The sequence below is a fragment of the Bacteroidota bacterium genome (genome assembly GCA_005882315.1).
Taxonomy (GTDB): Bacteria; Bacteroidota; Bacteroidia; order Chitinophagales; family Chitinophagaceae; genus VBAR01.
Genome location: VBAR01000001.1, coordinates 1,730,144 through 1,787,814, shown reverse-complemented (window position 1 = coordinate 1,787,814; position 57,671 = coordinate 1,730,144). Strand labels below are relative to the sequence as shown.

Here is a 57,671-nt window from a genome sequence, read left to right as displayed (position 1 = left end):
ACTGCACTTTCCTCTTCAACAGTTGCCAGAATTTCGTTCACCACTTTATCGAGCTTAATTGTTTTGTCACTGTGATTTTCTAGTGAAACCCATTTCACAATTAATGGAAGTCCGTCATAAATTTCATAATGCACTTTTACAACAAGATGCATTAAAGCTGGTTGAGCAGATTGATACCAAAAGATAAGATGTTTACCTGTGGGTTGTTGGCTATTCGTTGCCCACATGGTTTGCTTAAAATTTATAAACGGTTTAATATCTTCAATTGAATAGTTGATATACTGAAAATCGTTTTCGTTGTTTGAAAAACTATCCACCCATTCGGGCAACAGGTAAGCTTTTTCTTTTTGACCATGTAATCCACCAACCTTATATTCTTTCTCGTTAATAGTTAATCTTGCTTCGGGTGAAATAGCACGAAGCAGTTGCTGACCGGTGATCATATTTTTATAATCAATACAGGCAGCGTTAGGCAATAACCGGAAAGTTCTTTTCACCAATCCATTATAAAGCGTTATTTCTTTTTTATCGGCATAGTAGATTGCCTGCGACTTCCTTGTTACTTTGTCTACCAGCCAATCAGTTGGCCATAAATTATTCAGCGACCAGGTTTTTTGCGCCGATATATCAATAAAGAATAACAAGAAGAAAAAATGCAACAGTATTCTCATTTATCTACAACAGATTTTATTTCCGGTGAAATAGGATGTTTTGCCTTATAGGTATAACCCAACAGCTTTGCAATAGTTTGTGCAAATTGATCTTGATATAACTGCATTGGTGTTTTTATTTCTCCTTTAACTGCAATACCTGTGCCCATCGCAGCAAACCAGATCTCATATGCATCTGCCACATCCTTTCCATGATCTGTCCACTCATTTTTATTTTTGTCTCCACGTCCATGGTCAGTCGTTATAAATAAAACGGTTTTATTTTTATACTGCGGATCGGACTGGACAAAATCCCAAATTTGCCTGATCCATGCATCTACCTGGTGAGCAGCATCCAGGTAGGATCGGTATTTGCCACTATGTGCCCATTCGTCTGTTTCTCCATAAGAGATGTACAGCACTTTTGGTTTCCTTGTTTTTAAATGTTCATAAGCCGCATAATGTGTAAATACATCAAGGCATTCACCCTCATTCCATGGCTTGTAAGAATCTTTCAGCATTGCATTGATCAGTTTTTCATTGGCTGTTGGAGTTTTACCTCCTGTTTTATCAAATGCATTTATTACAGGAAGGCCGCTGCGTTCTTCATTTAGTATTCTATCAAAAGCATTCCATGCTCCAAAAGCTGATACTTTACCTTTTAGTTTTGGTTGTTGGTTAAAAAATTCCAAAACCGTCACATGTGGATTTGGTGGAAAGCTATTTGAATTAATAGTTGTATCTGCAAAGCCGGTCATGATCTCGCTATAACCGGGATAACTAAATTTAAAGGGATTTGCATTGTTCACTTTATTGCCTGCGAGCCTGTTGCCATATATCTGCCCCTTATTGTTTACGATACTCCAAAAAAAAGGCATCAGCTTCTTTCTTCTTTCTATTTCATCATTCGCCCAATATTTTTCAAAAATCCCGCTACTGTCATCTTCGTTGTATTTTGAATTATTGGCAATAGCAGAATCCATCCCTTTAAAAAGTTCCTGCCAGCGAAATCCATCCGTTGTAATGATAATTATGTTCTCTGCCTTTTGCGATTGGGCTTTAAAAGCAATTATCAAAAGAAAAACAATAATGAGTTTTCTCATATTAAGATCTTAGTGATATAATAATGCAGCGGGGATTTCCTGTTTAACTCCACCTTGCTGTTGCATTGAAACTTTTAACGAATTTCCACCTCCACTGTCGAAATATTGAACTTTTATTTTATGATAACCTTTTTTTAATGCCGCAGTACCGCTTTTTTCTACATTTCCATGATCGCCGTCGTTATTCACTGTTTCTTCGTCATCAATATAAAGCATACTTCCATCATCTGAATCAGTAAAGAAAGTATAGATGCCATCTTTATCGATCTTAATAAATCCATTGAATTCAAAAGCAAATTTTTCTTTACGACTTTTCTTTGATAATGTGATTCGGTCTGTAACACCGGCTGTAGTAAAACCATTTTTTAGTGAATTCATATCAATTCCTCCTGATAGTTCGTAATATTTATAGTTGACCCCTGCCACAGGTTTTAAAACATTCATCGCTTTTTTCCACTCGTACACTTTTACCGACATAGTATTTGCAGAGCTTTTTAAAATATCGCTGTTATCCATCGGTGGATTAACAGCCGCAGTTAAACCCATTGCAACAGCTTTTATAGTTACTGACTTTTGAATAACGACTGGCTCCTTGTAAGTTGCAGATTGGCGTGAAGGTTCCGAACCATCAGTTGTAAAATAAATAATGGTTCCTGCATCACTAATCATTGTAACAGTCGGTTTCATGGGGTCTTTAGAGTAATCTGTTTTTATCCCCGGTTTCGATGCAAACTTTCCGAAGTTTTCGATCTTTATTGCGTATGCATAAGATGATTTTATTTTATTGGGATTGTATTCGGGTAAACTGATCTCAATATCTGTCCCATTTTGTTTCCATGACAAGTTTTCTTTGGTAGAAAGAAAGCTGATCTTTGTTCCGACAGGCAGCGTTACATCTTTCAAAATAAGTTTTTTGTTATCGGGATATTTTGGAAAGATGGCATACAAATTATTTTCTTTAGGGTTATATGTAAAGAACAACTCTTTTACTGCATAACCGGGATCAGGATCAATAGTAAGCTTGAGCATAATATCTCCGCCGGTTTTCCAGTCACCAGTTATATGTTCATTTGTTCCTTTATAATCTCTTCTTCCAGCACTCCATTGAAAAGGTGTTTTCCATCTTCTTGTATTATAAATTGCTTCACCGTTTATTTTCATCCACTCTCCCATCTGCAACAAACGATCCTGCATGATAGGTGGAATTTTTCCATGCTCATCGGGTCCTATGTCCAATAAAAAATTTCCTCCACGGCTTACTTTATCAATTAAGGCAATAATGAGTGATTGTGTAGAGTTATAATCCCATGCATCTTCTTCCCTGTTGTAGCCATAACTATATCCCATGCCGCGGCTTTCTTCCCAATCATGATCTTCAAAATCCAAATCGGGTTGATACTCCGGAGTATAAATGCCACCATGATTGAAACGAACACCGCTACCCCATCTGTCATTCACAACTATTTTTTCTTTCACAGGACTCTCATTATAGAGCCATGTTAAAAATTCCTGGCTCTTCCATGTTTCTGCTGGCGCATCCCAATCACCATCGGTCCAGAAAACATCAGGTTGATAATTATTGATGAGTTCTTTCATCTGCGGCCATACATGTTCAGCAGCATATTTTTTTGGATCGCTTTTCCAAAGTGGATTGAACCATTCGTATAACGAATAATACATACCTGCACGAACTGAAGTCTTTCTTACTGCTTTAAATAAATCACCAAGCAGATCTCTTTTTGGCCCAACATCCATTGCATTCCATTTAAAGCCCCATGTATTATTTGCATTTTGATTAGGCCATAAAGTAAAGCCATCATGATGTTTTGAAGTAAGTACAATATATTTTGCGCCCGATCTTTCGAAAACTTTTGCCCAATCATCGGGATTAAACAATTCGGCTTTGAAATCATTTGCTAGATCATAATAAGTACGTTCACCAAACTTTGCTTTGTGAAATTTCATTCTTGCACTGTCAGTTGTTTGCAACCCTTGTTGGTACCATTCTGCATAATTTCCCTTTGTACTCCAGCCCGGCACTGCATAGACTCCCCAATGAATAAAGATGCCGAATTTCGAATCTTTGAACCATTGTGGCGTAGGTCTTTTATCCAGCGATTCCCAATTTGGCTGGTAAGTTTGTGCATTTGCTGAAACAGCAATCGATATCAATGTGAGACAAAATAGTTTTCTCATGTGTTAAAGTGTTTGTTCATTCAATTTTTCGGATGGATTTAATATGTATGTAAAGAGACTATTGTCTTTTCTCAGCTCTACAATTCTAAATCCCCTGTAACCTGTTCCCCAGTTGCCACCAATATGTGAATCAAATATAAAAGGAATACTGTCTTTCATTTTAATATCATCCATGTCATGATCATGTCCATTAAATACAGCTCTTACATTTTTATACCTTGAAAGCAATGCAAGAAACTCAGGACTATCAACCGCATTCTTTGTCTGCTTCACCGGGTTGATATGAATAAAGATGAAAATATTGCGCTGTTTTTTATGTTCTTCCAGCTTTTCAGCAAACCATTTAACATCAGGTGGCAAATAAGTTCCGGCTTCATTAGCGGTTGTTCCAATTAATATGGTATTCTTTTTAGCTGTGAAATCAATATTTACCGGCATATTCCAGATCTGCTGCCATTCATCAGCCGTACAATGATCATGATTGCCCTGGCTGACATAATACTTAACAGTAAGTTTATCCAATGCCTTCTTTGCTTCAGGGAACAATTTTTTATCATCATGAATTATATCACCATTGAAAACACAAAACTCAAATGGTTTATCAGCATGCAACTGATTTATTTTTTCTGTGAGGTTAAAAAAATCTTTTTCATACTCTGTATCCTTTTGTCCGTAATGCCCGTCCGAAGCAACGACAAAACGGAGAACAGGCTTTTTACTCAACCATTCTTCATATGAATCTGAAAGGCGTATGATTTTACCGCTGCCCAGTATCAGCAACGCAGCAGAACCTTGTTTAAGAAATTTCCGGCGAAGCATAGCAATTGTTTTACCGGCTCTAAAAGTAGGGGTTATGAACAAAAATCAGGTAGAATCTTTCCAAAATCAGGATGCTGAAATAAGGTTTGCTTGTACCTTCGCCGCAACATTTTAAGACACAAACCTGATTTATGGAATACCGAATTGAAAAAGACACGATGGGGGAAGTAAAGGTGCCGGCCGATGCGTATTATGGAGCACAGACCCAACGGAGTATCGATAATTTTAAAATTGCACAGGATATCAATAAAATGCCAAAAGAAATTATCAGGGCATTCGCTTATCTCAAAAAAGCAGCTGCATTAACTAATCTTGATGCCGGTGTTTTGCCAAAAGAAAAATCAGACCTGATCGGCAAAGCATGTGATGAAATATTGAATGGAAAACTCGATGATTCTTTCCTGTTGGTAGTATGGCAAACAGGCAGCGGCACACAAAGCAATATGAATGTAAATGAAGTGATAGCTTACCGCGGGCATGTTATGAATGGCGGAAAGCTTACTGATAAAGAAAAATTCCTGCATCCAAATGATGATGTAAACAAATCACAATCATCTAACGATACATTTCCGACAGCGATGCATATTGCAGCTTATAAAATATTACTGGAAGTAACAATACCCGGTATTGAAAAACTCAGGAATACGCTGGCAGAAAAAAGCAAGCAGTTTATGAATGTGGTGAAGATCGGCCGTACGCATTTCATGGATGCAACGCCATTGACTCTCGGCCAGGAATTCAGCGGCTATGTATCACAATTGAATCATGGGCTAAAAGCAATTAAAAATACATTGGCGCATTTGAGTGAGTTAGCATTGGGCGGTACTGCAGTAGGTACAGGAATTAATACACCACCCAACTATTCTGAGAATGTAGCAAAGCATATTGCAAATCTTACGGGGCTTCCATTTGTTACTGCCGAAAATAAATTTGAAGCATTGGCCGCTCATGATGCAATTGTAGAATCACATGGCGCATTAAAAACTGTTGCAGTAAGCCTGATGAAGATCGCCAATGATATCCGCATGTTATCAAGTGGTCCACGTAGTGGTATCGGTGAACTATTTATTCCTGATAATGAACCGGGCTCATCCATAATGCCTGGAAAAGTAAACCCTACACAATGTGAAGCTCTTTCAATGATCGCTGCACAGGTAATGGGAAATGATGTAGCCATTAATATTGGTGGCGCTACCGGCCATTTTGAATTAAATGTTTTTAAACCGGTAATGATCTATAATTTCCTGCATAGTGCAAGGTTGATCGGTGATGGCTGCGTTTCATTCAATGATAAATGTGCTGTGGGTATTGAACCAATTGAAGCTAATATTAAAAAACATGTTGATAACAGCCTGATGCTGGTTACATCATTAAATACAAAGATCGGTTATTATAAAGCTGCAGAAATTGCACAGAAGGCACATAAGGAAGGAACAACGTTGAAAGAGATGGCAGTGAAACTGGGTTATGTTACTCCTGAGCAGTTTGATGAATGGGTGGTACCGGCAAATATGGTTGGTAAGACTACGTAACTCCGTATTATTTCTATAAAGGTGAAGAGAAGAATTACGATTCTTCTCTTTTTGTTTTCCTAAACCCTTTCAGGATAAAAGTCCATGTTATAATTTAACATCCTGAATCCATCATCCTTTTAAAACCAAACCGCCCGTTATGAAAAACCCTTCTGCACAATCCAAACTGTATTTTTCGGCTTATCCCTTAAAAGCAGTTACTGACTCTTCACCCGATCCGGCTGCAGAAAATTCAGATTTACATATTACTAATAAAACAAAAGCGATCGGTCGCATACGGGTACACCCGATGACGAATCCTTATAAAAAAAATGTAAAGCCAACACCAAGAATAAAGCCATCCAACACACATGAAGATCTGAATGAGAATAAGAATGGATGGTATGGCAATTATGAATAAACCAACTTGTTTTCCGTACCGTCTATTATAAATCAAAAATCCGCCCCGTCTCCGGGGCGGTTTATTTTTATCTCCTAAAAGTACCATCGGGCTTTTCTTAATTCAAGTGTATGATACACTAAAGAGAGTTGCGAAGACATTACATTACAAGCACTACTATTTTCAGCAAAAAATCATGTAGAATGTCTATTTCGTATAAGTTTTTGTAGGCTTAATTTTAATCTCTGAATGACTGCCGAAGTCAGACGATGAGAAAATCCGTGCTTATGAAAACAACTGTACCAAAACATAGCATCTCCTTTATTTCCATTTTTATTTTTTTCACTGTCAATATGTTTTCACAAACTATTGATTTTGGAAAAAGCTATTTTAATCTTTCCAAAGGAATAAATGGAGGCACAGTAACCCCTGGTGATACACTGGAAGTAAGAGCTTCATTTATTGTAAGAGGAACGGGATTTTTTGATAGCTGTGCTTTTTTTGATATAGTACCTACAGGTACAGCCTTTATTCCTGGAAGCATATGTGTCCGCACCAATGAAGGAAAAATTTATAAACAGTTTACTGATGCACAATTTGGTGCCACACCTTACGATGAAGGATGGATCACTGGTTCTAATCTCCGCATCAATCTTGGTTTTGATCAAACCGACGCACCTTCAACTGTATATCGAAGAGGCAGGATCAGAAATACTCATAAACCTTCTTTTTATGGTAGCAGTTGTATTATGGTTGGCTCTTACCGGGTAAGAGTAACCGCAGGTTATTTAACAACCGTCAATATGGGAAATGGTTCAATAACATATAAACTTGGAACGAATCCAATTACTATAACCGGTTTCCCATCAAACCTTGTTATGGTTTATCCAAATTATGGTATCTGTCAGAATAAAATTGGAGGTAATGCATTAGGCACAGAGTTCAATGGAACATTCGGTAGCGGCCGACCAAGAAACAGGGGAACATCTGCAAACGTTCCATTCAGCTATACCTTTGCACCTTTTACCACCAATACTCCCAATGACTATTATTATGGTATTGCCAACAACACATCAACAAGAACGAACTATACAACAAGTGATGCATGGCCAAAACCTGATAACTCATCACCTTCTCACCGGGTATTTAGTGTGTGGGATATTATAGGTGATCATACCGGGGCTGCATCACCCACTGCCGGAAATCCCGCTGCCGATACGGTAGCGAATTCCAATGCAGGTTATATGCTGGTAATAAATGCCAGTTACCGGATTGACTCTGCCTTTCAACAAACAATATCCAATCTTTGTCCCAATACCTATTATGAGATTAGTTGCTGGATGCGGAATATCTGTTCCAAATGTGGATGTGACTCTAATGGTAAAGGTGCTACGAATACTTCAGGACCTCCTTTTTATATTCCTACTGGTACCGGTGACTCATCAGGTGTGAAGCCTAGTATCATCTTTGAAATTAATGGTATAGATTATTTCTCAACCGGGCAATTGAATTATAATTCTCAATGGGTGAGAAAAGCATTTACTTATTTAACAGGGCCCTCGGATACAAGTATCAATTTGAAATTTAATAATAATGCATCCGGTGGTGGTGGTAATGACTGGGCACTCGATGATATTACAGTGGCTACCTGTTCACCGAACATGGTTTACTCTCCTTCACTTACCCCAACCGTTTGCGACAGTAATACATTAACAATAAGCGATACCGTTCGTTCTTATTTTAATAATTATTCTTATTACAAATGGCAGAGAAGTACGAATGGTGGTGTTACCTGGGTGGATGTAACTCCGGCTTCCGGGCCGGCTTCGCCATATTGGAATGGATCAGCATGGGAATATGTTACAACCTACACAGTTCCTATTTCACAAACCAATATTTCGAATAATGGCGATAAGTACCGGGTAGTGGTGGCCACTACAGTTCCCAATATTTCTTCTGTCAAATGCAGTTTTACTGAGCCATCAAATATCATAACGCTGAACGTTATTGAGTGTGGTATTGTGCTAGACTTGAAACTGTTAAATTTCACAGGTTCCATAAATGAACAGGGTTATGCGATTTTGAAATGGACTGCTACCGGTGAAGAAGGCAATATCAGTTACGAAATCGAAAAAAGTACAGGCAATAATTTATTTACACCAGCAGGTATAATGAACAGCACAAGTCTAAGTCCAGGTGATATAAACAGTTACTCATGGCCCGATGCAGATAAAATAAATGAAGTGACTTTTTACCGTATAAAAATCCGAAACAGCAATGGCGGAATAAAGTATTCGAAGATCATCCGCTTGTTTGCAGGTAAAGAACCTTTTAATATTGTATCTGCATTGAATCCGTTTAATGATGAACTGACAGTAGATGTGGTAACAGATAAACCCGGTATTGTGAAGGTCAAACTCATTAATCCCAGCGGTATTGTTGTTAAGGAAAATACCTTCAACCTGCAAAAAGGAAATAATAGCTTAATAATTACAAACACTTCTTCGCTGCGGCCGGGTACTTATATAATGTATATGCAAAAAGAAGAAGAGGTAATTTTCAAGAAACTAATAAAACAATAGTTATCAGTTTTTATAAATACTAAAGCTACATCGTTTCTGATACGACTCTTTTTTAAAACAGGTTAAATGTAAGTAAGAGTTTCTTCAAGATGATTTCGTAAAAGATACTATTGATAAGATTACCTGCTCAAATCTGATCTTTTCCACTATTTCATCCAATAGTAAATACTCTTTTGCATAATGAGACTTAAACCTGTATAAGCTTCGCCGGAAAATCACCCGTCAGTTTATTACACGATTACCGGCAAGTAAACTATTAATACGATTGCCATTCATTTGGCATGATATTACATTTGATATACTGAAATCCTGTACCTATGCGATCCTCTTTATATATAAGGCTTTATAGTAAAGTTGTTTTAATCATCAGCATCAGTTTTGCTATTAATCACTGTTCCTACTGCCAGGTAGCAGATTTCAGTAAGAGTTATATTAATATCACAAAAGGCTCAAATGGCGGCACAATAGAACCTGGAAATGTACTGGAGATCCGGGCAACATTTGTAGTACGTTCAGGCAGTTTTGATAGTTGTGCTTATTATGGTATTGTGCCTGCCGGAACAGTATATGTACCTAATACGCTCAGGTTACTTACCAACGAAGGGAAACTCTATAAACAGTTTACAGATGCACTAAATGATGATGCCGGATGGATAAGTGGAACCAATATTCGTATCAACCTTGGATATAACCCATCCACTACACCAGCAACTGCTTTCAGGAGAGGGACAGTTGCTTCTTCAGACAAACCTTCTTATTATACTACTGCGTGTATTATGGTTGCTTCATTCCAGGTAACTGTAACAGCAGCATTGGGCGTCAATATCAATACAGGTGCAGGAAGTATTAGTTTCAAAAATGGAAGTAACCCCATATTCACATATACCTTTCCGCCAAACACATTGAAAGTATATTCTGATTATGGCTTAGGTACGGGTAGTATAGGACCAAATTTATTTACTACAGAAACAAATGGAACTTTTGGTGGAGGCAAGCCTCGTAACAGAATAGCATCTGCCAATGTACCATCCTCTTATTCTTACCAGGTATTCAATATTGGTTCGCCACACGATAGCTATTATGGAATTGCGAATAATACATCAACACAATTAAACTATACAACATCCGATAAATGGGCCAGGCCTGATACAAATTCGCCATCACACCGTGTATTTAGTTTATGGGATATTATAGGCGATCATACGGGAGCTGCCTCTGCTACATTGGGAAATCCGGCTGCAGATACAGTTTCAGCTTCAAATGCAGGCTACATGCTTGTCGTTAACTCAGCTTATAAAACTGATTCTGCATTCCAGGCTACTGTAAACGGCTTATGCCCTAATACTCTTTATGATGTTTCTTGTTGGTTCAGAAATATGTGCTCTAAATGCGGTTGCGATTCAAATGGAAAAGCGGCAACTAATAGCACAGGTTCTCCCTTTTACATACCAACCAGCCCCGGCGATTCATCTGGTATTGCACCCAATCTTATTTTTGAAATAAATGGTGTTGACCATTACACTACTGGCAATATGACATACACAGGCCAATGGATAAGAAAAGGATTTAGTTATGTAACGGGACCATCACAAACCAGTTTTATTTTTCGGATTTTTAATAATGCACCGGCAGGTAGCGGAAATGACTGGGCAGTTGATGATATTGTAGTTTCAGCTGTTGCGCCAAAATATTCTCCGGCTACAAATGCTTTTGTCTGCCAAAACAATGCTATCACAATTTATGATACAATACGATCTGCTGCCGGCAACTACATATATTATAAATGGCAACGAAGTATTAATGATGGCAATTCGTGGACGGATATCACAACAGCACAGGGACCTGCTTCTCCATACTGGAATGGTAGTGTGTGGGAATATGTCGCTTCACATAATATAACACCGGCGAGAACAACACCGGCTGATAGCGGTGATCTTTACAGGGTGATCGTATCGGGCATATCAGGCAATCTTTCCAGTGCTACATGTAGCTATACTGATACGACTAATATTACATTGAATGTAACTGATTGTCATATCCCTTTGGAAATAAATCTTTTGTCATTTTCCGGTTCTCTCAAAAATAATATAATCACACTTGATTGGTCAACAACAGGAGTAGATGAACCGATAAAATTTGATATTGAAAAAAGTATTAATAATTCAGCCTTCGTAGTTGCACAAACTATTGATGGTGTAAATGAAGGAGTCGATGCTGTTAATAATTACACCTGGACAGATCCGGATATTTTTACAGGAAAGGTTTATTACCGTTTAAAAATATATAACAGCAAAGGCAGAATAAAATATTCGCGGATCGTTGCATTCACAAGTTCAGATAAATCATCGGATCTTGTTTCTATCAACAACCCGTTTGGTTCTGTATTATCATTTGACATTTATTCGGACAAGAGAGGAACCTTAAATGCAAAACTGATTGATGGATCAGGTGGTCCAGTAAAAAATATTTATTTCAACGTGGCAAAGGGAATGAATTATCTGCATATTGATAATCTCTCCTTAATGCCGCCCGGCATTTATATACTCAGTCTTTATCTAAACGGAGAAATGATCAACAGAAAACTTTTAAAACAATAATTTCCCGGACCTGGCTTTTTACATTATTTGTGCTTTATCACTTACCTCGGAACTGGTAACAACGGTAGGATGTTTTTCTTCAGTAGAATGTTTTTTGAAAAAACGTTTTTGAAAAACAAGCAACGAGATAACACCCGTAGAGATAGAAGCATCTGCAATATTGAAGATCGGGCTGAAGAACTCAAAATCATTACCCCCGATCAAAGGGATCCAACTGGGGAATTTAGTATCAATGATTGGAAAGTAAAGCATATCCACCACACGGCCATGCAGAAATCCTGCATAACCATCAGCAGGGAAAATTTTTGCCACGTGAGAGTAAGAACTTTCTTCGAATATCATTCCGTAAAACATACTGTCGATAAGATTACCCAATGCACCTGCATAGATCAACGCGGCGCAAACAATAAATCCTTTTGTGTATTGCTGTTTTACAATACGGCCGAGATACCATGTACCAAAAATTACAGCAGCAAGCCGAAACAGGGTCAGGATCATTTTACCCCACTCACCACCAAACTCCCATCCCCATGCCATGCCTTTATTTTCAATAAAGTAAAGCTGAAACCATTTTACGCCGGTAACCTCCGTATCTCCAAAATGAAAATTTGTTTTTATCCAAATCTTCAGGGCCTGGTCAGCCAGGATTATTAATGTTATTATGATTATGGGAGTTCTGAGTTTCATAATTGAGCAGCAAATATAGGGTAAGTCAATAAGTCATATATGTCAAATCAGTCATAAATGTTTACTCCTGGAAATAAACCCTTTTCACTCTTTCTGAAACTCCTGTCATGATTTCGTAGGGTATCGTTCCGGCCCATATGGCCAATTGTTCTACCGAAAGCTCTTTTCCGAAAATGATCACTTCATCTCCTTCTTTTGCGTCCTTGATATCCGTTACATCCAGCATTACCATATCCATACAAACGGTACCGATCACCGATGCGAGTCTTCCTTTCACCATCATCTTTCCGGTACCATTGCCCAATCGCCTCGGATAACCATCTGCATAACCAATGCGTACAGTAGCAATTGTTGATTCCTTATCAATTTTCCCTTTACGGTTATAACTAACCGATTCACCGGGTTTCAGTTTTTTTATTTGTGCAATTGTAGCCTTTAACGTTGCAACCGGTTGAAGGTTTAGTTTTTTAATGCCTGAACTATCCACGCCGTATAAACCAATGCCCGGTCTTACCAGATCATAATGCAATTGCGGATGGCGAACGATGGCCGCAGAGTTTGCAATATGCTTTAAAAAACTATAGCCCAATTTTTTTTCCAACTGGTTTGCAGCCAAAATGAATTTCTCATTCTGTAGTAAAGTATAATCATCCTGCACGGCTTCTTCGGCTGCAGCAAGATGCGAGAATACGGATTGAACTTTAAATGAATTCGTATTCGAAAGATAAATTCCCAGTTCATCAATTTCTTCAACTCCAAAGCCTAACCGATTCATCCCGGTCTCTATTTCAAGATGTATAGGATATTGCTGTAATGCCTCACTTCGCAGGTAGCTATCAAATTTTTTCAACAGGTCAAATGAAAAAATTTCCGGTTCAAGATTATTTTCTATCAATACATCAAAACTGGTTTCTTCAGGGTTCATTACCATTACCGGCAATTGAATACCCGCTTTACGCAGTTCCACTCCTTCATCAGCATAGGCAACACCTAAATAATCTGCACCATGATACTGCAATACACCGGCGATCTCAGCACCACCACTTCCATAAGCAAATGCTTTTACCATTGCCATCACCTTCACCCCCGGTTTTAAAAACTTTCGGTATTCTTTCAGGTTATGAACGATGGAATCAATATTTATTTCAAGTCTTGTCTGATGTACTTTTTGTGATAAAAGTTGAGTGATTTGTTCAAATTCAAATTTTCTTGCGCCTTTTACAAGAATAGTTTCATCCTTAAATAAAGATGAACGGAACTGCTGCAAAAAAGATTCTGTACGTAAATAATAATCCTGCCGGATAGATGAGCCATCCAGCAACACTGCAAGATGATGACTGATCTTTCCACCAACACCGATCAGGCGATTGATATTATGTTGGAGCAGCAAATGAGCTATTTGTTCATATAAAATTTTATCCTCGGTTCCTGATTGCAGGAAGTCTGATAATATAACCGTTTTATTTCCTTTGCCGGATTGCTGCTGTAAAAAACCGAGTGCAATATGCAGGGAGCTTATATCAGCGCTATAGCTATCGTTGATAACAATACAATTATTAATTCCTTTCTTCATTTCCAGCCGCATATTTACCGGCTGCAACATCAGCATTCGTTCAGCAATGACTAAGGGTTTTATTCCTAAATGCAACATCACACAGCAACAGGTAATTGCATTTTCTACTGAGGCATCGTCAGTGAAAGGAATTGAAATGGTAAGTTGTGTCCCGATGGCTATCGGGATGTGAGTAGTGAGCTGAATCTTTGTTTGCAGATTTCCTTTATTTATTCCTACAACCTGAACTTGATTAGTTGATTGATTTCCCCATGTAAATATTTGTTTACCCGTACCTGAAAAAGCTTTAACTATTTCTTCATTGTCTCCATTTAAAATAATTAACTCACAATTTCTAAATAATTTAATTTTTTCTTCCAGCTTTTGCTTTTTATCTGCAAACCCTTCACTATGTGCTTCGCCGATATTAGTTAGAATTCCGATTGTGGGTTGAATAATTGCTTCCAGCTTTTCCATTTCATCCGGCAATGAAATACCAGCTTCAAAAATTGCCAGCTGATGTTTCTCATTTATTTGCCATATACTAAGCGGCACACCTACCTGTGAGTTGAAACTTCTTGGACTGCGAACAATGTTATAATCCATGTACAGCAACTGGTAGAGCCAATCTTTTACAATTGTTTTACCATTGCTGCCCGTTATTCCGATTGTTGGTATTGAAAATTGTCTACGATGATGGGCAGCCAATTGCTGCATTGCAGAAACCGTATCGGTTACCTGAACAAAAGAAGCTTCAGGATAATCATTTCTGTTTATACTTTGACTTACAATAAAGTTTCTCACTCCTTTTTTATAAGCATCGGCGATAAAGCGATGCCCATCCCGGTGAGTAGCTGCTAATGCAAAAAATAAGGAAGAAGCAGGAAACACAATTTTCCGGCTATCAATCAAAAGATGATCAATGACAGCAACAGAAGGTCCGGATAATTTTCCATTGACGATTGCAGCAATATCACCAATACTGTACTTCAAGTAAAAAATTTTAGTAAATATCTTTATCTCCCACTTCAGGCGGTACCCCTTTTTTCTGCACCGACATGGAATAAAATATAGAACCAGCTAAACAAATCATCATAACACCTAAGGAAATAAATACCTGTGTGGTCTTATCTAGCCATTGATTGATCCAGTGCTCACCCAGCATTTTTAAACCAATAAATACAAGCACAATGGCAATACCTTGTTGCAGGTAATCAAATTTGGAAATAGCACCACGCAATAAAAAGAATAATGAACGAAGCCCCAGCACTGCAAAAATATTGGATGTATAAATTACCAGTTTATCTCTTGAAATACCCATTACTGCCGGAATACTATCTAACGCAAACACTAAGTCGATTGCTGCAAGCATAACTACTACTACAAACAAGGTAGTATAAAGCGGCTTGCCATTTTCCCTTACAATAAATTTCCCCTCTCCATCATGCGTGGCCAAAGGCAGGAATCTTTTCATAAAACGAAATATCCTGGTTTCATGGGGGTCAAACTCTTCATCATCAGTTGCAGTAAACATTTTATAACCGGTGAAAATCAGGAAACCACCGAACAAATAAAGTACCCAATAAAATTGGTCAACCAATGCAACGCCAACTGTAATAAAGATGACCCTAAAAACAATAGCCATCAAAATACCAATCAACAAAACCTGGCCATAATACTTTTCCTTGACAGAAAATGAAGTAAAGATGAGAATGAAAACAAAAATATTATCAATACTCAGGCTCCACTCCATTAAATAGGCGCTGAGGTATTCGAGGGCAAGCGTTTGGCCTTTGTTTATCCACATAAAAACAAAAAAGCCCAATGCAAGTCCTACCCAGAAAAATGTCTGGTATAATGCCTGTTTTATGGTAACCTTCCTTCCCCTTTTGCTTAACAAGCCTAAATCAAAAGCTAATGCAATGATCAATACAAGGCCGAAAACGAGATAGGTAAGCTGGTCTTTTGTCATTCCTGTTACTTATTGCTCAAAGATAATGGAAGGGGTTTGTGTCAGGCAGCATATTTTCTCTTCCTGATTTGCTGGTAAACCCAACCACATAAAATAACGAGTAAAATCGGCAGAGCAATATTGATGAATTGCCAGGTGGTCTTTTGGACTTTTACTTTAACGGGATCCAATTGCCGAAGTACAATTTCTTTATTTCTTGTTTCAATGATATCAGGATTGCCAGTTAGATATTCAAGACTATTTAATAAAAATTCACGGTTTGCAAACTGGTATTCATACTGTGAGCCTACAGTAAATAAATTCACTCCCATTTCCAAAGGCCCATCCTTCGGTGAAAAGTCATTCAGTACAATATCACCATCACTTACTACAATTATTTTATTTTCATCCGATGACTCACGGTAAGTCAAACCCATTGCTGCCATTGTATCAATCACTGACTTTGATGTACGACCTTTATAAAGAGAAGTAAACTTTCCCTCTAAGAGTATGGCAACTGGAATTGCATTTTCCCTAAAGTTATTATCCTGCGGTGCGTTCCTGTTTTCATTTAAACTTATTAAAGCAGGTGTTGTAATTTTTCTTGAGTTAGCAGATGAATATAATAATGGCGTTTTTTTAACACCTTCGACTTTTATCGTATCAATGGAATTGACAAACCGGCCAGCTACCAACCCTATATTTTTATTAGTGGCATGATTACCCATCGATTCAAATAAAGGATAATAATTCCAGTGCAGATATTCATACTGCGGATTTTCAGCATTTCCCCCGACTGCAAACGGCATAAAATCGCATTGCAGATCCATTACCAGGTCGGGATTTATTCTCACTCCGTAACGAAATAAAATATCAGTAAGATTAAGGTTCCTATCATATGCAACAAGCTCCGGTTTGAAACCTAAACTATCCTGCTCTGCATTCAATCCATCAATAAATAATAAAAGTTTTCCGCCACGCATAACATACTGGTCTATTTTGAATTTTTCTTCGTCAGAAAATGCAATGGATGGCTTTACAATAATGAGTGTTTCAAAAGTATCAGGAATTGTCTTTTGCTGGTTGATATTAAAAGTAAACAACTGGTAATCGGTACGCAATGCCTGCTGCAAGGCATAGCTTCTTGCATTCGCTGGTTCGCCATTACCTACTGAATAAGCAACCAATGGCTTTTCTTCATTGAGCAAAGAGTTAAGTGTTTTAGCAAACTGGTATTCCATTAATGCTTCAGCGCTATTAATCTCAACTGGTGTGATCATTCGTTTACCACCGGAATACAAATTCACCAGGGCTTGCTTCCCTTTATATTTTATTAGTGCTACCGGATAAATTCTTTTATTCTCCTGCCCTGCTTTTACCTGCACAGTAAGATTGATTGGTATGGCACCCATTCCAACTAATGTATCTTCATATCGCATTCCCCCTACTCCCGGAAAATCATCCTGCGGGGAAATAAACCGATAATGAACTTTTGAACCATTGATATCTTTCATCAGACCGGCGAACTCTCTTACACTTCCTGCCAATTTTCTAAACCCTGTAGGAAAATCCCCTTTCAGAAAAATTTCAATTGATATATCGTCATCGAGACTGCTCAATATTTTTTTTGTCGCCTTACTCAGCGTATATCTTTTTTCTTTTGTCAGATCATAACGTGAATGAAATTGGGATGCCAAAAAGTTTACTCCAAAAAGAAATACCAGCAGCCAGAGCCACCAGAATTTTGAATTCAATATTTTACTCCCTATTGAGTTCATTATTTCTTTTTCAGGTTTTGATGCGTGATAGTTAAGAATAAAATTATTATGCTAAGGAAATAAATCAGATCTCTTGTGTCAATCAATCCGCGGCTGATACTCTGATAATGAAAATCCACACCGATCATATCCACATAATAATCAGCACCGTTTTCAAGAGCCGGTAACTTACTGATGGCATTAAAACCATAATACAGCAATGCACAACCGATCAATGATATAATAAAAGCTACAACAGCATTATTAGTAAAGCTGCTTGCACAAATTCCTATAGCAGTAAAAACAGCAGCCAAAAAGAACAAACCAATATAAGAACCAATCGTGGCACCGGTATCTAATCCCTCGCCGGATGAGAGTTGCTGAATGGAAAGAAAATAGATGATGGATGGGAGCAACGCAATAAACACTACAAGAAGGCTACCCCAATATTTACCCCAAACGATCTGCCAGCGGCTGAGTGGTCTTGTCTGTAAAATCTCAAAAGTCCCTGTTTTGAATTCCTCCGAAAAGCTCCGCATAGTAGTAGCAGGAACGAGTAATAACAATATCCATGGAGCTAACTGGAAAAAACGGTCGAGTGTGGCATAGCCGGTATCCAATATATTATTATCAAATACAAATAATACCAATCCATTTACCAATAAAAAAACAATGATAACAATATAGCCGGTGAGACTGCTGAAAAATTGACGGAGTTCTTTCTTACAGATGGACCACATAGGAATTGACGATGGTGCAAAATACACGGAAGATTCCAGATTTCGGGTTTTCAAAGTATTAAAACTGAATCCCCAGGCGGGATAATTCTCTACATCAGTTAATAAAAAAAGTCCCGCCGCAGCAGGACCTTTCTATTATAATAAAACCGTCCAATTAATTTTATACTGAAAAACTCTCACCGCATCCGCAGGTACGGCTTGCATTTGGGTTGCTGAAATAAAACCCTTTTCCATTCAAACCATCACTAAAATCAAGCATCGTGTTTACGAGATATAAAAAACTCTTCAGATCTGTCACCACTTTTGTTCCGTTATCCTCGAACACCTGGTCCATCGGTTTTGTTTCGTTATCGAAATCGAGTTTATAGCTTAATCCCGAACAACCGCCACCTACAACACCTACTCTTAAAAAATAAGAAGAATCATCAGCAATGCCTGCATCAGCCATCAGTTGTTTCACCTTAGCCTTTGCTTTATCACTTACATAAATACTATTCTCTAATGCTACATTACTACTCATAAGGGACGAACAAATTAATGTACAACACTCTCTTCAAACTTCAACTCAGGTAAACCATTCTTCTTGCGATAATCATTTACTGCTGCTTTGATAGCATCTTCTGCCAGCACTGAACAGTGAATTTTTACCGGGGGAAGATTCAGTTCTTCAACGATGGTCATGTTATCGATCTTAATAGCATCATCTACTGATTTACCTTTCAGCCACTCAGTAGCGAGTGAAGAAGATGCAATAGCTGAACCGCAGCCAAATGTTTTGAACTTGGCATCCTTGATCATACCGGTAGCATCATCTACTTCGATCTGCAGGCGCATTACGTCACCGCACTCAGGTGCACCAACAAGGCCTGTCCCTACATTTGATTTGCTCTTATCCAGTGTTCCTACATTTTTCGGATTCTGGTAGTGATCAATCACTTTTTCTGAGTATGCCATGATTATTTATTTAAAATTGTGAATCGAATATTTTTTTAATGATGTGCCCATTCAATGCTATTCATATCTATTCCTTCCTTAAACATTTCCCAAAGCGGACTCATCTCTCTTAATTTAGTTACCGTTTTAGAAACTGCTTCAATTGTATAATCTATTTGGTCTTCTGTAGTAAACCTGCCTAACCCAAAACGGAGCGAACTATGTGCCAGATCATCTCCCAGCCCCAGTGCTTTCAATACATAAGACGGTTCAAGTGAGGCAGAAGTACATGCCGAACCGGAAGAAAGTGCAATGTCTTTATTAAAGCCCATCAAAAGTCCTTCACCTTCAACGTATTTGAACGAAATATTCGTTACATGTGGCAACCTGTATTGTTTACTTCCATTTATATAAGCTTCTTCCAGTTGCATTAATCCATTCTCCAGTTTATCACGCAAAATGCTGAGACGTTTTGCATCAGCTTCCATTTCATTCATTGCCAGTTCACAAGCTTTACCAAATCCGACAATGCCTGGTACATTCAATGTTCCGCTTCTCATTCCTCTTTCGTGGCCACCGCCATCCATTTGTGCAGTTACTTTCACTCTTGGATTTTTACGGCGAACATATAAAGCACCAATTCCTTTCGGACCATACATTTTATGAGCTGTCATAGCCAGCAGGTCAATGCCATCTTTATTTACATCCACAGGTATTTTACCAACTGCTTGTGTAGCATCAGTAAAAACAAGTACTCCATGTTTTTTTGCAATAACGCTGATCTCTTTCATCGGCATCACTGTACCAATTTCATTATTGGCGTACATGATAGCGATAAGAATTGTTGAAGGTTTGATTGCTGCTTCCAGTTCTTTCAGATCGATCAATCCATCATCATTTACTTTCAGGTAAGTTACTTCACCACCTTCTTTTTCTATATGCTTACAAGTATCAAGCACGGCTTTGTGTTCGATATTGCAGGTGATGATATGATTGCCTTTGCTTGCATACATTTCATACACACCTTTAATAGCAAGATTGTCTGCTTCCGTTGCGCCTGAAGTAAAAATAATTTCTTTTGGATCGGCACCGATCAATTTAGCCACCTGCTCGCGGGCATCATCTACTGCACCTTCAGCCTGCCAGCCAAAAGGATGGTTACGGCTTGCTGCATTACCAAAACTTTGGGTAAAATAAGGTACCATCGCATCCACTACTCGGGGATCACACGGGGTCGTTGCATTGTGGTCAAGATATATAGGAAGTTTCACCATGGTTATTCTAGTTTTCGTTTCTGTGGACAACAAAATTAGCTCAAAACTGCCTACAAAGCCAGCCTATTTTAGGCCGAAACACTAATTTTACCGAAATCGCAAGGCAAACGATTATTTTTTTATGGGACCGGCTAAATTGCTACTATCATCGTCTGTTGCGTCGCACTCTTGTGCTGCAACAACCCTAGTGAGCAGGTTAACACAGGCCCTAACTTAACTAACATTCCTTATCCCCAAAGGTTTAAATGAAAAAAGTAGAACATATTGGCATAGCAGTAAAGAGTTTTACCAGCTCAATCCCACTGTTTGAAAAACTATTGAACACCAACTGCTACAAAACTGAATTGGTTGAATCGGAAAATGTAAACACTGCTTTTTTCAGGCAGGGAGAAACAAAGATCGAGCTTCTTGAAAGTACTGATCCCGATGGAGTGGTCGCAAAATTCATAGAAAAAAAAGGCGAGGGTGTTCATCATATTGCTTTTGACGTGGATGATATAGAGGCGGAGATAGAACGGATGAAAAAAGAAGGATTTATTCTGTTGAACAAAAAACCCAAAAAAGGAGCAGATAATAAGTTGGTTTGTTTTCTCCATCCAAAAACCACTAATGGAATATTGATCGAGTTGTGTCAATCCATCAGCCCTGATAAAGAAAAATAAGAGTAAATAATTGCGCTGAAGATCAGGAAAACTCGGCTAATTAAAAACCTTCTTCTACTCCATCAGCATTCTGCAAGCCAAGTTTCTCCACTGCGATCTGTGAAGCGATCTGTGAAGCATCTTTTTTATTAAAAGCTTTTCCTTGCGCAAGCAATTCACCATCTACTACAGCGCCAATTGTAAATAAGCGACGGCCATTCTCAATTTTTTCTTCCAGTGTTTCAAACTCAAGATTCTTTCCATTCTTATTAGCCCAGCCATAGAGTTTGTTTTTATGGTTGATCTCAAGATTTTCCAGATCATCCATAAACATATGTGGCAGTATGATGTGATCCATTACCCAACTGCTTGCTTTTTTATAGCCGAGGTCGAGATACACGGCGCCAACCAATGCTTCCAGTGTGTTGCCAAATATCTGGCTCATTTTTAACGAGCCATCCAGTTTATTGAAGTAGGTAACTTTTTTTAACCCCATGCGAATAGCAATATCATTGAGCTGGGTACGGTTTACCATTTTACTGCGCATCTCGGTAAGGAACCCCTCACCTTTGTAGGGATAACGTTTGAAAAGATAATCGGCCACCATTGCACTCAATACGGCATCACCGAGATATTCAAGCCGCTCATTATTTTCATCTGCACTTTCACGAACACTGCGGTGTGTAAGAGCCGTTTTATAAAGAGAGATATTATTGGGTTTATAACCCAGTATGTTCTTCAGTTCCTTTTTAAACGAAGAACCCTGCGATTCCTTGAAAAAGTTTTTAAAAAAATCCACGGGCAAAAGCTACAACTTTTTATTATCACAAAAAACAATCCCGCCATTGGCGAGATTAAATTCCATTAATGTTGTCATTGGAATTTGCTAAATGAAGTTTTACTTTTTATACTTTTTTACTATCAAGCAGGCATTGTGTCCGCCAAAACCAAATGTGTTGCTCAATGCAGCGTTCACTGTTCTTTTCTGTGCTTTATTGAAAGTATAATTCAAATCGGGTAATTCAGGATCGTCAGTAAAATGATTGATAGTAGGAGGTATCAGATCATGCACCACGGATTGAATACAAGCAATCGCTTCTATTACCCCGGCTGCGCCGAGACAATGTCCTGTCATTGATTTAGTAGAACTGATATTTATTTTTTTAGCATGCTCACCAAATACTTCAACGATGGCCTTTACTTCAGCACCATCACCTAATGGTGTAGCTGTACCATGTGTGTTGATATAATCAATGTCTGATGGCTTCATACCTGCATCTTTTAGCGCAGCGATCATTACGTTTCTTGCACCTAATCCTTCAGGATGTGGTGCAGTTAAATGATGTGCGTCGGCAGTAGCACCACCACCTTTCACTTCACAATAAATTTTTGCTCCGCGTTTAATGGCATGCTCCAGTTCTTCAAAGATTACCACGCCAGCACCTTCGCCCATTACAAAACCATCCCGTTCTTTGTCATAAGGGCGGGAGGCTGTTTCCGGACTATCATTTCTTTCGCTTAAAGCTTTCATTGCATTGAAACCACCTACACCTGCTTCACTTATCACTGCTTCGGCTCCGCCTGTTACTATTATATCAGCTTTATCTAATCGTATCAGATTAAATGCTTCCATCATTGCATTGGTAGATGAAGCGCAGGCACTCACAACAGCGAAGTTGGGACCGCGGAAACCATGCCGCATAGATATTTGCCCTGCGGCGATATCCAATATCATTTTAGGAATAAAGAAAGGATTGAAACGTGGTGTGCCATCGCCTTTTGCAAAATTGATCACCTCTTCCTGGAATGTGATCAACCCGCCGATGCCGCTGGCAAATACAACCCCTACCCGGTCAGCATTTGCATTTTCTTTTGTGATACCCGCATCTGCAACAGCCTCATCACTTGCCACTAAAGCAATCTGGGTAAAGCGATCAACTTTTCTTGCTTCTTTTCTATCAAGGAATTTCAGCGGGTCAAAACCTTTTATTTCGCAGGCAAACTTTGTTTTGAATTTTGACGCATCAAACAATGTAATATTAGCAGCTCCGCTAACACCGTTGATCAAGCCATTCCAATAGTCATTCAGTGTGTTACCGACGGGAGTGATGGCGCCCATGCCTGTTATAACTACCCTTTTTAATTCCATAAAGCCGAAAGATTTTAATAAAGATAAGATAGCTGGGGGGAATAAAAAATCAGCGATCTTCCGCTGATTTCAATAAAAACCGCCTTCGCTGTATACACAGTCAGAAGGCGGTTTTATTTTATGCATTCGTTCTACCTGTAATCACAGGTAGACAGGAATCTTTCATTATTTGGCATGTTCATCGAGATAAGCAATTGCCTGGCCCACAGTAGTAATGGTCTCAGCCTGCTCATCAGGGATGGAGATGTTGAATTCTTTTTCGAATTCCATAATGAGTTCTACGGTGTCCAGTGAATCGGCACCTAAATCATTGGTAAATGAGGCTTCGTTTGTTACTTCTGCTTCGTCAACACCTAGTTTATCAACAATAATCTTTTTAACTCTTGATGCAATGTCTGACATGATTATAAAATTTGATTATGGGTGCAAAAATAGAATTTTTGAATTAATAGCAAGGTTTTGTATGGTTTTTTTATCGGAGCCCCTTTTAAGCTCAAAATGAAGCTGCAAACGTTGGATATCAGCCATTTTCAAAAAAAAAGATTTTAGTCTTCTGATTTCTGCTTTATTCTGGCTTTCAATTCTCCGAATACACATTAAATGGTTTATGAACATTATCAAAAGCCGTAATTAGAGTGACCTATCTCTCCACAATTTCCAGTGTCTGTGATTGCTTATTAAATTCTTCTTTGTATATTGAATTCCCTGCTAAACGGGAATTAAAACCTCTGCTTAATGGCTTTGAAAATTATTGATCACGGCACTCATGAGTACCGGCTTATGCTAAAGTTGCGGGAAGATCTGCTGCGGAAACCATTAGGCATTTCATTTACCAAAGAAGAACTGGAAAAAGAAAAAAGCGATGTACTGATTGGTGCATTTGATGACGATGATATTCTTGGATGCTGTATGCTGGTGGAAATGGAACCGGGTGTGGTAAGGTTACGGCAGCTCGCTGTATTAAATAATTTGCAGGGAAAAGGTGTCGGTACCGCTATTCTCCAGTTTTCAGAAAACCTGGCCCGTGATCTCGGTTATAAAAAAATAACCATGCATGCCCGCAAGAACACAGTAGATTTTTTTGAAAAACTAGGTTACCAGACAGTAGGTGAAGAATTTATTGAGATAACCATTCCGCATTTTGAAATGCATAAAGAACTGTAATGAAGCTCTGAATTATTTCGTCATCTTGGTTTCTATATATTCAATTATATCTCCTGATTCAATTACTGGTTTACCACTTACATCACCGTTATACCAATATATCCATGCTTGTGTAACAATATCGTCATAATGAACTTCAGTTAATTCACGTTTGTATAATTGAACTTCATCCGGCTCTACCGATACTCCTTCAAAGTCATCCAACTGCCCCATAGCCCATGCAAATTCTTTTTCATTTGTGATGCGATATAACTCACCAATAATAAATTTATTTCCATTTGATTTTATACCTGCAGGATAACTACCGAGATCAAACAACTCCCCTCTTACTTTTGCATTTGCAACGAATGTAAAATAGCGGCTGATGTATTCGTAGGCTGGACTGCGGAAACCGCTCCGCAATAATCCATAAACAAACAACTGGTTCATAACACACACTTTACTATAAATATACTAAGGAGAGTTCACTTAATACTTAACCTTCCACCAAAAAACAAAATACTTCCTTGGGACCGTGTACGCCGACCACCAGCGTTTTTTCAATATCAGCCGTGCGGCTTGGACCGGTAGCGAAAGTGATGAGAGAAGGAGGATTGTTTCGATACTTATCTTTTACTAAGAGCAGTGCATCTTTTATATCCACTACTACCTGGCTGGTAAATGCAATACAGATATGAATTGGCGCATATACACTTGTATTCCGGCCACTTGGTTGTGCAGAACTCATTACAATACTACCAGTACGGGCTACTAATGCTTCACAACCCGTTATTGATACATCACAACCAGCTAAATCATCAGTAATTCTTTTTGCACCAAACTGCGAACCGAGCATATCAGCAAGCTGCGTTTCGATACAATAAACTTTTTGCCAGCCTTGTTTATTAATAAGACTATTCAGCTGAAATGCCAGCTCTTGACTGTTTACGCAATATACAAACCGCCCCTGGAGCTTACTGAATTGTTCTGCAAATTCTACTTCCGGCTCTTGTGATAATGGCTGAAAGACGTTTTCATTGTTTTCACTTTTCGGGAAAGGGACAGGTGTGGGTTGAGCCAGTGCCTGGCGTATTTTTCTTAAAATGTTTTCCTTTGAAAGTGAAAAACTCATGGTTAATGATTACATCGATGGGGCCAATCCTACGTTGCCGGTTTGTTCATCTATAGGTTTTATATCCTCTTTTGCAGGATTTACAGGAACTGCAGCTTGTTCTTCCGGAGATGCAACAGTTTCTTCTGCAACGTCAAGTGTTTTCTTTTCTTCATAAGGACGTTTTCCAATTAATGCTTCTACATCGCTTTGGAACAAAACTTCTTTATCCAATAATGCTTCGGCCAGTTTTTCTACCTGTGCTTTTTTATCTGTAAGTAATTGCTTTGTTCTTTCATATGCTACATCTATCAGTTTTCTTACTTCCTGGTCAATGATCTTTGAAGTCTCTTCGCTATAAGGTTTTGTAAAGGCGTTTTCATTCATCGGATCATAAAAACTTACATTACCTACTTTGTCGTTCATACCATACACAGTTACCATTGCATAAGCCATACGAGTTATCTGCTGCAGGTCATTTTGTGCACCGGTAGAAATTTTGTCAAAGAAAATTTCCTCGCTTGCACGACCACCAAGTGTCATACAGATCTGATCATTTAACTGATCGGTGTTGTACAGATATTGTTCTTTCGGAGTATACTGCGCATAACCCAGCGCTGCTGTGCCTCTTGGCACAATCGTTACTTTCAATAAAGGATAAGCATGCTCAAGATACCATCCGCAAATAGCATGACCAGCTTCATGATAAGCAATGATCCTTTTTTCATGCGGTGCAATGATCTTATTTTTCTTTTCCAATCCACCGATCACACGATCTACTGCATCCTGGAAATCTTCCATATCTACTGCTTCTTTTCCTTTTCTCGCAGCAATCAGTGCAGCTTCATTACAAACATTGGCAATATCAGCACCGGCAAAACCGGGTGTTTGCTCTGCCAGTTTATGTATATCGAGTTTTTTAGAAATTTTAATTGGTTTCAGATGCACTTTAAAAATATCTTCTCTTCCTTTTACATCCGGTTTATCAATTGTTATCTGCCGGTCAAATCTTCCGGGACGTAACAGTGCATTATCCAACACATCGGGACGGTTGGTTGCAGCCAATACAATAATGCCGGTGTCGGTTCCAAATCCATCCATCTCTACGAGCATTTGATTCAATGTGCTTTCACGTTCATCATTACTCATCATTAAATTCTTTCCTCTTGCACGGCCAATAGCATCTATCTCATCAATAAAAATTATACAAGGAGCTTTTTCTCTTGCCTGCTTAAACAGGTCTCTTACACGGCTTGCACCAACACCAACAAACATTTCAACAAAGTCGGAACCACTTAAACTAAAGAATGGAACCTGTGCTTCGCCTGCCATTGCTTTTGCTAATAATGTTTTACCAGTACCCGGAGGGCCAACCAGCAATGCTCCTTTTGGAATTTTGCCTCCAAGTGAAGTATACTTTTTAGGATTCTTAAGGAAGTCAACAATCTCCATCACTTCCACCTTTGCTTCATCAAGCCCTGCAACATCTGCGAAAGTTATATTCACTCTTGTTCCTTTGTCAAATAATGTAGCTTTTGATTTACCAATATTAAAAATACCACCGGGGCCTCCGCCACTTCCGGCACCGCCACCCATTTTCCGCATCAACAATACCCAAATACCTATGATGATAAGGATTGGCAATAGAAAATTTAGTATGGGTGCAAACCAATCTCTTTCTGGCTTTACTTCCTCTCTTACACGATTGGTGTCGGGAATACTGTTACGGGCATAGAAATCATCCATTCTTTTTGAAAAATCTTCTCCTGAATATTTGAAATAAAACTGCGGCCCTTCAGCAGTAGCTTTTCCGCCACCATCTTTAATGAGCTTTTCATATTTTTTTACGCTATCCTTTTTCAGGTAAATGCGGATCGTTTTTTTATTGTCAACGTTTTCGATATGATCTACATCACCAGAAATGATCATCTGGTTAAAAGTTTTGAAGTCTGTATCCGCCATTGATGCTTTCCAGCTGCCGAATATCTGGAAGCCGATCAAAAAAGCTGCGATGATAACATACACCCAATAGATACTGAACCTAGGCCCTTTCGGCGGCGGAGTATTTGAATTATCTCCCGGCTGACCGGGGCGGTTTTTCTCGTTTTTATTATATTGTTGCTGCGACATATTTTTTGTTTCTTATTACTTTTTGCCTGTTAGTTTTTTAAGGACTGAAAATATTTCTTTTAACCGATAACCAGCATCAAGCAAGCCGTAACCGGTTTTTTTAACAATTAATCTGTAATTTCTTCTTCAACTGCATCACTCCACATTTCTTCCAGTTTATAAAATTTTCTTGTATCCGAAAGCATTACATGCACTACTACATTTACATAGTCAACCAATATCCAGTTCATCTTTTGATAGCCTTCATGATGATATGGTTTTTCATCACAAATGCTTAGCACCTGGTGTTCTACATTCTCAGCAATTGCCCGCACCTGTTGAGGGTTGCTGGCTTCGCAAATAATAAAGAAATCAGCAACTGCCTCTTTTATCTTCCGTAAATCAAGTGAAATGATATTTTCCGCTTTTTTGTCCCGGATGGCCTTGACAATTGTCTTTATGATTTTTGAGCTTTTATTTAACCGAACTGAAGCTTTCTTTTTGCGGTTGGTAAGGGTGGTCAATTGTTCCAAATACTTTTAATTTTTCGTTTATGGTTTTACTTGTTTTATGGCTGGCTTTCAATTTTTAAGTTGTATTTGAAAACGATAAACCAAAAACTATAAACCGTTCTTTGTTTCTTTGTCAAAAATAGCAATAATTGGCACAACAGACAGCTTCAAATTCCCTTGGTTCGCCGTTTATTGAATTGCAGACGGTTGATAGTACCAACAAATATGCCATGGGGTTGATTCATGCGGGAATGGCACAGCATGGAATGGCCATTTTTACCCAAAATCAAACCGCCGGTAAAGGACAGAGGGGTAAGAACTGGGTTTCCGAGCCGGGAACTAATATTGCACTATCCGTTATCATCAAACCCGACCCACTCAAACTGCATGAACAGTTTTACTTAAGTGCCGCAACTGCTTTAGCCGTCCATCAATTTTTTTCGAAATATGCCGGGGAGGATGATACAAAAATCAAATGGCCCAATGATTTGTATTGGCGTGACAGAAAGGCGGGTGGGATTTTGATTGAGTCGGTGGTTAGCAGCCGGGAGTCAGGAGGCGGAATTTGGGAGTGGGCGGTAATAGGAATAGGAATAAATATTAATCAAACTAGTTTTCCGGATGATCTGCCAAACCCCGTTTCATTAAAACAGATCACTGGAAAAGATTTTAATGCTGCTATGCTGGCGAAAGAATTATGTGTTTGCTTAGATGAAAAATTCAGCTTTTTAATGAGTGGAAGCAAAAATGAGGCGATAGAAAAATACAACCACCACTTATACAAGCTGAATGAAAAAGTAAAATTGAAAAAAGATAATCGAGTATTTGATGCTATCATAAAGAATGTTTCACCATCAGGCAAACTAATGACTACTCATGCGGTTGATGAAGAGTTTGACTTTGGGTCAGTGGAATGGGTGATTGAAAAGATTAAATAATCATGCTGGTTGAACAAATACTTAATCTTTCACCCTCCACAAAGTAAATGTTCTCGATAAATTAAAGCCCCAGCGAAACTGACCTTTGGTCCATGTAGATAATGTTCTCCTCAAAAACTGGTTTTCGGCAATAGCTTCTGAGTTTGTAAAATTTAAATGAAATACGTGGCCGCCCGTCAGTACTTCAACACCTATACTTAATGCGTTATAAAAATCAGAGCCAAAAACCTCTTTCAGTGCCTGGGAATTTTTGCTATGACTACTTCTGAATGCATGAAAATAATCCGCGATAATATGTACGCTGTTACTCATTGGAAACCGGATGGCACCTCCCAATGCAAAAATATTTTTATCATCATCGGGTAATACAAACCCGGTAGTCAGGAATGTCGGGTTCAATTGCAAACTGACTTTCCCGAACTTTTTTGCGATGATCAATTGAAATACCTGGCTGGTACGATCGCCGAAATCCTGAAAATGATTTTCTTTAGGATAATAAACTATCGGACTCGTAATAGCGTTGGCTGAATATTGAGAAAAAGCAGTATCAGCAGTAGAGATAGTATTATTTGCAAAAAAAGCAAGCGAGAATGGGACACTGTTATCTACAGTTTGTTGCAAAAACCGGTATTTAATTGAAGTTTCGATAAGATGGTTTGCGGGGCCAAATCCCTTTAGCCTGGAAAGAGATAGGTCCATATTTTTTCCAACCCCAACAGTAAACCCGATCCGTATGTCTTTAGAATCATCCAATCCAAAAAAGTTATCAAGTCCTCCTTTGCTTCCGGCGAAGTCTCCAAAATTATGTGTTACAATAAAATCCATTTTGCCTTTTCCAACCATTTCGGTTGTGTTGGCATTAATAACTTTTACATGATTGAAAATTTTAGCAGGCTCTTTTGCAGGTTCTTCTTTTTTTTCACCTTCTTTTAGTAAGTCATCGGTTGTTTGTGCATTCAGTGCAGATACAAAAAATAAAAATGGTAATACAGATAGTTTCTTCATAATGTCGGTATGTTTTAAAGTAAATCGGAATAGCAGTCCATCTGGTTGCTTTACAGATTATTAAAGATAAACCCTTTGATTAAAAAATTACTAAGCCTTATGATAAAAGGATCTTTCTGCAAATCAGAATGCCTGCAGTGATCTCAGTATCTCTTCTGCATGCGCCTTATTTTTTGGTTTGGTAAAAATCTTAATGATGATTCCCTTTTCATCGATAATAAATGTAGTACGAAGAATGCCCATGTATTCACGGCCGAAGAGTTTTTTCATATCATGTACGCCATAAGCTGCGGTCACTTTATTTTCGGAGTCAGCAATTAATGGGAATGGCAATTTATATTTCTGTTCAAATTTCTTTTGTTTGCTTTCATTATCGGGACTTACACCTACTACTTCAAATCCCTTTTTCTTTAGCAACGCATAATTATCCCGCAGATTGCAACTTTCAATCGTGCAGGTTGGCGAACCGGCTTCGGAATAGAAATATAAAACCAACTTCTTTCCTTTATAATCGGCTAAAGAAATTTTCTTTCCATCCTGGTCTTTACCGGTGAATGCTGGTGCTTTGTCGCCTTCTTTAAGTGTGATCATTATCCTGGTTATTTCTTTTTTGTTACTGGTTTCTTTTTCAAAGTTGTTGTCTTTTTCTTGCTTGTTTTTTTCTTCTTCTTTGGTGGCGGCGGTGTATAAGGATATTTCTTAAACCACCATTCTTTTGTTGTCGTATTACCAACCAGGTCTTCGACTGCTATTTTTAAATGATGAATGCCATAAGGACATCGTTCATCAAAGTTATAGATCCAGGTTCTTCCTTTGTCGTTGGTGAACATTAACCAGTTGCTATCAAGCTCTGCTCTGAATTTTCGAATACCCGAAATATCAGTTGGTGTAAAAAGAATTCTTGTAGCTGGACTCAGATCAAGGGTATCGCCTTTTCCCTTCTTATAAACATCGGGATCATTTAGAATCGGGGACGAAAGATCAAGTAACGCAACAAAAGTACCGAATGCCCCTGTTTTAAAAGATAGCCATTGGCCTTCCCATTTAGGTTTGAGAATTGCATAACTTCCATTTCGTTGAATAATTATTTTATTCTGCCACTCTTTTCTTACTTCTTTATTTGGTTTGATTTTTACGGTCATCTCTTCATGCACTGGAATTGAATTATCATTCAACTGATGTAATGCGGATACTGCATTTTCGTTGGTTGCATTGCTACGATAATAAACAGGTTTAATGGTATCATAAATACAACCCTCCGGCAAATAAGCTTCAAAATCTGGTTTCTCAAGAACATTCACAAAATTGGGAACAAATTCACCCGATCCAGGAAGGCCAGGCTTATTCACAGCTAGGCTATCCTTGTATTGAATTTTGAAAATCAGTTTTGAATAATTCTCATCCGCATCGCCAACTTCTATTAAAATTTCATGAATCGATGTATCATTGAGATTTATAATTCCATCACCATTATATATATGATAGACTCTTCCTTTTTCACCGGGCAGTGGTGATATATGCTGCAAGTACCCTTTACCTGCTTTGTAATAGCGATAATCAATCTGTGCATTGATATATTCTGATTCCCTGTAATCGATCTGGTCCAATGTAAACCCGGCAATTCTTTCATCATCCAAAAAGATTCTTGTTGTATAAATGCCATTTGGGTTTTGTGAACCGGAAAACCGGTCAATAGCTTCAACAGCAAAACTGATCTTATTCAATCCTGTTTTTATCACCGGTATTTTGGGAATAATATAACCGCTATCCGTATTCTTTAATGAAAATAATTGCGGTGTCTGCGCATAAGTACTGGTGCTCCGGTCATAGATCCCTAACTTTGATATTGTTGGAGGCACATCATCTTTAATTGGCATGCCGAATAAAAGCGGGTTAAGACTTCTATCTGTTTTTGTTTCTCTTATTTCAAAATGTACATGTGGTCCTTGTGAGCCGCCGGTATTTCCACTATAAGCAATAAACTGTCCTTTGCTTACTTTGAATTTATCCTTTGGTAGATCCAATTCCACCTGCCAGGATTCATTTTTATATTGTTCGTCTAAAACATATTGATGCAATGCCGGATAAAAATCATTCAGGTGTGCATATAAAGTAGAGTAACCGTTTGGATGATTAATAATAATGAACCTACCAAAGCTCTGCGGTCTTACACCCACATAGGCAATATATCCTTCTGCCGCTGCATACACTGGTAAGTTTTCTTTTTGATTGGTACGGATATCCAGACCCATATGCCAGTGATTGGAACGCAGTTCGCCAAAATTGGCTACCAGCTCCATCGGTATATCAAGCGGATTGCGAAAATAGTTCTGAGGATATTTTACTGTTTGGGCATCTGTAGAAACACAGATGTACAAACAATTGATCGTGAAAGATACTAAACGGATATAGTTTTTAAAGAATCTGATCATTCCCTCCATTACAATATAAGTTGCAAATTTAAAACCTATTCGTTGCATTTAATCTTATGATATGTGAATAGCTTTGGGAAAACTTTATAACAATTACCCACTTCGTGGTATTGGTAATTATTAAAAAACATCTCATCTTTAGTTTACAAATCAGCAACCATGACAATTCTTACCCACCTTTCATCAGCCGTTATTGGTTTACTCCGTGGCGAAAATGCAAAACAGAAATTCCTGTACGTTCAGCAATCCAAAAAAGCAGAGCGCAGGTTAAAAAGTTTTTGGCAAAAAAATGGTTTAGCGCCGTTGGATGAAACAGAGATCCGCAGTTTGCACAGTAATTAAAAAATTCCTGTTTCTTACTTTATCATTTATCGTTATCTTTTCGGGATGAAGCGGCTTATTCAATTATCAGGACTCGCATGCCTGAGTTTTATTATCACTGGTTGTCCGTACGAAAGCCCCTTGCCGCTGGATGCTAAACCGACCGAGCCCATTGATACTTCGTTGTTAGGCTTTTGGTATGGTATTGTAAAAGATGGCAGTGATTATTTCGGTATAGAAGCTTTGGAAATTGCAAAAGAAACCGATAGTACATATAATATTATACGTTATGGCAAAGCTATAAAAGGCGACATGGTGTTACCGGATACAGCTTATTTCACCGGGTTTATTTCATATATTGATCAGCAGCGGTTTTTTAATATTGAAACAAATATTGTTGAAATGATTCCCCGGAAAAATAAAAAACCCGAAATAAGAACTACCCGCATTTATTATTTATCACCCTTTACAGTTAGTCATGACACGATGCAGGTACGCACCATAACTGATGGTTTTTATGGAAGAACTCCCCGCTGGAATTCCGGCGAAGAACTGAAGCAGAAGATCAGGCAACTGCTGTCAGAAAATAAAAGTATCTATGATGATATTTACAAGCTCTCATACCGCAGAATAGAAAAACCGAAAAAATTCTTTTAGCTAACAGCCATTATTATTGGGGAAAAACAATCGAAAAAAAAATTTACCCTCTTCCTTCAAAACCCTGCCATTCCCTTAGTTTTGCGCAATTTGTTTTTAGCCACCTAATTTTCACCGGGTAGCGAATAAAAAATAAAAAATGCCAAAAGACAATTCGATAAAATCCGTTCTTATTATTGGTTCTGGCCCCATTATTATCGGCCAGGCTTGCGAATTTGATTATTCAGGTACACAGGCCGCCCGAAGCCTTCGGGAAGAAGGCATTAAAGTGATCCTCATCAACAGCAACCCGGCTACCATCATGACCGACCCGATGATGGCCGACCGTGTTTACTTATTACCCCTTAATGTTGAAAGCATCGAACAGATCTTACAGGAAAACCAGATTGATGCCGTGTTGCCAACTATGGGTGGACAAACAGCACTCAATCTTGCCAAAGAAGCTGAAGACCTTGGCATATGGAAACAGTATAATGTTCGTTTGATCGGTGTTGATATAAAAGCAATTGATAAAGCTGAAGACCGGGAAAAATTCCGCCAATGGATGATCCAATTGGGGGTGCCGGTGGCAATAGCAAAAACAGCCAACTCATCTTTGGAAGGAAAAGAATTTGCACAACAAATCGGGTTCCCGTTGGTTATACGTCCATCATTTACGTTGGGTGGTACAGGTGGTGGTTTTGTACTAAATAAAGATTTTTTAGATGAAGCACTTAACCGCGGTCTTGAAGCATCACCTATTCATGAAGTATTAGTTGAACAAGCTGTGTTGGGCTGGAAAGAATTTGAATTAGAATTGCTCCGCGATGCAAATAATAATGTGTGTATCATTTGTTCGGTTGAAAATTTTGACCCGATGGGTGTGCATACCGGAGACTCCATTACTGTAGCCCCGGCAATGACACTCAGCGATACAGCTATGCAGCTCATGCGCAACACTGCCATCATGATGATGCGTGACCTCGGCAATTTTGCGGGTGGTTGTAATGTTCAGTTTGCTTTAAACCCCGAAACAGAAGAGATCATTGCAATTGAGATCAACCCGAGAGTGAGCCGGTCATCGGCGCTGGCAAGTAAAGCAACCGGTTACCCAATTGCAAAAATTGCAGCTAAACTCGCCATCGGTTATAACCTGGATGAGCTGGAAAACCAGATCACTAAAAATACTTCAGCATTTTTTGAACCGGCGCTTGACTATGTGATCGTCAAGATCCCTCGCTGGAATTTTGATAAGTTTAAGGGTGCCAATGATACACTTGGTCTGCAAATGAAAAGTGTAGGTGAAGTAATGGGAATTGGCAGAAGTTTTACTGAAGCTGTACAAAAAGCTTGTCAGAGTTTAGAAAACAATGCTGTTGGTTTAGGTTATTATGGAAAAAGCATGATGCATGCTGAAGAAATTCTTGAACATATAAAAACGCCGAAATGGGACCGCATCTTCCGTATCAAAGATGCGCTGATGATGGGTGTAAGTATCAATACAATTTCAAAAGCGACAAACGGAATTGACAAATGGTTCCTGAACGAGATCAATAAGATCTGCGAGATGGAAAAATTGATCGCTAAACATAAATTGGCAACACTTCCTGTTGAACTGTTGAAAGAAGCAAAGAAAATGGGATTCGGTGATGAGCAGATCTGCCGCATTATGAATGACGGAACAGAAGACGAATTGTATGAATTCCGCAAAAAAAATGGGATTACCCGTGTATATAAAATGGTAGACACCTGCAGCGCTGAGTTTGAGGCCAAGACTCCTTATTTTTATTCCACATTTGAATAAACAATGACAGTCCCGAAAAAAAACAGATGGAAAAATTTTAAAGCTGTCTGTTTCGGAATTTTCCTTGGGCTTCTGCTATGTGAAATAATTCTTCGCATTTATAATCCATTTCCGTTTGCCTTAAAAAGAGGCAAGCTTGTTTTACCTTCTAATATAAAAACCGAGTACAACAATAAATGGATAAGCAAACTCGATCAGGTAATCTATTTTTCAAAAAATTCATTGGGTTTCCGCGGGGCTGAACCGAATGGTGATATTGATAAGATCAATTCGATAATAGTTGTGGGTGGCAGCACCACTGAATGTCGCTTTATATCTGACAGCCTTACATGGCCTGCACAACTGGGGGCAGAGCTTAGTGATTCTATTCCCAATTTATGGCTCAACAATGCAGGGTTGGATGGACATTCTACATTTGGTCACTTGCTGCTTACAAAAGATTACCTGGTAAAACTGAAACCGCGGTTTGTTATTTTTCTGACAGGTATCAATGATGTAGAAACAGAACGGCCCGAGTTATTTGACCTGATGAATGAGAACAAGATCAATTTCCGTTCCTTCAAAAGTTTTATAAAATCAGTGGCCAATAAAACAGAAACAGGTTCTACCATTATGAATTTTCTCGCTATCAAAAAAGCCTGGAAAAAAGGATTGATCCATAAGGAAGTCAACTTTACAAAGTTGGGCGATACTGTTCTTACACAAACTTATATTGATTCAATGCTAAAAAAACAAGATGTTTTTCTAGCAGGATATAAAGCAAGGATTGATTCGCTGATCAAACTCTGCAGGCAAAATAATATGGAGCCCATCTGGATCACACAACCTTCACTGTACGGTGACTATACCGATCCTGATACGAAGCTGAACATGAAAAACAAACGAGTTCCCGGTAGTTCGCCTATTACTAACTATGAGCTGGCTGAAAAGATTCTTGAAAAATATAATGATGTAGTACGTTCATTTGGGACTGAAATAAAAGTGGTTGACCTCGCAAAGCAAATGCCCAAGCAAACAAGTTTGTATTATGATAATATTCATTTTACCAATAAAGGTGCTGAGACGGTTGGAAAAATCATTGCTGTTGAATTGAGCAGTTACCTGAAAAATAAATTTAACGAGTGAATATCCTCGGCATATCTGCATACTATCATGATGCCGCAGCTGCTTTGATCCGCGATGGAAAGATCGTTGCTGCAGTACAGGAAGAACGTTTCACCCGAAAAAAACATGACGCTTCTTTTCCTTTTCATTCTATAAAGTTTTGTTTACAACATGCAGGTCTGCATTTGCAGGATCTGGACGCAATTGTTTTTTATGACAAGCCGATGCTGAAATTTGAACGTCTGCTGGAAACTTATTACGCTTATGCTCCGAAAGGCTTCCTCTCTTTTTTCAAGGCGATGCCGGTATGGATGAAAGAGAAGATCTTTTTGAAGAAACTGATAAGGAATGAATTGAAAAAAAATGATCCCGCTTTTACACAAAAAATAAAAATTCAGTTCCCTGAACATCACCTGAGCCATGCAGCCAGTGCATTTTATCCTTCGCCTTTTAAGGATGCAGCAATTGTAACGATAGATGGTGTAGGCGAATGGGCTACCACTACCATTTGCAAAGGCAACGGAAATAAAATTGAAATATTAAAACAATTAAACTTCCCTCACTCAGTTGGCTTGCTTTATTCTGCGTTCACTTATTATTTAGGATTTAAAGTAAACAGTGGCGAATATAAATTGATGGGTCTTGCTCCTTATGGAAATGCTGAAAGCAATGAAACTGTAGCTTTCATTTCAACAATAAAAAATAAGCTGGTAACAATTTATGATGATGGTTCAATTTTACTCAACCTGGATTATTTCAATTACCCGGTTGGCTTAACAATGGTGAAGGATGAAGTATTTGAAAAATTATTTGGCTTATCAAAAAGAAAACCGGCAGATGAATTAAATGAACATCATTGCAATCTTGCACTAGCCATACAAATTGTAACCGAAGAAATTGTTTTGAAAATGGCGGCACATGCAAAACAACTCACGGGTTCAGAAAACTTATGTCTTGCTGGTGGAGTTGCATTGAACTGTGTTGCCAATGGTAAAATTGAAAACAGTGGCCTGTTCAAAAACATTTTCATACAACCAGCTGCTGGTGATGCCGGCGGAGCTATCGGTGCCGCATTGGCATCCTATTATATCTATTTCGAAAAAGAAAGAGAAAATATAAATAATACTGGAATTGAATCTTATTCTCTCGGACCATCTTATTCAACCGGTGAAATTGAATTGATGTGTAAAAAATTCAATGCTGTATATGAAGATTTTGAATTATTTGAGGATCTGTGTACAGCTACAGCCACTCAATTAAAAGATGGGAAAGTCGTGGGTTGGTTCCAGGGAAGAACTGAATTCGGACCAAGGGCACTTGGAAGCAGAAGCATATTAGCAGATGCAAGGAATAAAGACATGCAACTACAACTCAATCTCAAAATAAAATTCCGAGAAAGCTTCCGGCCATTTGCCCCCGCCGTGCTGGCAGAATATGCATCTGATTATTTTGAATTGAAATCCGTTTCTCCATACATGCTTCTTGTTCAACCACTAAAAAAAGAATTCAGAAATGATCTGCCGGAAAATTATCAGTCATTGGGGTTAAAAGAAAAACTCAACACACTAAGAAGCCAGTTCCCGGCTATCACCCATGTTGATTTTTCAGCGAGAGTTCAAACAGTACATAAAGAAACCGATCCGCAATTCCATCAGTTGATCTCTGCTTTTAAGGGGTTGACCGGCTGCCCGATGCTTGTGAATACAAGTTTTAATGTGAAAGGCGAACCGATTGTGAATACACCTGAAGAGGCTTACCTGTGTTTTATGAATACTGGAATGGATCTACTTGTAATAAATAATTATATTTTTTATAAAGAAAAGCAGCCTGAGCTTTCTGATAAGTTGAAACAAAGAGAATTTGAAGATGATTAAAAACACAACCATTAAGCCTGTTCATTGTATTTTTGCAGTGAATCTGCAGACAATGGAATTTTTAAAAGACTTTTTTTTATTTCTGAAAGAACGGAAAAAATGGTGGCTGACTCCCGTCATCATTATTCTAGTACTACTCGGTGTTTTACTGATTGTTGGCGGTTCATCGGCACTGGCTCCGTTTATTTATTCATTATTTTAAATGAAATTGAAAAAAGAAACCATATCCCTGATCGTAATAGTAGCCGGTTTCTTAATTCTTTCCTTTTTGCTAAAAAATTACTGGCCTGTAGCTATCGTAACGGGCATTTGTCTGCCTGCGTTTTTCATACCCTCCTGGGCTGTTTTGATTCACCGGGCATGGATGGGGCTGGCGAAAATATTGGGCTGGATCAATAGCCGTATCATTCTATTCATTGTATTCTTTTTCATTCTCACCCCCATTGCATTTTTTGCCAGAATGAGCGGAAAACTGAGTTTTAAAAAACGAAATAAAAACAACGAAACATTATTTATTAACAGAGGCCACTTATATGTAAAAACTGACCTCGAAAACCCGTGGTAACCCTATTTTTGCACACCATGAATCAGACTTTGAAGCACAACGAATCGATCCCCTCCAATAAAAAGAAAATAATAGTTTTAGGAAGCGGCCCTAACCGGATCGGCCAGGGCATTGAGTTCGACTACTGCTGCGTACACGGTTTATTAGCAATTAAAGAATGTGGTTATGAAGCCATCATGATCAATTGCAACCCGGAAACAGTGAGTACCGATTTTGATATGGCTGATAAACTCTATTTCGAACCGGTTTACTGGGAACACCTCTGGGAAATAATTGAACTCGAACAACCTTATGGTGTCATTGTTCAGCTGGGCGGTCAAACGGCTTTGAAACTCGCCGAACGTTTACATAAAAAAGGAATCAAAATAATCGGTACATCTTACGATAGCCTAGACATTGCAGAAGACCGTGGCCGTTTCAGTGATATGCTGAAAGAACTTGACATCCCTTATCCTGATTACGGAACAGCTGAAACAGTTGATGAAGCAGTAGCTGTTGCAAATAAAGTTGGTTATCCTGTTCTGGTTCGTCCTTCCTATGTTTTGGGTGGGCAAAGAATGCGGATCGTAATCAATGATGATGAAGTGGAAAAAGCTGTAGTGAGTTTATTAAAACATTTACCCGGCAACAAGATCCTGGTTGATCACTTTCTTGATCGTTGCCAGGAAGCAGAAATAGATGGCATTTTTGACGGCACTGATTTTCATGTGATGGGTGTGATGGAACATATCGAACCGGCCGGTATTCATAGTGGTGATAGCAACGCTGTACTGCCAGCTTTTAATCTTACGCCATTGATCGTTCACACCATGGAAGAATATGCAGAAAAAATTGCAAGGGAATTAAAGATCCAGGGTTTGATCAATATCCAGTTTGCTATTAAAAATGATAAAGTGTTTGTGATAGAAGCCAACCCTAGGGCCAGCCGTACAACACCGTTTATTGCAAAAGCATACCAAATACCTTACCTGAATGTAGCCACCAAAATAATGATCGGCACACACAAACTGAAAGATTTTAAGTTTGAGAAAAAATTAAAAGGATTCGCAATCAAAGAACCTGTTTTCTCCTTCAATAAATTTCCCGGAGTAAATAAAGAACTAGGACCAGAAATGAAATCAACAGGTGAAGCAATACGTTTTATAAAAGACCTGCGAGATCCTTACTTCAGACAGTTGTATAAGGATAGGAGTATGTATTTGAGTAAGTAGAACTGGGATTAACAATATAAAAATGATTATAAGCAAAGGGCTGCGTATGCAGCTCTTTTTATTTTATATCTCTTTACTATCACTTTGTAATTTTTATTTTGTCTACTTCTTTACCATTTATATCAACCTGCCGCAGTGTTAATGTTTTCCCCGATACATCCACAATAGTAAATGTGTGAACCCTTGATTCAAACTTCACTGTGAATTTCTGCCAGCTATCTTTATCTGTTGATTGTTCAGGATTGTATAAGCTCTGGCCACCGGCCCCCGTAACTATATAAATAACACCTTTGGGTTTTGTTTTTCCTTTGCCGTTAAAATCTTTATCTAATGTCCATTGACCATTTACTATTCTCCCTGTTTTAGTATTGCTGGCGCCAGCTACAAGCTGGCTACCCATATTATCCGGTTTAAATGTCATTGGGTAACTGCGTTGGTAATTATGTACATGCCCTGCAAATACGATATCAACATTACCTTTTTCAAAAATGGGCGCCAGCAAACGCATTTGCTGCTGCTCATAATGTGCACGGGAAGAATTAAAACCCGGATGATGCAGCAATACAAAACGCCATGTAGCATTTTGGGCAACTGCCAGATCTTTGATCACCCAGTCTTTCAGCAACGAATCATTCCATTCAACATAAGGATTTGAATCAAGTACCGTCCAGTGTGCATTGCCATAGTCAAAAGAAAAATTAGACATTCGCGGATATTTTTCACCCGCCCCATCGAGAAATGCTTTGCGATTTGCATCCGATGCTTTTAATGTTGGTACCAAAGCACCGCCTTCTTTTCCATCGGGACCGTTCAAGGGCTGTTCCCAGAAATGATAATAGGCCAATGACGCAGGATACTGATCCAGATCCCTTGACAATAGATCATGATTTCCTGGTGCAGCAACAAAAGGTATTGAACGTAATAATGGCACGTTGAATGAATCTATTTGATCAGCATTATATACCGGCCAGTATTTTGTTTTATATTCTGAGATCATTCCACGGTTATACACAATATCACCGGCAACAGCTACGAGATCAGGATTTGAATTATAGATCCCATTTGCAATTCGGCCGGATTGCTTAGTACCTGTAGCCATATCACCCAAAATAGCAACCCGGTAAGATTGCTCCGGCGTTTTCAAAGCTTTTGCTTCTGCGGTGAAAACGATCTTACCATTTTTTGAAACACGATATTGAAATGTACCACCCGGGTTCAGCGATGTAAATGATGTGCTGTAAATCAAAAAAGGGTCAATACCTGCCACAGCAATTTTTGATGTAGTTGGGTTTTCTGATTTTATCCAGTCGTTGCTGGTACTATTTTTATATTCTGCAATCCATACATCGTTTGATACCGTTGAATGCCATAGCAGTTGCATTGATTGTGGTGATGGCTTTTTGCCGATTTGTAAATAGGGCTTTACCAGGAAGTCTGTTTGTTGTGCATTCAGGCTTGTAAACAAAAATAATAAGATCGGGGTCAATAAATATTTCATTTAAAACAATTATCTGGTGAGGGCCAAAGATGCTGAAATTATTTGTTAGTATTGATTGTCAGAATTGATCCGGGTCACCTGGCTCTGATCATAATTCCACAACCGGTGGTAATTGTAGCAGGTTCTTTTTTAGATTTGGCAAATAAAAGGCGGTTGCGACAAAGTTTAGATGAAATTTGGCGGAATTTGCTACTTTGTATAATAAATCCCTTCACCAATTCAACCCAGAACAAAGATTGGGTTGTCGAACTATGAAATATGATAAAATTTTTTAAAGCAGCTCTATTATTATGTGTAGTGAGTTGTATTTCTTTTGAGGCTGCTGCGCAGCAAAGCTATTGGTCGCAATATAATGATGCCACTACATTAGTTCCTGACAAAGCGGTAAAAAGAAAATCTTTTCCCGGCACCTATAAATTATTTGGCTTAAACATAATTGCATTCCGTCAACAGTTGTTTTCCATTGTTGGTGATCAGGCACAGCATTCCACCATCATTACTATACCAAATGTACAAGGAGAGATGGAACAGTTTGAAGTGTATGAAGCATCCAACTTTGAACAGGAACTGCAAACAAGGTTTCCTGATATAAGAGCCTTCTCCGGTAAAGGAATTACAGACAAACAAGCAACGCTTAAGTTAAGTATTTCACCTCAGGGTGTACAGTCCATGATTTTCAGAACAGGAACAGAAAATGAATTTGTCGAACCTTATTCCCAAGATCATTCGTTTTATGCTGTGTTTAACTCAGTAAGAAAAAAAGGTGAATTACCATGGACATGCAGCACACAAGATCAGCGACTATTATCTGGTATTAGTACATCCATTCAATCTTCTAATATCATTTTAAGTTCGGCAGGCGAGTTAAAAACAATGCGGCTTGCACAATCTGTTACGGCCGAATACTCTAACTATTTTGGCGCTACCAGCGCTGCACAGGTTGCATTGGTATTGGCCGCTGTAAACGCCACCCTAACAAGAAGTAATGGTGTATATGAAAAAGATCTGGCTCTTCACCTGAACTTAATCGCAAACACAACAAATGTTTTTTATTATAACCCAGCCACTGACCCCTATTCTGACCCTGCTACAGGTTCAGGTGGTGCATGGAACGGAGAAGTTCAAAACACATTGACATCAGTTATTGGTGAAGCGAATTATGACATCGGGCATTTGTTTGGCGACTCCGGTGGTGGTGGTAATGCAGGTTGTATTGGCTGTGTTTGTGTGAATGGCCAAAAAGGAAGTGGCTTTACTTCTCCTTCAGATGGCATTCCGCAAGGAGATAATTTTGATATAGATTATGTCGTGCATGAAATAGGCCACCAGTTAGGGGCCAATCATACTTTTTCATATGCAATCGAAGGCACCGGTGTAAATAAAGAAGTTGGTTCCGGCATTACCATTATGGGCTATGCCGGTATTACCGATCAGGATGTAGCGCCGCATTCTATTGCTTATTATCACCAGGCCTCTATTGCACAAATACAAGCCAATCTTGCAACCAAGACCTGCCCTGTTACAGTAAACATTTCTGCCACCAATGCAACACCTGTTGTAAATGCAGGAAGCGATTATACCATTCCCATCAGCACACCATTTGCATTAACGGGTTCTGCAACAGATGCCAATCCAAGTGATGTGCTTACCTATAGTTGGGAACAAAACGACAATGCCAACGGCACACAAACAGGCAATGCCAGTGTGGCAAGCGCCACAAAAGCCACAGGCCCAAACTGGATTTCTTTTTCACCTACCACCTCACCGACCAGATTGTTTCCTAAACTTTCTACCATACTTGCCGGGCAGTTAATATCAGGCCCATTACCTGGTGGCGATGCAATTGCAAACACAGAAGCATTAAGTTCTGTTTCAAGAACGTTGAATTTTAGACTAACCGCAAGAGATAATGCTCCTTTTAATTCCACTGTTCCGCAATCAGTAGGTCAATCACAATTTGATGATATCGTAGTAACCGTTACCAATACCTCGGGGCCTTTTCAAATTACATCACCTAATACAAGTGTAATATGGACCGGCGGTTCAGCACAAACCATTACCTGGGATGTGGCCAATACAACAGCCGCACCCGTGAGTTGTGCGAATGTAAAAATTTCTCTTTCTACAGATGGCGGAAATACTTTCACAACACTACTTGCCAGCACACCTAATGATGGAACACAATCTGTAACCTTGCCCGCATTGCCAACCACCTTCAGCACTTGCCGAATTAAAGTTGAATCGGTTGGCAATATCTTTTTTGATATTAATAATACCAACTTTACTATAACGGCACCGGATATTCAGTTTGAATTTTCTGGCGACACACAAAAAGAAATTACAAATACAACTGCAGGATGCAGAAACTATAAAGATTACATCGTAAATATGAAAACAAACCAGCCCCTGGCTGGTAGTGGCACCGCGGTTATTACTATCAATCCATCTGTTTCTTCTACTGCAATTCTCGGCACAGACTATGATTTTACTACCAATGGAAACTTTGCAACACCAGGCAATACATTATCCTTTACTGTTGGCGGCTCAACTATATTACCCCTTACACTTCGCATATATGATGATGCATCGGTAGAAACAACTGAATTTTTGACTCTGACTTATTCATTAGCAGCAGGTAGCACCAATGCAGTTACTGGTACCGAAAATCAAACCTATACATTTACAATAACCGATAATGACATTGCGCCACACGTCGCTGTAACACCATTGGCAACAATTGGCTCGGGCAATACAACTTTCATGCATCCTTTCAGAGGAGAGTTCAACGATGCCAGAACTCAAATACTGCTTACCTCTTCTGAACTGATGGCAGCCGGTTTTTATGACGGTACTATTTCCAACTTTACTGAAATGGCATTGAATGTTGTTTCTAAAAACAGTACGATCCCATACAATGGGCTTACTATAAAGATGAAAAACACTACTACCACTTCATTAGATGGTGGTGCATTTGAAACGGGTACCACCACGGTGTTTGGCCCGGTAAGCTATTCCACCATTGCTGGTATAAATAATTTTGTGCTTACCACACCCTTTGCATGGGATAGCACAAAGAACTTATTAATTGAAATATGTTATAACAATGGAAACGGCGGTGGTGGCAATTCGGAAGCCGACTCAGTGGCAACTACAATTACAAGTGTTCTAAACATGCACTACGACAGAACAGCAACATCTAGTGCTGCAGGATGTACATTACCAACAGCAAACTTTATTTCTTCTTTCAGGCCAAATGTTAGATTGAAACAACAACCCGTTGCTGAAACACCTGTGGAAACAGTGCTTAACTCTACAAAAACTATATACCTCGGCCCTTTTGCCGATGTATACTTTTATTCATCAGCTGATAATGAATTAATGACCCGTATACAAAACCTTACTTCGTTTGATTATGGCTGTACGCAAGTAACTGTTGACCGGGCGGGTAATACATCTGCACAGTTTTGGAACAATGATGCATCAAATTATCTTCTTTCAAAATCAATTAAAGTAGTACCAACCAATAATACCACTGCTGGTAATTATCAGATCACTCTTTATTATACTGGTGCCGAAGTGAGCGGATGGCAGGTTCCAACAGGGCGACTATTTGCAAACAACCAAATCATAAAAGTTTCAAACGGATTTAATATTCCCGATGTAACACCTTCCAATGTGCATCTTGATGATGTAACAATTGCCGGAGCCACTGCCGGTACGACTGGCACAACCCGTTCTATAAAAAGTGAATTTAAGAATACAGGCTTTTCTGGTTTCGGAGCAGGTTATCCCTGTAGCCCATTATCAGGTGAAGTATTTTGGACAGGTGCAGTAAATACCGATTGGTTCAATACCGGCAACTGGGCTTGTGGAGTGCTTCCCGGACCGACAACTGATGTACGTATCAGTAACGGGCTGGTAAATTATCCAGTGATAACCGGTAACCCAACAATCAAAAGCCTTACTTTAAATACAGGTGCATCCTGTATTGTAAACCCCGGTTTTACATTAACACTAACCGGGCTATAATTTTTTATATGAACAAAGAAGTCTTATCCATCATTAAAAATTTTGAAACAACACTAAGTGGTCAACCCTGGTTTGGACGTGCCGTGTATGAGTTGATGGATGAAGTTGATGGATCAAAAGCATCTGTCAAACCTAACAACACTGAACATTCTTTGATCGAACTGATCTGGCATATGAATACATGGGCTGAATTTGCTTTAGCCAATCTTGAAAACAGAAATCAAAATGAATTAAAAGAAATAGAAGCCAATGATTGGCGGGAGCTTATTAAACAAAAACATACCTGGAAAAAAGGGTTGGCACAATTCAGATCCATTCATAAAAAAATCATAGCCAATCTCAATAAAAGAGATGATGACTTTTTAAGTGATATAGTTCCTAACCGTCGGTACAATTTCCGTTTTATGCTTAACGGATTAATACAGCATAATATTTATCATGCAGGGCAAGTGGCGTACCTGAAGAAGATATTGAGCTAAACCGTCAAACGTGAAAGGTGAAACGTGAGATAGCTTTTTCACTTTTGACATTTCACGTTTCATTCATCAATCATCTTCCTCTTCTTCTTTTTTTACTTTCAAAAACGCCGAACGTCTTGGTCCGGGAAAAGGGACACTTTCACCTTTCACAGCATACCAGATCACTTCGCTGAATTCTAAATCTGGTGCACTATCCTCTTTTGTAAAATCAAATGTTTCACTTTTCTGCTGCCATTTGTTTACTACTGAATTGAGTTCTTTCAAATTAATATTAGATGAAACAGAAACAAAGGGAGAAAGATCGGGTCTTGAAGTAAAGCAACGCCACATCGGTTCTGCTGCTGCATCGTATTGTGTCATTGGTGGTATGCCGAGAATCAACTCCATCGTACGCAGCATAGACGAAGTGGAATACATTGTATGATCAATAAATTTTCTTTTTACAAAACCTCCAGCTACATAAGCCGTAGTGCGGTGTGCATCCACATGATCGGGACCATTTTGTGCATCATCTTCTACTATAAAGATTGCTGTCTCTTTCCAAATAGAGCTTTTGCTTAAATATTCAACAAACATTCCTACAGCCAGGTCATTATCGGCAACATGAGCAAAAGGTGTTGGCTTATTTTTTCTTAAGCCTTCTGTATGATCATTGATCAACCGTAATGAGTTGAATTGTGGTACTGCATTTTTTGCCAACAATGAATCAAACTCTCTTTTCCATTGAAGGAAACGGGTAGTATCTTTTACATCCTGGTCCCAACTTGTATAGTAAGGACAAAAATGTCCCTCCAGCACAGGAATATTCGCCTTGTAATCATCAGCAAATTCGCCGTAGGTTCTGTATGTTACTCCTGCTTTTTTACAATGATCCCAGATAAACCCACCTTTATTATTTGCAACTTTTCTTGTTCCTTCTGCATTATAACTTCCGCCACGTCCACCATAGCTTGTGGGCCAGTTCTTTTCTAAAAAATCTGTTGCGTATGCACCGAGGCTCCAGTTATGTCCATCCGCACTTACTTCTCCATCTACATAAAAATTGTCCAGCAAGACAAACTCTCCGGCCAACTTATGTTGGTTCGGTGTAATGTGTTTACCAAATAATACCAGGCTTGTATCACCATTGCCACCGGGCATATCACCCAGCACCTGGTCGTAACTGCGGTTTTCTTTTACGACATAAAATACATATTTGATCGGCGACTTATCTCCTACTTTCATAGGTATCGGATTACCTGCTTCTCCTTTTGCAGTTTTCTCTTTGTCTTTATTATAGGGCGTATTGCGATAAACCACTCCGGAGTATTGAGCCAATTGTTGTTCATTCGGTTCGTTAAAAATGCTCATTGTCCCTTTGAACAAACCACCGATATAATCAATACGGTTTCGGTGCGCATCATAAATTGCCTGCTGGTGACTTACTTCATCTTTTTTATCGATTGGGTTTGGTCCTTTTGCATTCGGCTTTGACGAAAAGCCTTTCCCATTTGTAACAAATATTTTTTTACCGATCAGTTTTACATTCGTAGGGTACCAGCCTACTGGAATAAAACCTTCACTATGGCTAAAGCCGGGTTTAGCAACATCAAAAACCGCCAGACAATTATTATCTGCATTCGCAACGTATAATGTTTTTTCATCTGCACTTAATGCAAGCCCGTTTGAAGTAGAGCCTGGAGGTGCATCAGGAAACAAAGCCGCATTTAATGTTTCAATTACTTTTTGTTCTGTGGTATTGATAACAGAAACTGAATTATCATTTGCATTTGCAACAAAAAGAATTTTTCCGTTTTTTGAAAGACATAATTCATTGGGATTATCGCCGACCGGGATTTTAGTAATTATATTTTCAGTCTTTGTATCTACCACAATCAGTTTATCACAGCCCCAGCAACTGATATAAATTTTGGTTTTGTCGGGAGAAAGCAGGCAACCGTATGCTTCGCCGCCTAACGTTATTTTCTTTGTAGTTTTTTTTGAAGGAATATCAATGATGTAAAGTGAATTGTCTTCTTTTGTTACTACATACATTTTTTCCTTTGCATCATTAATTTCAATTCCGGCCGGAGCAATTTTATTCGGCCATTTATCTCCCAGTTTAATGCTATCTTTTAAAACCAGTTTCTTACCAGCAGTTGCATACTTCAATATCCAGTTATCGTGCCCGCCGGAAGCATATAGGAATTTTCCATCGGCAGTAAATTTTAAACCATACCAGGCTTTTTTAATTTCAACTGTTGACAATACTTTATCATTAACAGCATCGATGAGTTGCAATGAATGTTTACTCTGCCCGTTGTTAGTTACTGCAATTATTTTTTTGTTTGGCGAAATAGCCATATTCAATGGCAGATCACCCAACGGAAGACTTTTACCAACCGGTGTAAGGCTCCAACCATTGGGAAGACCAATACGTTTTGATTCAAGCTGCTGAACAGTTTGTGAAAAAATGTTGCTGGCAATTAAAAAAAGAAGGATAAAAAGAAGTTTTCTCATAAAATTTTTCTTGTGCGAAAGGTACGAATCTAAAAAGAATACCCGCAAAGTGGTATTGTTATAAAATAATGACATCATTACCTTTTGTAGATGTCTGCCCCCGTCATTCATATTTGGAAAAATGCACCATTTATAAGATTTCTCATTCCGCTGATGACAGGTATCGTTCTGCAATGGCATTTACAAATTCAGTTAATTGTTTTATGGATCGTATGCGGAATTAGTTTAACAATCCTGACCAGTTTCTTTCTTCTTCCGTTTTTCCAACGTTATAAACTTTCAGCAATAAGCGGGTTGGCTATAACAGTTTTATTTATTTCAGTTGGCGGATTGCTTGCATGGTATAAAGATATCCGGCATGATGAAAACTGGTTTGGCCGCTATTACAGCAACCGGGTTGCACTGGTTCTCACGTTACAGGAAAACCCGGTTGAAAAAACCAAATCCTATAAAGCCAATGCATCAGTTGATTTTATTCTGAATGATGACACCAGTATTAAAACAAGCGGTTCACTCATTATTTATTTTAAAAAAGATAGTGCAGCAAATAAACTTAACTATGGTTCCCAATTCATTTTAAAAAAATCATTACAGGAGATCAAAAACGCTGGTAATCCGGGTGGCTTTGATTATAAACGCTATTCCTTATTCCAGGGGATCACACACCAGGCTTATTTAAAAGAAAATGATTTTGTTCTACTGCCGGGTGAAAACAAAACCCGTTTTAAGGAATTCATTTTTTCCACCCGTGAAAAAATATTGAATATACTGCGAGCAAATATTAAAGGTGAAAAAGAGCTGGGCTTAGCTGAAGCATTGTTGATCGGTTATAAAGATGACCTCGATAAAACATTGGTACAATCTTATTCCAATACCGGTGTGGTACATGTGATCGCTATTTCAGGATTACATCTCGGCTTGATCTATTGGTTGTTACTGAAATTATTCTGGCCCTTGCAGAAAAGAAGAAACACTAGGTGGTTAAGACCAGTTTTGATCATAGCAGGACTTTGGCTTTTCAGTTTGCTCGCAGGTATGCAACCATCCGTAATACGTTCAGCAGTTATGTTTACCTGTATTGTATTGGGAGAAACATGGACGAGAAAATCTTCCATCTACAATACACTGGCTTTTTCTGCATTCCTGTTGCTCTTTATTAATCCTTACTGGCTTTGGGATGTTGGCTTTCAGCTTTCTTATATCGCCGTCTTAAGTATCGTTATTTTCATGAAACCTATCTACAATTGGTTTTATGTAAAAAATAAAGCATTGGATTTTATCTGGAAACTGAATGCAGTAACACTGGCAGCACAAATACTTACTGTGCCTGTAAGCATTTATCATTTTCACCAGTTTCCTCTCTCTTTTATATTTACCAATTTTGTTGCGGTGCCATTATCAAGTTTGATCCTACTTGGTGAAATACTTTTATGTGTAGTCTCGTTCATTCCAACTGTCGCATTGTTTGTTGGTAAAATTCTTTATTGGATGCTCTGGGCTATGAATACCTATGTAGAGAGAATTGAGTTGTTGCCATATTCTTTATGGGATGGTTTGCAGATCTCTATTCCGCAGGCTGCTTTACTGCTAGCAGCAGCTTCAGGTCTTGGTTTTTGGTTAATGGAAAAATCCAAAACAGGATTGAAGTATGGGCTTATCGCTTTAATTTGCTTTGTTGTATTACGGTCAACTTCATTTATACAGGCCAATAATCGTGAACAGATCATCGTATATAATGTTCCTCAAAAACAAGCCATTGATTTTATTGATGGCAGAAAATATTTATTTGTTGGCGATTCAGATCTGCTGACAGATGATTTTGTCAGGAATTTTCATATCAAACCTTCAAGAGTGTTGAATCGTATTGAGACAGCAGCCGATTTAGAAAATTTCAGTGAACAGGGCAATACATTAATTTATAAGGACAAGAAAATTCTGCGAATAAACAAAACAACCGGTTTCATTTCTTCGGAAAATAAAATCCCGGTTGATCTTTTACTTATTTCTGGTAATCCTAAACTCTATTTTACTAAACTTATTAAAACATTTACTATTAAACAGGTGGTGTTTGATGGCTCCTGCCCTGCCTGGAAAATAAACTACTGGAAAAAAGATTGTGATTCCCTGCATATTTCCTTTCATGATGTAAGTGAAAAAGGGGCTTTTGTGATGAACCTATGATAGCTTACATTTGCGCCTTCTTTTAGCGATTGCCTGCCTTTAATTTTTAGTTACTATGAACAAAAGAATTCAGTCTGCCCTCATCTCTGTTTTTTACAAAGATGGCCTTGAGCCCATTGTAAAATTGCTGTCAGAACTCGGTGTAACGATTTACTCTACCGGCGGCACACAAACATTTATTGAAAAGCTGGGAGTAAAAGTAGTTCCGGTTGAAAACCTGACATCCTATCCATCCATTCTTGGTGGTCGGGTAAAGACATTACATCCTTCAGTGTTTGGTGGCATCCTCGGAAAAAGAGATGATGAAACACATATGACGGAAATGAAACAATACAATATTCCGGAAATTGATTTGGTGATCGTTGACCTCTATCCTTTTGAAGAAACTGTTGCTTCTACTACAGATGAAAAAGCAATTATTGAAAAAATAGATATCGGCGGACCATCGATGATACGTGGCGCAGCAAAAAATCATAAAGATGTGGCTGTAGTTGCCAACAAAGCTGATTATGCTTTACTGGAAAAAGTTTTAAGCGAACAAAAAGGAGAAACATCATTAGAACAAAGGCGAATGTTCGCTATCAAAGCATTTGATGTATGTACAGCTTACGATACTGCTATCTCGAATTATTTTCACCAGCTTTCAGTTACTACACCATTTAATAAGGAAGAAAAATCAATGCGATATGGTGAAAACCCTCATCAGAAAGCTGTGTTCTTCGGTAACCTGGATGAAATATTTGAACAATTGAATGGTAAAGAATTAAGTTATAATAATCTTGTTGATGTAGATGCTGCCGTACAATTGATAAATGAATTTTCGGATACCACATTTGCCATCATTAAACACACTAATGTATGCGGCGTTGCACAACGTTCAACAATAAAAGAAAGCTGGGATGCTGCATTAGCTGGTGACCCTGAATCAGCTTTTGGTGGAGTACTGGTTTGCAACGGTACAGTTGACAAAGCAACAGCTGATGCCATCAACGAAATATTTTTTGAAGTACTGATAGCACCGGCTTATGACGAAGATGCTTTAGCTGTACTGAGATCGAAGAAGAACAGGATACTCTTGAAACATAAGTCGGAAGGGAAAAGTAAAAATTCTGAAATGTTCCGTTCATTGCTTAATGGGGTTTTAATACAAAATATTGATGAAGGCAATTATACAGAATGGAAGGAAGCTGGCGGAAGAGAAACATCAGCTATAGAAAAAGATGATTTAAAATTTGCAAACATTGTCTGCAAGCATTTAAAGAGTAATGCTATTGCATTAATAAAGAACAAGCAGCTTGTTGGAAAAGGTTGCGGCCAAACAAGTCGCATCGATTCATTAAGACAGGCTGTTGAAAAAGCAAAACAGTTTAATTTCGATTTGAATGGTGCTGTAATGGCCAGCGATGCATTTTTTCCGTTTAATGATTGCGTGAAACTGGGACATGAAGCAGGCATTACATCATTTATTCAGCCTGGTGGTTCTATCCGTGATAAAGATTCGATTGAATATTGTGTAGAACATAAACTGGCCATGGTGATTACGGGAATGAGACATTTTAAACATTAGATCGTCAATGGGCAATTGTGAATGGTGAATTTACCAGACTTTGGATTCACAATTCACCATTCACGATTCACGAATTCTGAAACATTCATGCCCTTATTCGATTTCAATAAAACCTTATCAGATTCCGCTGATGCTTTAAAAAGTTTGTCGGCGTTCAACCCTTTGACCATTCGCAAAAAAGGTACAAGGGCAAAAGCCATTTTTGCATTGGCACTCGTATGTTTTCTTTGGGGTACTACATGGCTTGCAAGTAAAGAAGGAGTAAAACATATACCCGATGCATTGCAGATGGCCGGTATCCGCCAATTTTTGGGAGGCTTCTTTTATGTTTGTTTTTTTCTTTACAAAAAAGTTTCGTTGCCAAAAGGAAAAGAATGGATTCCTATCCTTGTATTATGTTTTTTGAATTTCATTATGAGCAACGGGCTCAGTACACTTGCATTGCAATATAAAATTTCTGCGGGTCTTGGCGCTATCATTGGTGCTATCTTCCCATTGTGGATAGTGGTGATTGGTTTATTTTCTTCCAAATCAAAAATTCCTGTAATGGCAATTACGGGTTTGTTGCTGGGCTTTGGAGGTGTATGTATAATTTTTTATGATCACCTGAATGAATTTCTTGATACGCAATTCCGTTGGGGTATAATATTATCAGTCATTGCAACATGGACATGGGCCATTGCAACCTTGTACACAAAAAAACAAGCAGTTAATTTCAATCCTTACTTTGGTCTTGGTTTGCAAATGGTGATTGGAGGTATTACATTGTATTCTTTTTCTTCGGTTACGGGCAGGGCTATTCCATTAACAGAAATTCCATGGCAATCATGGGCAGCTATTGGCTACCTGGTTGTTTTTGGCTCATTGATAGCATTTATTTGTTATCTCTATGCATTACAAAATCTGCCAACTGAGCAGGCTTCTATTTATGCTTATATCAATCCGATTGTAGCGGTAATACTTGGTTCTATTGTTTTTAATGAAAAGATCACTATCTATCTTACTATCGGCGGTATTGTTACTTTATTGGGTGTTTATCTTGTCAATAAAGCATTTAAAATTACGGCTGCAGAACAGCCAGAAACAGAAGGTGTGTAACCACATTAACCAGACATCCTTTTTTACAATTCTTCTTTCCCTTTTTTCGGTTAATTTGTAGCATCAAAATTCCCACATGAAAAAGATCTCTGTTTCGGCCCTGATTATGATTTGCTTTGCCTGCAATTTATTTTCTCAATATAACAGTAAACTATCCGCTGACAAATGGGTGGATAGTGTTTTTAACTCATTAAATAATGATGAAAAAATTGCACAGCTCATGGTTGTCCGTGCACATTCTAACTTAGGAGCAGATCATGTAGCAAAAGTGGTAAGTGATATAACTAAATATAATATCGGGGCTTTATGTTTTTTCCAGGGTGGACCTGTAAGACAGGCGAATCTTACGAATTACTATCAAAGCATTGCTAAAACACCATTGATGATGACTATCGATGGTGAATGGGGGCTTGGTATGAGGTTGGATAGTGTGATAAAATTTCCTTACCAGCTTACACTCGGCGCCATGAGTAATGAAGCATTGGTATATGAAATGGGTAAAGCAGTGGGTGAGCAACATAAACGCTTAGGTGTGCATGTGAACTATGCCCCTGTTATGGATGTAAATAATAACCCGAATAATCCTGTTATTGGTTATCGTTCTTTTGGCGAGGATAAATATAAAGTAGCAAAACTTGGCATTGCTTACATGAAAGGTATGCAGGATGCAGGCATCATGGCTTGTGCCAAACATTTTCCCGGTCATGGGGATACAGAAGTAGATTCACATGCTGATCTGCCAGTGATAAATAAAAGCCGCGAACAGTTAGATTCATTAGAACTGTACCCTTTCAAAGAGATCTTTAATGCAGGAGTAGGCAGTGTAATGGTGGCGCATCTTTCAATTCCATCCATCGATAATACAAAAAATGTAGCTACTTCTATTTCAAAAAATAATGTAACGGGTTTACTGCGCAACGAATTAAAATTTGCCGGCCTCACTTTCACCGATGCATTGGAGATGAAGGGTGTGGCAAAATATTTTCCCGGTGGTACTATTGCAGTTGAAGCCGTGATCGCAGGAAATGATATGCTTTGCCTGCCTGAAGATGTAGGTATGGCAATAACAGAAATAAAAAAAGCGATCACCGAAAAAAGATTGACATGGGAAGATATATATGTAAAAACAAAAAGAGTGTTGCTGGCGAAATATAACCTCGGCATGAACAAGGAGCAGAAAGTAATCCTGAATAATCTTACAGATGACTTGAACAGCAAAACAAATGCTATCCGTTATAAAATAGCAAAAGAGACAATGACTGTTCTTTCTCAAGCTGGCACGAAAGCATCAGGTACTGATTATGCAGAAATACCGTTGCATTCCAATATGAAGGTTGCTTATGTGGGAATCGGAGCTGCACAACTCAATCCTTTTGGTCAACGAATGAAAGACGATCTGAATGCAGATGTATTTCTTTATTCCTGGAAGGACGGTGATGATAAAGCAGAGGAGATGTTTGAAACTATAGAAAAAAATAAATATGATGCTGTAGTAGTGGGCATTCATGATTTCAGCAACCGGCCTGCAAACAATTATGGGATCACAAAAGCCTCTTTTGCTCTTTGGCGCAAATTGAATCTCATAAAAACAGTTACAGTTGTTTTTGGAAACGTACTCGCAACACAAAATTATTGTGATGCTTACACTTTAGTTGCTGCTCACCAGGATGATAATATTTCGCAGGAAGCCGCCGCTGATCTTGTTGAAGGAAGAACAGGTGCTACCGGTAAATTACCAGTAAGAGTTTGCAGTTTTGCTGCTGGTTTTGGAATTGATATACCTGGGCCCGAAAAAAAATCGACAGCAACAACTCCTGATAAGTTTTATACTGTTGATTCGATCGTGAACGATGCTATTGCACAAAAAGCTTTTCCGGGTTGTGTAGTATTGGCAATAAAAGATGGCGAGATCATTTATGATAAAGCATTTGGCAATACACAGTTTGAAAATGGTTCGCCGGTTTCGCTGGAAAATATTTATGACCTTGCCTCAGTTACAAAAGTTTCCGCCACTACTATTTCTGTAATGAAATTGTATGAGCAGGGTAAACTCGATTTAAAAAAGAAATTAGGTGATTACCTGCCCTGGGTGAAGGGAACCGATAAAGAAAATTTACAACTAGAGGAAATACTGTTACACCAGGCAGGACTTGTACCATTCATTCCGTTTTACAGAGAAACAATTGACACAACAACAGGTATTCCTAATCCGGCAATTTATTCTTCGACTGCATCATCCCAATTTTCGATCCCGGTTGCAAAAAATCTTTACCTGCGCAAGGACTGGAGCGATACAATATTCAGCCGCATTTTAAAAAGTCCTTTAGGCCCGAATGGAAAATATGTTTACAGTGATAACGATTTTATTTTCCTGGGAAAAATTGTTGAACAACTTAGCGGCATGACATTAGACGAATATGTAAGCAAAACTTTTTACAGTAAACTCGGATTAAACACAACTGGATTTAAACCACTTACCCGTTTTGCTGTGAACAGAGTTGTTCCAACAGAACTGGAAAAACATTTCAGGCAACAACTGATACAGGGATATGTACATGATGAAGGCGCCAGTATGTTTGGCGGTGTAGCCGGCCATGCAGGGTTATTTTCATCAGCATATGATCTTGCTATGCTTTATCAAATGCTACTAAATGGTGGTGAGATCAATGGGACACGATTATTAAATCCGGAAACCATAAAATATTTTACAGCTTATCATAGTGAAAACAGCCGGCGTGGTTTTGGTTTTGATAAACCAGAGAAGGATAATGCTACAAGAAAAGATCCTTATCCATCTGCATTGGCATCACTGGAAACATTTGGTCATACCGGTTTTACAGGAACTTGTGTGTGGGTAGATCCAAAAGTAAATCTTGTTTATGTTTTTCTGAGTAATCGTGTAAATCCGACAAGGGCCAATAATAAAATTTCACAAATGCTGATCAGGGGGAAGATCCAGGATGCCTTTTATAAAGCAATAAGTCAAAACCAAAATTAGAAAGTCGACTACCCCGGAATCCAAAAACTCATCATGATTAAATTACAGCATTTGCCTTAAGCACTGGCAAACTAAAATACCAGCCCATGTGCAACAGCAGCACAGATATCAATGGGTTTTTACGTGGGCTCCATTTACAGAAAAATTATATTCAATTGATTTTCAGAGTATTACTGATAGTTTGAGTGGCTTTCAGAAAAAACTTAACATTGCCAATATTAATTTAATTTTAAATTCGAATTAATAAAAAATATAAAATCATGGGAAAAGTAGATAAACAAAAGAAAAAGGAAACACGTCAAATAGTTTTTGCAAAGCTTTCCGGAGTTATGGAAGAGTATAGAAATAACTTCAAAGAGAAAAGATTTAAATCAAAACTTAAAAAGGTCAGCCGCATGTTTGCAGATGATATAATAAAAGCAACGGCTAAGAGTGAAAAATTAAAAAACAAAGAGGCTGCATCTGCACAAGAAAATATAGCTGAGCCTGTAATTGCTCAATAACCTATAGTTATTAGAAATGATATTAAAAGTTAAGCAGAATTGGCTGCTTAACTTTTTTGTTTTTTTAACCCTTTTTACTTCTATCGACATTTTCAGCAAACCTTTATTTACTGAAACAATTTGTATAGGGATAAAAAAACCGCGGCTGAGAATTGCCACGGCTTGCTTTGAAAGTAATTCCTAAAAATTACATTAACCCAATAATGTAGACGGTAAAGTGAAAGCTGTAAGAACTGGATGCAAAATGCTTCACTCTTGTTAATTCATTCTTACTCCAGGGTTACAGTTATATTAATAATCAAAAAAAGAGACACAAAAAAGCCGGGATAAATATATCCCGGCTGAAATGGTCAAAGGTTGTGATCTTTATTCATAGTTAAACTTCGTCCATCCTTTCCACCAGGTAGCCAGTATACCTGCAGGCGCAACAGCGCCGCGGAAAGTAGCAGTCTGATCAAAGAAAGTATCACCGGTAAACTTTGGATCTGTAAATGAACCGCCGGTAAGTATCT

General features: G+C 38.5%; 46 protein-coding genes and 1 pseudogene (2 of these 47 running past the window's edge). 22 read left to right on the top strand and 25 right to left on the bottom strand.

Features of this window, described 5'->3' with window-relative positions:
• The 4 genes and pseudogenes from E6H07_07460 to E6H07_07445 all read right to left on the bottom strand — a co-directional run.
• Positions 1 to 584 (bottom strand): annotated as a pseudogene (locus tag E6H07_07460) (alpha-galactosidase); it reaches 1,501 nt to the left of the window's first position.
• 83 nt (positions 585 to 667) lie between these two features.
• A complete protein-coding gene (locus E6H07_07455) occupies positions 668 to 1,753 on the bottom strand; it encodes an LTA synthase family protein (protein ID TMI65736.1) in 1,086 nt (361 codons plus the stop codon).
• 9 nt (positions 1,754 to 1,762) lie between these two features.
• Positions 1,763 to 3,949 (bottom strand): hypothetical protein, encoded by a 2,187-nt coding sequence (locus E6H07_07450; protein ID TMI65735.1) that lies wholly within the window; start codon positions 3,947 to 3,949, stop codon positions 1,763 to 1,765.
• 3 nt (positions 3,950 to 3,952) lie between these two features.
• Entirely contained in the window at positions 3,953 to 4,768 is an 816-nt protein-coding gene (locus E6H07_07445; GenBank protein ID TMI65734.1) for a metallophosphoesterase, read from the bottom strand.
• A 131-nt stretch (positions 4,769 to 4,899) separates the two neighbouring features.
• On the opposite strand from E6H07_07445, the gene fumC reads away from it, so the two are divergent.
• The 4 genes from fumC to E6H07_07425 all read left to right on the top strand — a co-directional run bounded on the left by fumC (position 4,900) and on the right by E6H07_07425 (position 11,858).
• The gene (gene fumC, locus E6H07_07440; GenBank protein TMI65733.1) at positions 4,900 to 6,300 is read left to right on the top strand and encodes a class II fumarate hydratase; all 1,401 of its coding nucleotides are present in this window, start codon (positions 4,900 to 4,902) and stop codon (positions 6,298 to 6,300) included.
• Between the two features lie 139 nt (positions 6,301 to 6,439).
• Positions 6,440 to 6,700, top strand: coding sequence for a hypothetical protein (locus E6H07_07435; GenBank protein ID TMI65732.1), 261 nt, complete (start codon positions 6,440 to 6,442; stop codon positions 6,698 to 6,700).
• Between the two features lie 248 nt (positions 6,701 to 6,948).
• The gene (locus E6H07_07430) at positions 6,949 to 9,261 is read left to right on the top strand and encodes a T9SS type A sorting domain-containing protein (GenBank protein TMI65731.1); all 2,313 of its coding nucleotides are present in this window, start codon (positions 6,949 to 6,951) and stop codon (positions 9,259 to 9,261) included.
• 317 nt (positions 9,262 to 9,578) lie between these two features.
• A complete protein-coding gene (locus E6H07_07425) occupies positions 9,579 to 11,858 on the top strand; it encodes a hypothetical protein (GenBank protein TMI65730.1) in 2,280 nt (759 codons plus the stop codon).
• Positions 11,859 to 11,876: 18 nt separating this feature from the next.
• Here E6H07_07425 and E6H07_07420 read toward each other — a convergent pair whose 3' ends face one another.
• The 8 genes from E6H07_07420 to E6H07_07385 form a co-directional block, all read right to left on the bottom strand.
• Positions 11,877 to 12,545 (bottom strand): lipoprotein signal peptidase, encoded by a 669-nt coding sequence (locus E6H07_07420; GenBank protein TMI65729.1) that lies wholly within the window; start codon positions 12,543 to 12,545, stop codon positions 11,877 to 11,879.
• 61 nt (positions 12,546 to 12,606) lie between these two features.
• Complete coding sequence (locus E6H07_07415) at positions 12,607 to 15,090, bottom strand: bifunctional UDP-N-acetylmuramoyl-tripeptide:D-alanyl-D-alanine ligase/alanine racemase (protein ID TMI65728.1); 2,484 nt, start codon at positions 15,088 to 15,090, stop codon at positions 12,607 to 12,609.
• A gap of 10 nt (positions 15,091 to 15,100) precedes the next feature.
• Entirely contained in the window at positions 15,101 to 16,069 is a 969-nt protein-coding gene (locus E6H07_07410; GenBank protein TMI65727.1) for a TerC/Alx family metal homeostasis membrane protein, read from the bottom strand.
• Between the two features lie 41 nt (positions 16,070 to 16,110).
• Positions 16,111 to 17,826 carry a gliding motility-associated ABC transporter substrate-binding protein GldG gene (gene gldG, locus E6H07_07405; GenBank protein TMI65726.1) on the bottom strand — a complete coding sequence of 572 codons (1,716 nt, stop codon included), beginning with the start codon at positions 17,824 to 17,826 and terminating at the stop codon, positions 16,111 to 16,113.
• Positions 17,826 to 18,545: a gliding motility-associated ABC transporter permease subunit GldF gene (gldF, locus tag E6H07_07400; protein TMI65725.1), complete on the bottom strand. Its 720-nt coding sequence runs from the start codon at positions 18,543 to 18,545 to the stop codon at positions 17,826 to 17,828. Before gldF ends, gldG begins: the two co-directional genes overlap by 1 nt.
• Positions 18,546 to 18,705: 160 nt before the next feature.
• Positions 18,706 to 19,065 (bottom strand): iron-sulfur cluster assembly accessory protein, encoded by a 360-nt coding sequence (locus E6H07_07395; GenBank protein TMI65724.1) that lies wholly within the window; start codon positions 19,063 to 19,065, stop codon positions 18,706 to 18,708.
• 14 nt (positions 19,066 to 19,079) lie between these two features.
• Positions 19,080 to 19,499: a Fe-S cluster assembly scaffold IscU gene (gene iscU / locus E6H07_07390; protein ID TMI65723.1), complete on the bottom strand. Its 420-nt coding sequence runs from the start codon at positions 19,497 to 19,499 to the stop codon at positions 19,080 to 19,082.
• A gap of 35 nt (positions 19,500 to 19,534) precedes the next feature.
• On the bottom strand, positions 19,535 to 20,749 hold the full coding sequence (locus E6H07_07385) for an IscS subfamily cysteine desulfurase (GenBank protein TMI66491.1): 1,215 nt from the start codon (positions 20,747 to 20,749) through the stop codon (positions 19,535 to 19,537).
• A gap of 248 nt (positions 20,750 to 20,997) precedes the next feature.
• On the opposite strand from E6H07_07385, the gene mce reads away from it, so the two are divergent.
• Complete coding sequence (gene mce / locus E6H07_07380; GenBank protein ID TMI65722.1) at positions 20,998 to 21,414, top strand: methylmalonyl-CoA epimerase; 417 nt, start codon at positions 20,998 to 21,000, stop codon at positions 21,412 to 21,414.
• A gap of 40 nt (positions 21,415 to 21,454) precedes the next feature.
• Here the strand turns inward: mce and rnc are convergent, their stop codons facing one another.
• The 3 genes from rnc to E6H07_07365 all read right to left on the bottom strand — a co-directional run bounded on the left by rnc (position 21,455) and on the right by E6H07_07365 (position 23,944).
• Positions 21,455 to 22,192 carry a ribonuclease III gene (gene rnc, locus E6H07_07375; protein ID TMI65721.1) on the bottom strand — a complete coding sequence of 246 codons (738 nt, stop codon included), beginning with the start codon at positions 22,190 to 22,192 and terminating at the stop codon, positions 21,455 to 21,457.
• 99 nt (positions 22,193 to 22,291) lie between these two features.
• Positions 22,292 to 23,542, bottom strand: a complete 1,251-nt coding sequence (fabF, locus tag E6H07_07370) for a beta-ketoacyl-ACP synthase II (protein ID TMI65720.1) — start codon at positions 23,540 to 23,542, stop codon at positions 22,292 to 22,294.
• Positions 23,543 to 23,707: 165 nt separating this feature from the next.
• Positions 23,708 to 23,944: an acyl carrier protein gene (locus tag E6H07_07365; GenBank protein ID TMI65719.1), complete on the bottom strand. Its 237-nt coding sequence runs from the start codon at positions 23,942 to 23,944 to the stop codon at positions 23,708 to 23,710.
• Positions 23,945 to 24,277: 333 nt separating this feature from the next.
• Between E6H07_07365 and E6H07_07360 the strand changes: the two genes are divergently transcribed.
• Positions 24,278 to 24,706, top strand: a complete 429-nt coding sequence (locus E6H07_07360) for a GNAT family N-acetyltransferase (protein TMI65718.1) — start codon at positions 24,278 to 24,280, stop codon at positions 24,704 to 24,706.
• Positions 24,707 to 24,718: 12 nt separating this feature from the next.
• On the opposite strand, the gene E6H07_07355 is transcribed toward E6H07_07360, so the two are convergent.
• From E6H07_07355 to rsfS, 4 genes are all read right to left on the bottom strand, one after another.
• Complete coding sequence (locus E6H07_07355) at positions 24,719 to 25,135, bottom strand: gamma-glutamylcyclotransferase (GenBank protein TMI65717.1); 417 nt, start codon at positions 25,133 to 25,135, stop codon at positions 24,719 to 24,721.
• Positions 25,136 to 25,181: 46 nt separating this feature from the next.
• Complete coding sequence (locus E6H07_07350; protein TMI65716.1) at positions 25,182 to 25,817, bottom strand: lactate utilization protein B/C; 636 nt, start codon at positions 25,815 to 25,817, stop codon at positions 25,182 to 25,184.
• Between the two features lie 9 nt (positions 25,818 to 25,826).
• Positions 25,827 to 27,926 carry an ATP-dependent zinc metalloprotease FtsH gene (gene hflB / locus E6H07_07345; GenBank protein TMI65715.1) on the bottom strand — a complete coding sequence of 700 codons (2,100 nt, stop codon included), beginning with the start codon at positions 27,924 to 27,926 and terminating at the stop codon, positions 25,827 to 25,829.
• A 107-nt stretch (positions 27,927 to 28,033) separates the two neighbouring features.
• Positions 28,034 to 28,438, bottom strand: a complete 405-nt coding sequence (rsfS, locus tag E6H07_07340) for a ribosome silencing factor (protein TMI65714.1) — start codon at positions 28,436 to 28,438, stop codon at positions 28,034 to 28,036.
• 209 nt (positions 28,439 to 28,647) lie between these two features.
• On the opposite strand from rsfS, the gene E6H07_07335 reads away from it, so the two are divergent.
• Complete coding sequence (locus E6H07_07335; protein ID TMI66490.1) at positions 28,648 to 29,355, top strand: biotin--[acetyl-CoA-carboxylase] ligase; 708 nt, start codon at positions 28,648 to 28,650, stop codon at positions 29,353 to 29,355.
• Positions 29,356 to 29,376: 21 nt separating this feature from the next.
• Here E6H07_07335 and E6H07_07330 read toward each other — a convergent pair whose 3' ends face one another.
• The 3 genes from E6H07_07330 to E6H07_07320 form a co-directional block, all read right to left on the bottom strand.
• On the bottom strand, positions 29,377 to 30,360 hold the full coding sequence (locus tag E6H07_07330) for a hypothetical protein (GenBank protein ID TMI65713.1): 984 nt from the start codon (positions 30,358 to 30,360) through the stop codon (positions 29,377 to 29,379).
• 123 nt (positions 30,361 to 30,483) lie between these two features.
• Positions 30,484 to 30,951 carry a thioredoxin-dependent thiol peroxidase gene (locus E6H07_07325; protein ID TMI65712.1) on the bottom strand — a complete coding sequence of 156 codons (468 nt, stop codon included), beginning with the start codon at positions 30,949 to 30,951 and terminating at the stop codon, positions 30,484 to 30,486.
• Positions 30,952 to 30,959: 8 nt separating this feature from the next.
• Positions 30,960 to 32,840, bottom strand: a complete 1,881-nt coding sequence (locus E6H07_07320; protein ID TMI65711.1) for a M23 family metallopeptidase — start codon at positions 32,838 to 32,840, stop codon at positions 30,960 to 30,962.
• Between the two features lie 111 nt (positions 32,841 to 32,951).
• Here E6H07_07320 and E6H07_07315 point away from each other — a divergent pair, with 111 nt between their 5' ends.
• The 8 genes from E6H07_07315 (at position 32,952) to E6H07_07280 (ending at position 40,307) form a co-directional block, all read left to right on the top strand.
• A complete protein-coding gene (locus tag E6H07_07315; protein TMI65710.1) occupies positions 32,952 to 33,134 on the top strand; it encodes a hypothetical protein in 183 nt (60 codons plus the stop codon).
• Between the two features lie 45 nt (positions 33,135 to 33,179).
• Positions 33,180 to 33,770 carry a hypothetical protein gene (locus tag E6H07_07310; GenBank protein ID TMI65709.1) on the top strand — a complete coding sequence of 197 codons (591 nt, stop codon included), beginning with the start codon at positions 33,180 to 33,182 and terminating at the stop codon, positions 33,768 to 33,770.
• A 139-nt stretch (positions 33,771 to 33,909) separates the two neighbouring features.
• On the top strand, positions 33,910 to 35,553 hold the full coding sequence (carB, locus tag E6H07_07305; GenBank protein ID TMI65708.1) for a carbamoyl-phosphate synthase large subunit: 1,644 nt from the start codon (positions 33,910 to 33,912) through the stop codon (positions 35,551 to 35,553).
• 3 nt (positions 35,554 to 35,556) lie between these two features.
• Entirely contained in the window at positions 35,557 to 36,678 is a 1,122-nt protein-coding gene (locus tag E6H07_07300; GenBank protein TMI65707.1) for a hypothetical protein, read from the top strand.
• Positions 36,675 to 38,531, top strand: coding sequence for a hypothetical protein (locus E6H07_07295; GenBank protein ID TMI65706.1), 1,857 nt, complete (start codon positions 36,675 to 36,677; stop codon positions 38,529 to 38,531). The genes E6H07_07300 and E6H07_07295 overlap by 4 nt, the downstream gene beginning before the upstream one ends.
• A complete protein-coding gene (locus E6H07_07290) occupies positions 38,518 to 38,733 on the top strand; it encodes a hypothetical protein (GenBank protein TMI65705.1) in 216 nt (71 codons plus the stop codon). The genes E6H07_07295 and E6H07_07290 overlap by 14 nt, the downstream gene beginning before the upstream one ends.
• Positions 38,734 to 39,096 (top strand): hypothetical protein, encoded by a 363-nt coding sequence (locus tag E6H07_07285; protein ID TMI65704.1) that lies wholly within the window; start codon positions 38,734 to 38,736, stop codon positions 39,094 to 39,096.
• A gap of 17 nt (positions 39,097 to 39,113) precedes the next feature.
• Complete coding sequence (locus E6H07_07280) at positions 39,114 to 40,307, top strand: ATP-grasp domain-containing protein (protein ID TMI65703.1); 1,194 nt, start codon at positions 39,114 to 39,116, stop codon at positions 40,305 to 40,307.
• Positions 40,308 to 40,386: 79 nt separating this feature from the next.
• Here the strand turns inward: E6H07_07280 and E6H07_07275 are convergent, their stop codons facing one another.
• Entirely contained in the window at positions 40,387 to 41,805 is a 1,419-nt protein-coding gene (locus E6H07_07275; protein TMI65702.1) for a metallophosphoesterase, read from the bottom strand.
• Between the two features lie 258 nt (positions 41,806 to 42,063).
• Here E6H07_07275 and E6H07_07270 point away from each other — a divergent pair, with 258 nt between their 5' ends.
• The gene (locus tag E6H07_07270) at positions 42,064 to 45,834 is read left to right on the top strand and encodes a secretion protein (protein ID TMI65701.1); all 3,771 of its coding nucleotides are present in this window, start codon (positions 42,064 to 42,066) and stop codon (positions 45,832 to 45,834) included.
• An 8-nt stretch (positions 45,835 to 45,842) separates the two neighbouring features.
• Positions 45,843 to 46,313 (top strand): DinB family protein, encoded by a 471-nt coding sequence (locus E6H07_07265; GenBank protein TMI65700.1) that lies wholly within the window; start codon positions 45,843 to 45,845, stop codon positions 46,311 to 46,313.
• A gap of 66 nt (positions 46,314 to 46,379) precedes the next feature.
• Here E6H07_07265 and E6H07_07260 read toward each other — a convergent pair whose 3' ends face one another.
• On the bottom strand, positions 46,380 to 48,812 hold the full coding sequence (locus E6H07_07260; protein ID TMI65699.1) for a bifunctional YncE family protein/alkaline phosphatase family protein: 2,433 nt from the start codon (positions 48,810 to 48,812) through the stop codon (positions 46,380 to 46,382).
• A 90-nt stretch (positions 48,813 to 48,902) separates the two neighbouring features.
• Here E6H07_07260 and E6H07_07255 point away from each other — a divergent pair, with 90 nt between their 5' ends.
• The 5 genes from E6H07_07255 to E6H07_07235 all read left to right on the top strand — a co-directional run bounded on the left by E6H07_07255 (position 48,903) and on the right by E6H07_07235 (position 57,159).
• Positions 48,903 to 50,993, top strand: a complete 2,091-nt coding sequence (locus E6H07_07255; protein ID TMI65698.1) for a ComEC family competence protein — start codon at positions 48,903 to 48,905, stop codon at positions 50,991 to 50,993.
• Positions 50,994 to 51,048: 55 nt separating this feature from the next.
• Positions 51,049 to 52,560 carry a bifunctional phosphoribosylaminoimidazolecarboxamide formyltransferase/IMP cyclohydrolase gene (gene purH / locus E6H07_07250; protein ID TMI65697.1) on the top strand — a complete coding sequence of 504 codons (1,512 nt, stop codon included), beginning with the start codon at positions 51,049 to 51,051 and terminating at the stop codon, positions 52,558 to 52,560.
• A gap of 87 nt (positions 52,561 to 52,647) precedes the next feature.
• Positions 52,648 to 53,658 carry a drug/metabolite-transporting permease gene (locus E6H07_07245; GenBank protein ID TMI65696.1) on the top strand — a complete coding sequence of 337 codons (1,011 nt, stop codon included), beginning with the start codon at positions 52,648 to 52,650 and terminating at the stop codon, positions 53,656 to 53,658.
• 76 nt (positions 53,659 to 53,734) lie between these two features.
• Complete coding sequence (locus E6H07_07240; protein ID TMI65695.1) at positions 53,735 to 56,656, top strand: serine hydrolase; 2,922 nt, start codon at positions 53,735 to 53,737, stop codon at positions 56,654 to 56,656.
• 260 nt (positions 56,657 to 56,916) lie between these two features.
• The gene (locus E6H07_07235) at positions 56,917 to 57,159 is read left to right on the top strand and encodes a hypothetical protein (protein TMI65694.1); all 243 of its coding nucleotides are present in this window, start codon (positions 56,917 to 56,919) and stop codon (positions 57,157 to 57,159) included.
• Between the two features lie 366 nt (positions 57,160 to 57,525).
• On the opposite strand, the gene E6H07_07230 is transcribed toward E6H07_07235, so the two are convergent.
• Positions 57,526 to 57,671 carry the end of a hypothetical protein gene (locus tag E6H07_07230; protein TMI65693.1) on the bottom strand. 1,318 nt of this gene lie beyond the right edge of the window, so 146 of the gene's 1,464 nt are visible here — the last part of the coding sequence; the start codon falls outside the window, past its right edge; its stop codon occupies positions 57,526 to 57,528.

What these genes read in the sequence shown, in the direction of transcription:
- E6H07_07455 (TMI65736.1), bottom strand. Translation starts at nt 1,753, where the DNA reads ATGAGAAAACTCATTATTGTTTTTCTTTTGATAATTGCTTTTAAAGCC.
- E6H07_07450 (TMI65735.1), bottom strand. Translation starts at nt 3,949, where the DNA reads ATGAGAAAACTATTTTGTCTCACATTGATATCGATTGCTGTTTCAGCA.
- E6H07_07445 (TMI65734.1), bottom strand. Translation starts at nt 4,768, where the DNA reads ATGCTTCGCCGGAAATTTCTTAAACAAGGTTCTGCTGCGTTGCTGATA.
- fumC (TMI65733.1), top strand. Translation starts at nt 4,900, where the DNA reads ATGGAATACCGAATTGAAAAAGACACGATGGGGGAAGTAAAGGTGCCG.
- E6H07_07435 (TMI65732.1), top strand. Translation starts at nt 6,440, where the DNA reads ATGAAAAACCCTTCTGCACAATCCAAACTGTATTTTTCGGCTTATCCC.
- E6H07_07430 (TMI65731.1), top strand. Translation starts at nt 6,949, where the DNA reads ATGAGAAAATCCGTGCTTATGAAAACAACTGTACCAAAACATAGCATC.
- E6H07_07425 (TMI65730.1), top strand. Translation starts at nt 9,579, where the DNA reads ATGCGATCCTCTTTATATATAAGGCTTTATAGTAAAGTTGTTTTAATC.
- E6H07_07420 (TMI65729.1), bottom strand. Translation starts at nt 12,545, where the DNA reads ATGAAACTCAGAACTCCCATAATCATAATAACATTAATAATCCTGGCT.
- E6H07_07410 (TMI65727.1), bottom strand. Translation starts at nt 16,069, where the DNA reads ATGACAAAAGACCAGCTTACCTATCTCGTTTTCGGCCTTGTATTGATC.
- gldG (TMI65726.1), bottom strand. Translation starts at nt 17,826, where the DNA reads ATGAACTCAATAGGGAGTAAAATATTGAATTCAAAATTCTGGTGGCTC.
- gldF (TMI65725.1), bottom strand. Translation starts at nt 18,545, where the DNA reads ATGTGGTCCATCTGTAAGAAAGAACTCCGTCAATTTTTCAGCAGTCTC.
- E6H07_07395 (TMI65724.1), bottom strand. Translation starts at nt 19,065, where the DNA reads ATGAGTAGTAATGTAGCATTAGAGAATAGTATTTATGTAAGTGATAAA.
- iscU (TMI65723.1), bottom strand. Translation starts at nt 19,499, where the DNA reads ATGGCATACTCAGAAAAAGTGATTGATCACTACCAGAATCCGAAAAAT.
- mce (TMI65722.1), top strand. Translation starts at nt 20,998, where the DNA reads ATGAAAAAAGTAGAACATATTGGCATAGCAGTAAAGAGTTTTACCAGC.
- fabF (TMI65720.1), bottom strand. Translation starts at nt 23,542, where the DNA reads ATGGAATTAAAAAGGGTAGTTATAACAGGCATGGGCGCCATCACTCCC.
- E6H07_07365 (TMI65719.1), bottom strand. Translation starts at nt 23,944, where the DNA reads ATGTCAGACATTGCATCAAGAGTTAAAAAGATTATTGTTGATAAACTA.
- E6H07_07360 (TMI65718.1), top strand. Translation starts at nt 24,278, where the DNA reads ATGGCTTTGAAAATTATTGATCACGGCACTCATGAGTACCGGCTTATG.
- E6H07_07355 (TMI65717.1), bottom strand. Translation starts at nt 25,135, where the DNA reads ATGAACCAGTTGTTTGTTTATGGATTATTGCGGAGCGGTTTCCGCAGT.
- E6H07_07350 (TMI65716.1), bottom strand. Translation starts at nt 25,817, where the DNA reads ATGAGTTTTTCACTTTCAAAGGAAAACATTTTAAGAAAAATACGCCAG.
- hflB (TMI65715.1), bottom strand. Translation starts at nt 27,926, where the DNA reads ATGTCGCAGCAACAATATAATAAAAACGAGAAAAACCGCCCCGGTCAG.
- E6H07_07335 (TMI66490.1), top strand. Translation starts at nt 28,648, where the DNA reads ATGGGGTTGATTCATGCGGGAATGGCACAGCATGGAATGGCCATTTTT.
- E6H07_07330 (TMI65713.1), bottom strand. Translation starts at nt 30,360, where the DNA reads ATGAAGAAACTATCTGTATTACCATTTTTATTTTTTGTATCTGCACTG.
- E6H07_07325 (TMI65712.1), bottom strand. Translation starts at nt 30,951, where the DNA reads ATGATCACACTTAAAGAAGGCGACAAAGCACCAGCATTCACCGGTAAA.
- E6H07_07320 (TMI65711.1), bottom strand. Translation starts at nt 32,840, where the DNA reads ATGCAACGAATAGGTTTTAAATTTGCAACTTATATTGTAATGGAGGGA.
- E6H07_07315 (TMI65710.1), top strand. Translation starts at nt 32,952, where the DNA reads ATGACAATTCTTACCCACCTTTCATCAGCCGTTATTGGTTTACTCCGT.
- E6H07_07310 (TMI65709.1), top strand. Translation starts at nt 33,180, where the DNA reads ATGAAGCGGCTTATTCAATTATCAGGACTCGCATGCCTGAGTTTTATT.
- carB (TMI65708.1), top strand. Translation starts at nt 33,910, where the DNA reads ATGCCAAAAGACAATTCGATAAAATCCGTTCTTATTATTGGTTCTGGC.
- E6H07_07300 (TMI65707.1), top strand. Translation starts at nt 35,557, where the DNA reads ATGACAGTCCCGAAAAAAAACAGATGGAAAAATTTTAAAGCTGTCTGT.
- E6H07_07285 (TMI65704.1), top strand. Translation starts at nt 38,734, where the DNA reads ATGAAATTGAAAAAAGAAACCATATCCCTGATCGTAATAGTAGCCGGT.
- E6H07_07280 (TMI65703.1), top strand. Translation starts at nt 39,114, where the DNA reads ATGAATCAGACTTTGAAGCACAACGAATCGATCCCCTCCAATAAAAAG.
- E6H07_07275 (TMI65702.1), bottom strand. Translation starts at nt 41,805, where the DNA reads ATGAAATATTTATTGACCCCGATCTTATTATTTTTGTTTACAAGCCTG.
- E6H07_07270 (TMI65701.1), top strand. Translation starts at nt 42,064, where the DNA reads ATGATAAAATTTTTTAAAGCAGCTCTATTATTATGTGTAGTGAGTTGT.
- E6H07_07265 (TMI65700.1), top strand. Translation starts at nt 45,843, where the DNA reads ATGAACAAAGAAGTCTTATCCATCATTAAAAATTTTGAAACAACACTA.
- E6H07_07260 (TMI65699.1), bottom strand. Translation starts at nt 48,812, where the DNA reads ATGAGAAAACTTCTTTTTATCCTTCTTTTTTTAATTGCCAGCAACATT.
- E6H07_07255 (TMI65698.1), top strand. Translation starts at nt 48,903, where the DNA reads ATGTCTGCCCCCGTCATTCATATTTGGAAAAATGCACCATTTATAAGA.
- purH (TMI65697.1), top strand. Translation starts at nt 51,049, where the DNA reads ATGAACAAAAGAATTCAGTCTGCCCTCATCTCTGTTTTTTACAAAGAT.
- E6H07_07245 (TMI65696.1), top strand. Translation starts at nt 52,648, where the DNA reads ATGCCCTTATTCGATTTCAATAAAACCTTATCAGATTCCGCTGATGCT.
- E6H07_07240 (TMI65695.1), top strand. Translation starts at nt 53,735, where the DNA reads ATGAAAAAGATCTCTGTTTCGGCCCTGATTATGATTTGCTTTGCCTGC.
- E6H07_07235 (TMI65694.1), top strand. Translation starts at nt 56,917, where the DNA reads ATGGGAAAAGTAGATAAACAAAAGAAAAAGGAAACACGTCAAATAGTT.